General features: G+C 64.5%; 55 protein-coding genes (2 of these 55 cut by a window edge). 23 read left to right on the top strand and 32 right to left on the bottom strand.

Annotated elements, in window-relative coordinates; translation table 11 throughout:
• A protein-coding gene (locus AB0313_RS02010; protein ID WP_366303230.1) for a hypothetical protein crosses the window boundary here: on the top strand, nt 1-283 show its 3' portion. It extends 254 nt beyond the left edge of the window; only the last 283 of its 537 coding nucleotides appear in the window; the start codon falls outside the window, past its left edge; the stop codon is at nt 281-283.
• Here AB0313_RS02010 and AB0313_RS02005 read toward each other — a convergent pair.
• The 4 genes from AB0313_RS02005 to AB0313_RS01990 all read right to left on the bottom strand — a co-directional run bounded on the left by AB0313_RS02005 (nt 275) and on the right by AB0313_RS01990 (nt 2923).
• A complete protein-coding gene (locus AB0313_RS02005) occupies nt 275-925 on the bottom strand; it encodes a hypothetical protein (protein ID WP_366303228.1) in 651 nt (216 codons plus the stop codon). The genes AB0313_RS02010 and AB0313_RS02005 overlap by 9 nt on opposite strands.
• 151 nt (nt 926-1076) lie before the next feature.
• Nucleotides 1077-1274 (bottom strand): hypothetical protein, encoded by a 198-nt coding sequence (locus AB0313_RS02000; RefSeq protein WP_366303226.1) that lies wholly within the window; start codon nt 1272-1274, stop codon nt 1077-1079.
• A 446-nt stretch (nt 1275-1720) separates the two neighbouring features.
• On the bottom strand, nt 1721-2425 hold the full coding sequence (locus AB0313_RS01995; RefSeq protein ID WP_366303224.1) for a DUF4386 domain-containing protein: 705 nt from the start codon (nt 2423-2425) through the stop codon (nt 1721-1723).
• A 93-nt stretch (nt 2426-2518) separates the two neighbouring features.
• Nucleotides 2519-2923: a hypothetical protein gene (locus tag AB0313_RS01990; RefSeq protein ID WP_366303222.1), complete on the bottom strand. Its 405-nt coding sequence runs from the start codon at nt 2921-2923 to the stop codon at nt 2519-2521.
• Between the two features lie 68 nt (nt 2924-2991).
• Between AB0313_RS01990 and AB0313_RS01985 the strand changes: the two genes are divergently transcribed.
• The 5 genes from AB0313_RS01985 (at nt 2992) to AB0313_RS01965 (ending at nt 7972) form a co-directional block, all read left to right on the top strand.
• Entirely contained in the window at nt 2992-3480 is a 489-nt protein-coding gene (locus AB0313_RS01985) for an ABC transporter permease (RefSeq protein ID WP_366303220.1), read from the top strand.
• Nucleotides 3423-3683: a hypothetical protein gene (locus AB0313_RS01980; protein WP_366303218.1), complete on the top strand. Its 261-nt coding sequence runs from the start codon at nt 3423-3425 to the stop codon at nt 3681-3683. The genes AB0313_RS01985 and AB0313_RS01980 overlap by 58 nt, the downstream gene beginning before the upstream one ends.
• Before the next feature lie 64 nt (nt 3684-3747).
• Nucleotides 3748-4311, top strand: coding sequence for a hypothetical protein (locus AB0313_RS01975; protein ID WP_366303216.1), 564 nt, complete (start codon nt 3748-3750; stop codon nt 4309-4311).
• Between the two features lie 1386 nt (nt 4312-5697).
• Nucleotides 5698-6447 (top strand): VWA domain-containing protein, encoded by a 750-nt coding sequence (locus AB0313_RS01970; RefSeq protein WP_366303214.1) that lies wholly within the window; start codon nt 5698-5700, stop codon nt 6445-6447.
• Between the two features lie 475 nt (nt 6448-6922).
• Nucleotides 6923-7972 carry a protein phosphatase 2C domain-containing protein gene (locus AB0313_RS01965; RefSeq protein WP_366303212.1) on the top strand — a complete coding sequence of 350 codons (1050 nt, stop codon included), beginning with the start codon at nt 6923-6925 and terminating at the stop codon, nt 7970-7972.
• A 2174-nt stretch (nt 7973-10146) separates the two neighbouring features.
• On the opposite strand, the gene AB0313_RS01960 is transcribed toward AB0313_RS01965, so the two are convergent.
• From AB0313_RS01960 to AB0313_RS01950, 3 genes are all read right to left on the bottom strand, one after another.
• On the bottom strand, nt 10147-10671 hold the full coding sequence (locus AB0313_RS01960; RefSeq protein ID WP_366303210.1) for a hypothetical protein: 525 nt from the start codon (nt 10669-10671) through the stop codon (nt 10147-10149).
• A 154-nt stretch (nt 10672-10825) separates the two neighbouring features.
• Complete coding sequence (locus AB0313_RS01955; protein ID WP_366303208.1) at nt 10826-11017, bottom strand: DUF4230 domain-containing protein; 192 nt, start codon at nt 11015-11017, stop codon at nt 10826-10828.
• A complete protein-coding gene (locus AB0313_RS01950; RefSeq protein WP_366303206.1) occupies nt 11010-11147 on the bottom strand; it encodes a hypothetical protein in 138 nt (45 codons plus the stop codon). Before AB0313_RS01950 ends, AB0313_RS01955 begins: the two co-directional genes overlap by 8 nt.
• Nucleotides 11148-11618: 471 nt before the next feature.
• On the opposite strand from AB0313_RS01950, the gene AB0313_RS01945 reads away from it, so the two are divergent.
• Both AB0313_RS01945 and AB0313_RS01940 read left to right on the top strand, forming a co-directional pair.
• Nucleotides 11619-12854, top strand: coding sequence for a hypothetical protein (locus tag AB0313_RS01945; protein WP_366303204.1), 1236 nt, complete (start codon nt 11619-11621; stop codon nt 12852-12854).
• 304 nt (nt 12855-13158) lie between these two features.
• The gene (locus AB0313_RS01940) at nt 13159-13557 is read left to right on the top strand and encodes an STAS/SEC14 domain-containing protein (RefSeq protein ID WP_366303202.1); all 399 of its coding nucleotides are present in this window, start codon (nt 13159-13161) and stop codon (nt 13555-13557) included.
• Here AB0313_RS01940 and AB0313_RS01935 read toward each other — a convergent pair.
• Both AB0313_RS01935 and AB0313_RS01930 read right to left on the bottom strand, forming a co-directional pair.
• Nucleotides 13554-13727 carry a hypothetical protein gene (locus tag AB0313_RS01935; RefSeq protein WP_307306256.1) on the bottom strand — a complete coding sequence of 58 codons (174 nt, stop codon included), beginning with the start codon at nt 13725-13727 and terminating at the stop codon, nt 13554-13556. The genes AB0313_RS01940 and AB0313_RS01935 overlap by 4 nt on opposite strands.
• Nucleotides 13728-14204: 477 nt before the next feature.
• Nucleotides 14205-15056 (bottom strand): hypothetical protein, encoded by an 852-nt coding sequence (locus AB0313_RS01930; protein ID WP_366303199.1) that lies wholly within the window; start codon nt 15054-15056, stop codon nt 14205-14207.
• Between the two features lie 273 nt (nt 15057-15329).
• Between AB0313_RS01930 and AB0313_RS01925 the strand changes: the two genes are divergently transcribed.
• Together AB0313_RS01925 and AB0313_RS01920 are read left to right on the top strand one after the other, a co-directional pair.
• On the top strand, nt 15330-16274 hold the full coding sequence (locus AB0313_RS01925) for a serine hydrolase (RefSeq protein ID WP_366303197.1): 945 nt from the start codon (nt 15330-15332) through the stop codon (nt 16272-16274).
• 155 nt (nt 16275-16429) lie between these two features.
• Nucleotides 16430-16957, top strand: a complete 528-nt coding sequence (locus AB0313_RS01920; protein WP_366303195.1) for a hypothetical protein — start codon at nt 16430-16432, stop codon at nt 16955-16957.
• A gap of 957 nt (nt 16958-17914) precedes the next feature.
• On the opposite strand, the gene AB0313_RS01915 is transcribed toward AB0313_RS01920, so the two are convergent.
• Nucleotides 17915-18469 carry a DUF3090 domain-containing protein gene (locus tag AB0313_RS01915; RefSeq protein WP_366303193.1) on the bottom strand — a complete coding sequence of 185 codons (555 nt, stop codon included), beginning with the start codon at nt 18467-18469 and terminating at the stop codon, nt 17915-17917.
• 60 nt (nt 18470-18529) lie between these two features.
• Complete coding sequence (locus tag AB0313_RS01910) at nt 18530-19015, bottom strand: hypothetical protein (RefSeq protein ID WP_366303191.1); 486 nt, start codon at nt 19013-19015, stop codon at nt 18530-18532.
• A gap of 207 nt (nt 19016-19222) precedes the next feature.
• Between AB0313_RS01910 and AB0313_RS01905 the strand changes: the two genes are divergently transcribed.
• Complete coding sequence (locus tag AB0313_RS01905; RefSeq protein WP_307306235.1) at nt 19223-20026, top strand: glycosyltransferase family A protein; 804 nt, start codon at nt 19223-19225, stop codon at nt 20024-20026.
• Here the strand turns inward: AB0313_RS01905 and AB0313_RS01900 are convergent.
• The 4 genes from AB0313_RS01900 to AB0313_RS01885 form a co-directional block, all read right to left on the bottom strand.
• Entirely contained in the window at nt 19980-20927 is a 948-nt protein-coding gene (locus AB0313_RS01900; RefSeq protein WP_366303264.1) for an alpha/beta hydrolase, read from the bottom strand. The genes AB0313_RS01905 and AB0313_RS01900 overlap by 47 nt on opposite strands.
• A gap of 29 nt (nt 20928-20956) precedes the next feature.
• The gene (locus tag AB0313_RS01895; RefSeq protein ID WP_366303189.1) at nt 20957-22039 is read right to left on the bottom strand and encodes an alpha/beta hydrolase; all 1083 of its coding nucleotides are present in this window, start codon (nt 22037-22039) and stop codon (nt 20957-20959) included.
• Between the two features lie 31 nt (nt 22040-22070).
• The gene (locus tag AB0313_RS01890; RefSeq protein ID WP_366303187.1) at nt 22071-22940 is read right to left on the bottom strand and encodes an HNH endonuclease; all 870 of its coding nucleotides are present in this window, start codon (nt 22938-22940) and stop codon (nt 22071-22073) included.
• Nucleotides 22941-23104: 164 nt separating this feature from the next.
• Entirely contained in the window at nt 23105-23956 is an 852-nt protein-coding gene (locus AB0313_RS01885; RefSeq protein ID WP_366303185.1) for a universal stress protein, read from the bottom strand.
• A 103-nt stretch (nt 23957-24059) separates the two neighbouring features.
• Here AB0313_RS01885 and AB0313_RS01880 point away from each other — a divergent pair, with 103 nt between their 5' ends.
• On the top strand, nt 24060-25517 hold the full coding sequence (locus tag AB0313_RS01880; protein ID WP_366303183.1) for a DUF5129 domain-containing protein: 1458 nt from the start codon (nt 24060-24062) through the stop codon (nt 25515-25517).
• A 20-nt stretch (nt 25518-25537) separates the two neighbouring features.
• Here the strand turns inward: AB0313_RS01880 and AB0313_RS01875 are convergent, their stop codons facing one another.
• A complete protein-coding gene (locus tag AB0313_RS01875; RefSeq protein WP_141941698.1) occupies nt 25538-25810 on the bottom strand; it encodes a DUF1508 domain-containing protein in 273 nt (90 codons plus the stop codon).
• Nucleotides 25811-26196: 386 nt separating this feature from the next.
• Between AB0313_RS01875 and AB0313_RS01870 the strand changes: the two genes are divergently transcribed.
• Nucleotides 26197-26550, top strand: a complete 354-nt coding sequence (locus AB0313_RS01870) for a hypothetical protein (protein WP_366303181.1) — start codon at nt 26197-26199, stop codon at nt 26548-26550.
• Between the two features lie 42 nt (nt 26551-26592).
• Here AB0313_RS01870 and AB0313_RS01865 read toward each other — a convergent pair whose 3' ends face one another.
• Together AB0313_RS01865 and AB0313_RS01860 are read right to left on the bottom strand one after the other, a co-directional pair.
• Nucleotides 26593-27060, bottom strand: a complete 468-nt coding sequence (locus AB0313_RS01865) for a GyrI-like domain-containing protein (RefSeq protein ID WP_141941693.1) — start codon at nt 27058-27060, stop codon at nt 26593-26595.
• 171 nt (nt 27061-27231) lie between these two features.
• Nucleotides 27232-27684, bottom strand: a complete 453-nt coding sequence (locus AB0313_RS01860) for a flavodoxin domain-containing protein (RefSeq protein ID WP_366303179.1) — start codon at nt 27682-27684, stop codon at nt 27232-27234.
• Between the two features lie 198 nt (nt 27685-27882).
• Here AB0313_RS01860 and AB0313_RS01855 point away from each other — a divergent pair, with 198 nt between their 5' ends.
• The 4 genes from AB0313_RS01855 (at nt 27883) to ppsA (ending at nt 35406) form a co-directional block, all read left to right on the top strand.
• The gene (locus AB0313_RS01855) at nt 27883-29838 is read left to right on the top strand and encodes a heavy metal translocating P-type ATPase (protein ID WP_366303177.1); all 1956 of its coding nucleotides are present in this window, start codon (nt 27883-27885) and stop codon (nt 29836-29838) included.
• Nucleotides 29839-29884: 46 nt separating this feature from the next.
• Nucleotides 29885-30346 carry a universal stress protein gene (locus tag AB0313_RS01850; protein ID WP_307306214.1) on the top strand — a complete coding sequence of 154 codons (462 nt, stop codon included), beginning with the start codon at nt 29885-29887 and terminating at the stop codon, nt 30344-30346.
• On the top strand, nt 30343-32898 hold the full coding sequence (locus tag AB0313_RS01845) for a cation-transporting P-type ATPase (RefSeq protein ID WP_366303175.1): 2556 nt from the start codon (nt 30343-30345) through the stop codon (nt 32896-32898). Before AB0313_RS01850 ends, AB0313_RS01845 begins: the two co-directional genes overlap by 4 nt.
• A 75-nt stretch (nt 32899-32973) precedes the next feature.
• Nucleotides 32974-35406: a phosphoenolpyruvate synthase gene (gene ppsA, locus AB0313_RS01840; protein ID WP_366303173.1), complete on the top strand. Its 2433-nt coding sequence runs from the start codon at nt 32974-32976 to the stop codon at nt 35404-35406.
• 83 nt (nt 35407-35489) lie between these two features.
• Here the strand turns inward: ppsA and AB0313_RS01835 are convergent, their stop codons facing one another.
• The 4 genes from AB0313_RS01835 to AB0313_RS01820 all read right to left on the bottom strand — a co-directional run bounded on the left by AB0313_RS01835 (nt 35490) and on the right by AB0313_RS01820 (nt 39864).
• Nucleotides 35490-35912 (bottom strand): Hsp20/alpha crystallin family protein, encoded by a 423-nt coding sequence (locus tag AB0313_RS01835; protein ID WP_141941675.1) that lies wholly within the window; start codon nt 35910-35912, stop codon nt 35490-35492.
• A 13-nt stretch (nt 35913-35925) separates the two neighbouring features.
• Entirely contained in the window at nt 35926-38445 is a 2520-nt protein-coding gene (locus AB0313_RS01830) for an HAD-IC family P-type ATPase (protein ID WP_366303170.1), read from the bottom strand.
• A 24-nt stretch (nt 38446-38469) separates the two neighbouring features.
• The gene (locus AB0313_RS01825; RefSeq protein ID WP_307306201.1) at nt 38470-39336 is read right to left on the bottom strand and encodes a universal stress protein; all 867 of its coding nucleotides are present in this window, start codon (nt 39334-39336) and stop codon (nt 38470-38472) included.
• A gap of 69 nt (nt 39337-39405) precedes the next feature.
• On the bottom strand, nt 39406-39864 hold the full coding sequence (locus tag AB0313_RS01820) for a pyridoxamine 5'-phosphate oxidase family protein (protein WP_366303168.1): 459 nt from the start codon (nt 39862-39864) through the stop codon (nt 39406-39408).
• 274 nt (nt 39865-40138) lie between these two features.
• Here AB0313_RS01820 and AB0313_RS01815 point away from each other — a divergent pair, with 274 nt between their 5' ends.
• The gene (locus tag AB0313_RS01815; RefSeq protein WP_366303261.1) at nt 40139-41797 is read left to right on the top strand and encodes a GAF domain-containing sensor histidine kinase; all 1659 of its coding nucleotides are present in this window, start codon (nt 40139-40141) and stop codon (nt 41795-41797) included.
• A gap of 35 nt (nt 41798-41832) precedes the next feature.
• On the opposite strand, the gene AB0313_RS01810 is transcribed toward AB0313_RS01815, so the two are convergent.
• On the bottom strand, nt 41833-42513 hold the full coding sequence (locus AB0313_RS01810; protein ID WP_307306194.1) for a response regulator transcription factor: 681 nt from the start codon (nt 42511-42513) through the stop codon (nt 41833-41835).
• 277 nt (nt 42514-42790) lie between these two features.
• On the opposite strand from AB0313_RS01810, the gene AB0313_RS01805 reads away from it, so the two are divergent.
• The gene (locus AB0313_RS01805; protein ID WP_366303166.1) at nt 42791-43270 is read left to right on the top strand and encodes a universal stress protein; all 480 of its coding nucleotides are present in this window, start codon (nt 42791-42793) and stop codon (nt 43268-43270) included.
• A gap of 97 nt (nt 43271-43367) precedes the next feature.
• On the opposite strand, the gene AB0313_RS01800 is transcribed toward AB0313_RS01805, so the two are convergent.
• The 9 genes from AB0313_RS01800 to AB0313_RS01760 all read right to left on the bottom strand — a co-directional run bounded on the left by AB0313_RS01800 (nt 43368) and on the right by AB0313_RS01760 (nt 52835).
• On the bottom strand, nt 43368-43898 hold the full coding sequence (locus tag AB0313_RS01800) for a hemerythrin domain-containing protein (protein ID WP_366303164.1): 531 nt from the start codon (nt 43896-43898) through the stop codon (nt 43368-43370).
• The gene (locus AB0313_RS01795) at nt 43895-44212 is read right to left on the bottom strand and encodes a DUF3040 domain-containing protein (protein ID WP_141941659.1); all 318 of its coding nucleotides are present in this window, start codon (nt 44210-44212) and stop codon (nt 43895-43897) included. Before AB0313_RS01795 ends, AB0313_RS01800 begins: the two co-directional genes overlap by 4 nt.
• Before the next feature lie 40 nt (nt 44213-44252).
• The gene (locus AB0313_RS01790) at nt 44253-44597 is read right to left on the bottom strand and encodes an SHOCT domain-containing protein (RefSeq protein ID WP_366303162.1); all 345 of its coding nucleotides are present in this window, start codon (nt 44595-44597) and stop codon (nt 44253-44255) included.
• Nucleotides 44598-44659: 62 nt separating this feature from the next.
• Complete coding sequence (locus AB0313_RS01785; protein WP_366303160.1) at nt 44660-47440, bottom strand: HAD-IC family P-type ATPase; 2781 nt, start codon at nt 47438-47440, stop codon at nt 44660-44662.
• Nucleotides 47441-47447: 7 nt separating this feature from the next.
• A complete protein-coding gene (locus AB0313_RS01780; RefSeq protein WP_366303158.1) occupies nt 47448-48425 on the bottom strand; it encodes a polysaccharide deacetylase family protein in 978 nt (325 codons plus the stop codon).
• 48 nt (nt 48426-48473) lie between these two features.
• On the bottom strand, nt 48474-48941 hold the full coding sequence (locus AB0313_RS01775; RefSeq protein ID WP_141941655.1) for a universal stress protein: 468 nt from the start codon (nt 48939-48941) through the stop codon (nt 48474-48476).
• 75 nt (nt 48942-49016) lie between these two features.
• Entirely contained in the window at nt 49017-50651 is a 1635-nt protein-coding gene (locus tag AB0313_RS01770; protein WP_366303156.1) for a DUF4389 domain-containing protein, read from the bottom strand.
• 65 nt (nt 50652-50716) lie between these two features.
• The gene (locus AB0313_RS01765; protein ID WP_366303154.1) at nt 50717-51583 is read right to left on the bottom strand and encodes a universal stress protein; all 867 of its coding nucleotides are present in this window, start codon (nt 51581-51583) and stop codon (nt 50717-50719) included.
• A gap of 106 nt (nt 51584-51689) precedes the next feature.
• Complete coding sequence (locus tag AB0313_RS01760; protein WP_366303152.1) at nt 51690-52835, bottom strand: AI-2E family transporter; 1146 nt, start codon at nt 52833-52835, stop codon at nt 51690-51692.
• A gap of 128 nt (nt 52836-52963) precedes the next feature.
• On the opposite strand from AB0313_RS01760, the gene AB0313_RS01755 reads away from it, so the two are divergent.
• The 4 genes in view from AB0313_RS01755 to AB0313_RS01740 are tightly spaced (at most 57 nt apart) and all read left to right on the top strand, a layout consistent with a single transcriptional unit that may run on beyond the window.
• A complete protein-coding gene (locus AB0313_RS01755; protein ID WP_366303150.1) occupies nt 52964-53398 on the top strand; it encodes a hypothetical protein in 435 nt (144 codons plus the stop codon).
• Between the two features lie 57 nt (nt 53399-53455).
• Nucleotides 53456-53980 (top strand): DUF664 domain-containing protein, encoded by a 525-nt coding sequence (locus AB0313_RS01750; RefSeq protein ID WP_366303148.1) that lies wholly within the window; start codon nt 53456-53458, stop codon nt 53978-53980.
• Nucleotides 53973-54920 (top strand): ribonuclease Z, encoded by a 948-nt coding sequence (locus AB0313_RS01745; RefSeq protein WP_366303146.1) that lies wholly within the window; start codon nt 53973-53975, stop codon nt 54918-54920. The genes AB0313_RS01750 and AB0313_RS01745 overlap by 8 nt, the downstream gene beginning before the upstream one ends.
• Nucleotides 54904-56240, top strand: the 5' portion of a protein-coding gene (locus AB0313_RS01740) for a protein adenylyltransferase SelO (protein WP_366303144.1). It continues 133 nt past the right edge of the window; 1337 of the gene's 1470 nt are visible here — the first part of the coding sequence; its start codon is at nt 54904-54906; its stop codon lies beyond the right edge, outside the window. The genes AB0313_RS01745 and AB0313_RS01740 overlap by 17 nt, the downstream gene beginning before the upstream one ends.

The raw sequence follows: 56240 nt of genomic DNA, 5'->3' as shown, positions 1-56240 counted from the left end.
GACGGGCCTCCAGATCATCGGCGGCGCCGGCGTTTGTTCCCTGATCTCCTACGCCCTTGTCATGGGCACCAATGCGGACGAGACCTGCAAGCTTGATGAGCGGCTCGCTGGCCCCTTTTATGAGCAGTTGCGAGAAGCTTGCTATGGCGGTGTTGGTGCCTTTCGGCTGCTGCAGCACTACAGCGCCCCATCGTGGTGGATTGCGGGCATAGTCACCGGGGCCCTGGCCGGGACTGGGTTGTATTGGATGCTGCCGCACCATCCGGTGGATTCATCAACGTGAAGCGTTATCTTTAGCGCTACGGGAGTTCAGCCAGCGCCGCAGTCGCCCCTCAGGGCGGTCCCTGGCCAGCTCCTTCTCAGCTTCGAGACTGAAGTCCCTCCAAAAATCCCTCAACGGGAACTCTGCGTGGAGCTCCTCGTAAGCCGCCATGTCGAACCGCTCCGCATCATAAAGCCGGGCAAACCGATGAGCGAACACCGGCTCGCCGGTCTGTTGTGCCCTCTGGATGTACTTTTCTTTCCACGGCAGCATCTGTTCTCCCCTCTTGGGGGAGTAGAACACCCGGTCCATCTTCAGCCGGGCTTCCACCTCGCGCGCCATCCGTGCCATTTTGGGGGGCCCGACGATGACCACGACGTCCAGCGCATAGCTGACCTCTTCTTCATCCGCAAAGATGGCCGCGGCTCGTTCCTTCAACTTAGCCCGGCGGTGTGGCGCTGAAATGGAGCGGGACGCCTTCCTTGTCGCTGCGAGGAAGTTGACGTAGGCCTCTCGCCGTTTCTCCTGGAGCCAGCGGAGATGCTCCCGTGCGTCTGCTCTCCGGAAGCCAAGGACAGTATTCCAGGCGCTCCAGATCAGGGCGGCGACCGTCGCGATCGGCAGCAAGGGCGCCAAGAAGCTCACGATTGCTGCAAAGTCCATCCCATACCTCCAAAGGCGACAGGGGGCCATCTGTCCCCGAGCTCAGGCTACTGCTCGTCGACGGGAGATGGCCCAACGGCGCCGCGTGAGCCACCGCGCCAGGGTGGATTCCCTTGGCGACCGGCCCGTGATCGGCAGTCGGCCCTCGGCCTCACGAGCGGCGGGAGAGACTGGGGCAGGGGTTCGTGCTGATGCACATGAACCGCTCGGGCCGGACAGTCTCCTGGGTCAGCTTCCAGTCGCTCGGGATGGCGAAGCGGCCTGCCTGTGACAGCATTCGGTCGGTCACCTTGTCCTCGGCCGACCGGACCACGAAGGACGCCGTGACTCCCAGAACCAGAAGAACCACCAGGAGCAACCAGCTTCTGCGCCTAACTGGATCCCCCAATTCCTTCCTGATCCGACCAGCCTAACCCTGCCCCACCACCCTCAACAGACACACCTTTCGGGTGCTCGAAGGCTGTCAGGGCCGGGGAGCACCATGGAGGTATGATGGCTCCAACTGTGGAGGCTGCGATCCACGAACTGATGGATCTCGCCCGGAATGTTGTTTACGACCTGCTCGAGGAGCGGGGATTGCTCGGGGACGGGTTGTTCGTCGAGGAGTTCACCGGCATCCACTCTGGCTGGACGGGCCCACCCGGTCCACCGTCGTCCACTCGAGGGAGGTCGCGGTGCTGTTCCTCGACACCCGGCCGGTCGACGCCATCCCCTTCCACCACGATCTACCGGGCGCCGACGACCCGGCCAGCTTCTTCACGCTGCCGGAGTAAAAGCCGTAAGGGCTAGTCGTGGTCAGCGTGTGGTAGGCCTTGAACCCAGTCCGGTGAGGACAGGTGCCGGCTTGAATCCCTTGAAGGTCAGGTAGAGCCCCAATGACAGCTCCCAGAGGAAGATTGGAATGGTCGCAACCGCCGACAGAACGGAAACCTGGTCGTTGATGCCGAACATGGTCGTTATTGCCGAGATGAGCAGCAGCGGGGCGCCAATGAGCCCCATCACCGGGATGAAGCGCGATACGAGCCCTGAGCGGAATAGCAGGTAGCCCAGCAGCAGGGCATTGATGGCCGGGACCATCCCGGGCCCTATGAGGAACGTCCAGTCCCGCACGTCCACGAGTGCTCGGGCTGCGGCGGTCAGTGAGCTGTGGTCTGTTCCGCTAGTTCCTGTCTGCCTCAGGGTCACGACTGCCAGGAGGCTGACGACGCCGATGGCGATAACGGCGGCTTCGAACATGCGCGAGGTGACAAAGCCGAGCGCGAGGCTTTCATTCTGTCGCCTAACCACTGGGAACAGGGCCACTGAAGTGCCCACGCAGGCTGCGGCGTTGACCAGGTCGAGCAGGCAGCCCCAGACCACGCTGGTGTCGTTGCCGGCGCTGGTGACGTAGTTCGGATCGCTCAGCACGGGTCCCAGAAGGAAGACGGCCGGAATGGAGCTGGCGAATGTCACGAGGTAAAACACACCGGCCGCAAGCGCGGCTTTTCTTGCTGAATTCAACGGTCCCCCATCTGAGTTTCCAGGTCATGCAAGCGAATGGCCACAGCCTAGCCGCCCGCAGCTGAGCACAGACAGGGGCCCATCTAGCGTGGCCTACCTGGGCGGTCCAGGCAACGGTTCCAGAATGACCTCCGCGACCAGCTCCGGCAGGTTGAAGAGGGCAAAGTGATCAGTTTCGATGTCCCGGACATCGGCGACCGCTTCCCGCGCCCAGGCTCTTTGATCTGCCCCTGTCAGGTTGTCCCGGGCACCGAGAAGCACAGTCGTCGGAATCTCGGTCCAGGCCTCCGCGGGGACCGGATCGGTGCGGGTCTTCTTCGTGGCGAATCGGCGGGGATGCTTTTTGAGACTGGTGCGGACCTCGTCAGGGAGCCGCTTGCCGGCTTCGTCCTCGTGGAGCCACCCGACCCCGCCGACGTGGATCCAGGGCGAGGACCACGCCCCTTCAGGGGTAGGAATGGCGAAGGCAATCCAGACCGTGGCGACGCCCAGGAGCAACTCGACGCCGGCCTGCAGCGGCCGGGACCGGTACGGTCGCCGCCGGCGTCGGGGGAGTGATCCCGCCGATGCTGTTCCTGGTGGTTTTCTACATCTCGATGATCTTGCTCTCGAACCAGATGTTGAACTCGACCCTGGAGGAGAAGGAGAACAGGGTCAGGGAGATGATCCTGACCACCCTGAACCCGACCACGCTGATCACGGGCAAGATCATCTCCCTGTTCATGGTCGGACTGGTCCAGATCCTGGTGTTCCTGGCCCCCGTTGGGCTCGCCTATCTGTTCTTCCGCGACTCCCTGGCCCTGCCTGAAATGAACCTGTCCTCCCTGGTCTTCGAACCCGGGCCGATGATCACTGGCACGCTACTGCTCGTCGGGGGGTTCACCGTGTTCACCGGGGTGCTGGCTGCCATTGGGGCGATCATGCCGACCGCCAAGGAAGCCGGGTCCATTTTCGGCCCGCTGGTGGCCATGATGTTCATCCCTTTTACACATTCAGCATGGTCATCTCGAACCCGGGCGCCCTCATCGTGCAGGTCTTCACCTACTTCCCGCTGACGGCCCCGGTCACCGCCTTGCTCTGCAACGCCTTCGGCATCCTCAGTCCCGCAGAGGCTGGCATCGTGATCGTGGAGCTCCTGGTCTTCGGGGCCCTCATCATCCGCCTGGCCGTCGACCTGTTCCGCTACGGCTCCATCGAATATGGCCGCAAACTCTCCATCGCCGGGACTTTTCGGCGGAGCGAGCTGGCTGCCAAGTAAGCAGCGTCTGGCCTGGGCTTTGGTACCCATTCCCGTCTAGCGGCGCCTGTGCAAGGCTTCGGGCATGGACGATCCCCGCAGCCGGATTCTGCCCCTTCTCCGACAAGGCGAAAGGCTGCTATGGGTCGGTCGTCCTGATCCGCGGGTCCGGTTTACCGGCGCAGACGCCTTCTTGGTGCCGTTCAGCATCCTCTGGGGCGGCTTCGCACTCTTTTGGGAATTCATGGTTGTGACCACGGCTAAGGAGCCCTTTTTCATGCTCTGGGGCATCCCCTTCGTGCTGGTGGGCCTCTACTTCATCTTCGGCAGGTTCATCTATAAGCAGCGGCGGAAGCTGCGAACGGTATACGGCCTTACCGATCGCCGGGCAATCGTCTGCACGGGCAGCAATTCCGTTTCCGATTCGCCCGTGAGCGGCATGCCTACCAAGGTCGATCGGTCCAAAGACGGGAGGCATGTCAGCATTACTTTCGGGTCTCAAGGCATGCCTGGGGCTTTCGGTATGGGAATGTACCAAAACACCGGGATGGACTTTTTCAGCCTCGGACTCGGACAAGCCGTGGCCTTCTTTGACGTCCCGGACCCTGACGGTCTGCTCCGTGCCTTGGACCAAGCAACAGTCGGCTGACATCAACCGTTGGAATGTGGGTAGGCGCAGCACGATTACGTTATTACGGCGTTTCGGCCGTCTGATTGAGGAACCGTCCGAGCGTCAGGAACTGACGAACTGGGACGACCAGGGAGACCGTAAACGCTGTTCCAATGGTCGCAGACAGCCACCCGATGGGATTCTTGTTGTTCAGGACTTGCACCAGGAACTGAAATTCAAGGATGGAGGCAAGCACGATGAGCTGCGTTGACAACGCTTTTCTCAGCTAAAATGCCGCCGCACGTTTCCCTGTCAGGTGTTCCGGCCTGAGCGTTCCTTGTCCCAGGTTTTCTCGTCGGACCGCCTTACGCTCATCTATGTTGAGGGACAGCGTGATATTCATTTTGCCCATTTCCACCGCGCAGGAAATGACTTTCGCGTTGTAAGTTGTGTCCGAGGCGATGCCGCCTATGCCGGCCAGAAAACTCCCAGCAAACAGGTAGGACTAATCGTTGGCCCACTCTGTGGAGCAGCAGGATTCCGAGCCCAGCACCGATAATGAACAGCAGCACGACTGCGGCGGGCAAGTGCAAGCTGAAATAGGTCATGAGGGCTCTGCCGAGGCCCTTGTCGGCGACTCCATGTGTGCGCCGTTCCGCCCCCGGCCCATCGATCCTCGGACTCAGCCAGCAAGTCGGCCAGCCTGCCCAGCCGTCACCTCCTTGCTTGGGCCGAACCCGAGGGTTGACGCTAGTCTCGGGGAAAGCTGTGAGGCAACCGTCTTGGTCAAAGCCTGGGGGAGGCGAATCGACTTCCTTTGATTCGTCGCAGCGCCCACTTACATGGGGGAGGGTGTTACAGCATATGGCAGACGTTGATCGGGATCCAGCCGGCGCAGCTGAAGAGGAAAACCACGATCATCTGGAAGTAGATCCACCCGAGATCGTGCTATCGACGTGGCAGCGCCGCGACCTTGCCTAGAGCCATCACCCATTAGAGCAGCGCGAAAGAACACCCTAACCGTGGCTAAATGTGAAGATTCGTATTAGGGGTACTTATGTTAAAATACGCCTTGTTCAAGGCCCCGGTCAGGCGTATCGTTACTTGGCATCGGACGGTTTCATTTGCTGATAAGCACAATCAGCCCATGAGGATCCGACAAGCGGCCTAATGAAACTTCAGGGGAAGAAATGGCAAATATTCAAGTAACCTGCCCCAATTGCGGAAAGCAGACATGGGTGCGGGAACACTACAATGACCCATGTCAGCACTGCGGCGTAATTGTCATTATGCCAAAATAGTTGGGCTGTTGAGACAAATCTCCTAGCAGCTTGTATATTGCCAAAATATTAGTGAGCCTTTAAACGAATTTTGGCGAGCACAAACTCGATCGATTCACTTTCCAGGGAAAAGTCGGTACAAGCCGTGAGCTCAAGTAACGGAAGCGAAAAGAAAGCTATTCTTCTGCCGTTCTATGTCGTTGTAGACGTTTCTCACTCGATGGTCACTGAGAACTTCGAAGACGGGCTCTGGCCGCTTGATCGAGTGAATAACATTGTGCCCGAAGTGGTTGACGCCTTGCGAGAGGAGCCCACGGCTGCGGACAAGGTACGGATCGGACTAATCGATTTCTCGGGCGAGGCAAAGTTGCGGCTACCTCTTAGTGACGCTCGTGACCTTACTGGCGCCGATATGCCAAAGCTTACATCGCGTTTAACGGGAACACTATTCTCAAACGCATTTTTGAAAATACGCGAGACCATCGAGGCGGACGCTGCCCAGCTTCAAGCGAACGGCTTTGACGTTCACAGACCTGCTGTTTTCTTTTTGACTGACGGGGTTCCCACAGAGACCGACGCGGATTGGGAAGAAGCTTTTGCAATTTTGACATCCCGCGACTTTGAGTTACACCCGAATTTCATACCCTATGGATTTGCTGAGGCTAGTCGCGCAACGCTAGATCAACTCGCTGACTTCAAAACCGGTCATGATTCTGGTAGACCTTCCGGCTTTATTTCTAAAGATAAATCGGCAGCCGCCGCAGTAACTGGGATGATCAACACGCTTGTTAGTTCCGTCATAGCAACCGGACTGGACCTAGCTAGCAACGGCATAGAAGGTGAGTTCGTGCTGGCAGTGCCCGAGGAAGAAGACCAGGACGACGATTTTTCGTAATACTTTTGAAGGTTACAAGCAAAGAACAGGCGCTTCATACGGTAACTCTCCAACGTGAGTTTCGACCCATAAGCAAGATTTCCTTGTTGCGCAAATGAGCGGAGGGCCAGCTCCTGGCTCGGTCAGGGGGCGCCTCTCCTTATAGAGGGACGGACTTATGAAGTGGTGGACCAGCAGCCGGAGTAGTTGGTGGAGACTTCGCGGGGTGTTGCGGAGTGCTAGGACAGCAGGCCGGCAGGGCGGCGAACGGGTGCACTGGTCCAGCCATACTTTTCCAATGTCAGGTCCTTTGCGGAGGGCGCGGACGCGGCGGGGGAGAGGCAGCTGGAGTGGGTGGTGGGGAAATTGGCGGAGTGTGGAAGAGCGCTCGGGTGGCGGACCAGCGGGGGAGCGAAAGCGTACGGTGCTACACCCGTCCCACAGGAACATCGGTATTCTGGAGGGGCAAAGCGCGATAACGAAGGACACGACGGGTGTGGCACCTGCTGTTCCAAATCCAGAAACAATTCCTTCAAGGTCGGGCACCCCGGGAAGTGCCAACCTCAAGTTGGGTGGTTCTGCCGGCGATACGGCCATCGCAACGAAAAGACCGCCGCGCCGTGAGGCGCCATACACTTCTGAAACGATAATTGGACAGCCAGGGTCGCTAAGCACCTATTTGCCGACGGCGCTTTCTGAGCCTTTCGGGAGGCCGGACTCGGTTCTTGATGCAGGAAGGGTAGGTGACCTGGACGTCAGAGCGGCGTCCATCCGCGGCTACAGACACCGTTACTCCGCTGATTCGTTGTCAACAACACGCGAGGATGAATACTGCCTGCGGCTGTCTCAAGATGCCGGGTGGCTGGTCGCAGTTGTTGCGGACGGCGTGTCAAACAGCTCTTTACAATCCCACAAGGCGGCGGAAATCGCCGCCAAGATGGGTGCCCGTATTATTGCCGCAGAGCTTAGTGAAGGTAAACACCCGTTGGAAATCGACTGGAAGGATAATATTCACAATAAACTGAGCTCGGCAATCATTAGGAGTGCCGCGAAGGAAAGCGAAAGAACGCTGCCGACTGACGGTAGAATTAATGCGAAACTCCTTCTTGAGGCCGCTGAAATGATGGCCACCACTGCCGTTACGGCCATTATTGGGACAAGGGCTTCTGATAGTGCTGTCCCACTTTATGTAGTTGACCTTGCTGGCGATTCATCGATACTTCTACTTCGTGATATGAAGTGGGCTTTAATTGCTGGTGGCAAAACGAGTAGCGCTGATGTGGTTGATTCGACCGTATACGCCCTCCCTCTCTTCTCACCCGAGGCCCCGAAAGTTGTTTCGGAGACGCTGAGATCAGGAGAAGCGCTATTTCTAATGAGTGACGGCGTCGGTGACCCTCTTGGTTCGGGTGATGGTGAAGTTGGACGTCTCCTCGCTGGCAGATGGTCCAACGTCCCTGAAAAATGGTCTTTTGCAAGAGACATCGATTTCCATCGGGAAACCTTCGACGATGATAGAACTGTGGTAGGGGTATGGCTCCGATGACCAACGTAATCTTATTGCAAGATGTGATCCCCTATAGACAGGAAGAACTGGGTGAGGGTCGCTTCGCAAAAATCTACAGATTGCAAGACTTTCATCTCCCAGAAGTAAATTTTTCACTTGCCTATAAGCTCTATAAGAAGGCGCATCCACCAGTCTCGTCACTGGCGTTACGCTCGATACCAGCGGTTAGAGAGCGACTAGCTGAGAGTAAGCGGTTGACGTTCGATGAGTTGACAGCGTGGCCACTGCGCGTCGTCGTAGATGCATCGAATCCCGACATTGCCAGGGGCATAATCATGCGCCAAATACCCAAGAGCTACTTTTTTGAGTTGTCCATGATTAGCGGTCGATCAAAGACAAAGCTTCGCGATCTGGGATTTGCCATTCAAAGTGAGGCGGACTGCATAAACATGGGCACGCCATTCATGACAACCATGCAGAGGCTGACGATGTTAGAGAGCTTAGCGAATGTGCTATCGCTCCTACATCGACCGGAGATTGGAATAATTTACGGAGACCTTTCACTAAAGAATGCGGCCTTCAGGGTTAGCAAGAGTGGCTTTGCGGAAATAATTCTCATTGACTGTGACGCTGTGCTTCGAGCGGGTACTTCATCGGCTTTCGGCCACCAGCCTCATAGTCCCGGTTTCGTCCCCCCTGAGGCGGCCAAGAGCTTGCACGATGTGAATTCGCGGTCTCGGACCTCAATGGCTGCAAATCAAGCAATCGGTAATTGGCATCGCCAAACGGTTGCCACTGACACCTATAAGTTCGGCCTCATTGTTCTCCGCGTTATGGATCCGGGACGACACGCTTCCCAGAATTTCGACCCGTCGGTCGCCCTAGAGAAACTTCCTATCGAACTCTCGAAAATGCTTACCGCTTCGCTTGAATCAACGCCGGCGGACAGACCTCAAATGGATGAGTGGTACAGAGGCCTTGCCCAGGTGTGCAGTGTCCAGCCTATAAGTCGCGTTGCTGCAGCGACTCGCTCGTCAGAAAGTCTCGAGAATAGCCGCCGGAATCCGATTCCCGGTTGGAAGAAGGTTCGGCCCGGTGAATGGGTTAGGACCACTCGGCACGAGCCTTGAGAAACGCGGACCAGAGTTATACAGCGGAGGCGGCGCGGAGACTTTTTCTGGCTGGCGTCTTTGAAGTCCGTATCATGGACGTCCGGTATCCGAAGGTGTCAATAAGACTTTGTTGGCCGATTTCGATGGTGTCAGAAGTCGTTTATGTAGCACGTACCTCCGAGAACCAGCATAAACTTTATCGTGGATCACGACACTGCTGGTATGACGTTGACGATATGGGCGAACAACTGTTTCTTCACGAGTTGACGAGAGACGAACACTCAGTTGTGGCTTCAGCGTGGAGTTTAAGTCCTCCAGTTGTCGTTAATGCCTTTATCGTCGAAGGAAGTGGCGTCGTATGTGCCGGATGGCAGCCAGTAAAGTTTGTTTCTGCTGAGGTACGGTCCATGTACGTAAGGCAATTTGGATGGACTAGCATCCCTATCCATAAGGATTGAACAGTTCTCCCGGCAAAACTCGCCTAAATCCACGAACTTTGCTAGACGGCAGCGACGCTACCACCCTAGTTGGACGTGATCTAGAGGGCTACTTGGTTCGGAACACGGGCGGTCCCCCGTGGTTGATCACCCACGAGGGACCGTGCACAGAATCTCTACCTGATAGAGAGTAAACGAGACAAGAAAACAGCATTCTTCTTGTCGGTGTCGTAATCATCATCAATCTGCCGCGCGAAGCGGAAGCTGCCGCAAGAAGCGGACATGCTGACCTATTTTATTGGCAACGTCAGCAGCGAGATTTTAAGCTGTCGGGACTCACTAAAGGAGATGACACCGCTTGAATCTCTAGCCACGGTTTCCGTAGGGATAAAAGTGAAGTTCCCCATGCGGGGATCGACCGCGGAATGCGTGCTTAATAGCTCATCGGGCTCGTCAGCCCTTTATCTACGGCCTGGGAAATCTCGCAAATGCGGATCTCGATACGAAGGACCTACGGCAGAGTGTGACCCTTCGCGTGGCTTTAGGACCTCCTAGTGTGTGATCGTTGGCCTAGCCGGTCGACAGAATGTTCGCCGGACTTCCAGAATGGGCGCTAGGCGGCGTTAGCGCAAGAGGTTTGGAGCTGATCCTTAGCAGCCGGCGCCTAAGACTCGTTGGCACGGATGGCGGCTTGATGTTCTTCTGGTGTGTTGCATGCCAAGAGGTGACGGGTTCCGCGTTGACGGGCACGAGGAGTTCCTGGCGGAACAACCATGGAAACCTCAAGCTTGTCGCTGTCCGTGTAGTACCGAGCGGAGTATTTCCGACCATCAACCTCCCAATTCAGGTTGATTGCAGCAGGTGGAGGCTGACCGCCTCGATTTAGCCATTTGCCGAGTGCAGAACCTACGCCTCGGGCGGCTGTTCGGTCCGGCCCCTCACGCCGATTGCGTTTGTCCTCACGACGGTTCTTTTCCTGGCGCTGGCGTTCGATTTCTTGCGTGATTTGGTTCATGCCTTCGAGGCAATTATTGATGACCTTGTCTTGGCTTGCGGTTTCCTCGTCCTGCATCCAACCGCGTCGGCGTTGGTCTTCCTGTAGGCGGTCGATGTGTCTCTCTAGGTCACGATACTGTTCGCGAAGCACACTTATGTGCTGGTTACGATAAGCACCGTCGTCATTGGCCATTTTCGTCCTACTCGCTCTGGCGGCTCCCCCAGCCGGTCGCGATGTGAGGATATGGTATGCCAGAGCGGCTAAGAAGGCTACTAGTCGGCGTAGCAGGAACGTGGTTTTCAGTCCAGGTGAGCTGAACATGCCAGTCAGCATAACCTTGGTGTTCTCACTGGCCTTGCTTCCGCAGCTCCGATTCCTCCGCAGCAGCTGTCATCTTCGCCTCGGCGAGTTTGATGAATTGCGCCTGTTGAGGAGGTTCGATTGCATCTGAAATCGCATCGACTACACCACGATTTTGGCTGAAAACATAGGATCGGTCGTGGTTCAGGTTGGGCTTGGCGAGCTGGGCGTCAGGCAATCCCACCGTTGCCGGGTTGCCGTCGGAGGACAGTCCGGTCTCTGTCTTCGGCGTGGCACTCGCTGATATTCACGGGAAAGTCCTTGACCAGGACCAGGCCCATGCCCTGGTCTACGGGGGCTGGCTTCATAAAGAACCGCCACACAGGCGAAGACTGCCATAGCCTTGCCGACGCCTGAATGGCTTCTCTGGCCGACAGTGTCCTAACCGCGGACATTGAGGGGCGCCAGGAGTACGACGGCCTAGTCGCGTGGTCCCTGGAGAAATCCAACGCGTCGCCGGGACAAGTCGTGAGGACGTTTGACTACATACGGGTTAAAGCGGTTCGAGTTGCCATGAAAGTCGCCCAGAGGCGCGGCGAGGTCGGCCAGCACGACTTCCTTTATTAGGCGGCAGGTCATGAAGAAGTACCTAGCCGCAGGACCGCCCGCACTCGAGGTGGACGTCGAGCGGCGGCGGCCTGCCCGTCGCGTGCATGGTGAGGTGGCGTTCGAACCCTCTGGACTCGGAACATCAGGACGGCGCAGCCGCGCAGTCCTGCGCCTGGGTGATGCCCCGTCGGGTGATGGGGACCGGACCCCGCGTCCCTTAGGATCCTGGCATGGGAGAAGTCGCAAGAAGTAGGCAGCAACGCCGGTGGGTGCGGTGGGTTCTCTTGATCGCGCTCATCATCGTTGTCGTAGTCAGCGGCTACTCTGGTTACGTCGCGATCCGGGCCGCGCTGCCGGTCACACTGCCTGTTCCGACTGGCCCCTACGAGGTCGGTCGGACCCTTTTTGAATGGACCGACAGCACCCGCACGGATCTGCTCGCCGCGCAACCGGGTAAGCCACGGGAGCTGTCCGTCTGGCTCTGGTATCCGGGTGTCCCCGGCCCCGGTGCGCAGCACGCTCCCTACACGCCGGGCGCTTGGGCAGGATTGCATCTGGGCGGGGCGGCTGGTCTTGGCGAAACCAGCTTCGCGGACGTTCGCGACCACTCATACGCCGACGTTCCGGTCGCCCCGGGCAGGTTCCCCGTTGTCGTGCTTGAACCGGGCATGGGCTTGGCCGCGCCACAATACACGACGCTCGCGGAAGACTTGGCCAGCCATGGCTACCTGGTCGCCGGCGTCACCCCTACCGACAGTGCGAACCTAACCGTCCTGAACGGACAGACGGTATCCGCCACGGATGCGGGTCAACCACCGACGACCGGCACCGCGAACGAACACGCGGGCGAAGCTCAGGCCGCTGGCGACCGGCTGGTCGCCGTCTGGGCGGCCGACGACCAGTTCGCCGCTACGCGCCTTGCGGCACTAAACGCCAGTGGCCGCTTCGCCGGGCACATCACCGTCGGCACGATCGTCTATGCCGGCCACTCCTTCGGCGGTGCCGCCGCGTTGGAGGCGTGCCGCACGGACCCACACTGCGCCGGCGCGGCCGACCTCGACGGCACCCAGTACGGCGCGGTCGTCGATGCCGGGCTCGCCAAGCCGATGATGCTCATCGGCAGCCAGAACTCCTGCATAACCGGCGCTTGCCAACCGGCGGACGTCGGCAGCCAGACCAGTCGGGACACCGCACGGACGCTGCTGGCCGCCAGCACCGGGGGCGCCTGGTGCTACACGATAACCGGAGCCCAGCACTTCAATTTCAGCGACTACGGCAGCTACTACCTCGCCGCACCTATCCGGTCCCAAGTCCACCTCGGTCCTATTGACGGCGTCGAAGCGCTCACCATCACCAACGCTTACCTGAGCGCATTCGTCGACCACGTCGCCCAGGGGCGGCCCGAACCACTGCTGACTGGCCACCCGCCATATCCCCAGGTCGACGTTCAGCACACCCCATCCTGAGCCGATCAACCTCCACCAGCGGCAACTCGAACGCCAAGCGCGGAAGTCCCGTCCGCATTTCGACGGCTGCGACCGGAAGGGACCAGCTTCGATCACAGAGCTGAACCGCTGCGGCGCGACCTAACCCGCACCGTGACGCAATTCGCGCGTTGGTTCCGAGAACCAAGATGCCTGGCAATCTACATGCTGGCTGGTGGTGATCCGCTGGTGCTCGCACAGGGATGCGGCTGGTGTGCGACGTCGACCTAAGTGCGCCAAAGGGCTACGGTCGATAATGGGTCGGGAGCCAAGGGCAGGGGACGGCATGAGCAAAGTGGACATCAAAGGCAAAGGCACGTTGGAGTTGTCAGGTGGAGTCCTTCGCTTGCGCTGGAAGCGAGGGGCATGCATAGGCATCGACGTAGCCACGGCCGCCCTGGAGGCCATCGCCACTCTGGGCCATGGCGCCAGGTTGCCGATGTTGGTCGACATTCAGGGAGTGACCCATTCCGCGGCCGCTCGAAAAGTCTTCCCCGACTCGTCCAGCGTTTCTCGCATGGCGCTTTTGGGTTCCTCTCCCGTTGATCGGGCGGTTGCCATGTTCCGCTTGCCCCTAGTGCCAGCCGGGTTCCCGATCAGATACTTCACATCTGCGGACAGCGCGCTGGCGTGGCTGCTGGAGGCCTCGGGGGAGTCGGATACGGAGCCGGGCAGCAACCACTAGGCGCCGTTCTCATCCAAGCCGGAATCGGATCTCCCCGTCCTGGACGGTTCCTGCAGCTTGCGTCCGCGCCCCCGTCGGGCTGTCGTCAGGGACACCAAAAGGGTCAGGATGGTGCCCATCCAGGCAAGCCCGGTGAGGAACACCAAGCTGATTGCCACTAAGGGGTGCATGGCGAAAGTCTAGGACTGGAGGACGGGCATGGGCGGGCGAAACTCCGTGCGGTCAGCGCCTGAATTCCTGCAGGCAGGATAGTTAAAGGCTGCCCGCTTGTCCTCCTTGTGGGAGGCGCTGTTCTTTCAGGTGATCTCGTGGGACGGCGAAGCGGATTGCGTCGATTCCGGTTCCCCGGCACCTTCAGTGGGGGAACCCGCATAGTCCGCTAACGGTATAAGGGAAGGTAATTCGAGAAGGCCCGGCGCTCACCCGCTGGGCCTTATCGTTGCACGATGCAGCCAGATGGGCAGCCGACTTTATCCGGGGGCCGGGGACCTGCGGCGTCCGCAGCTGAATTCTGCACTGATCCTTCGGGCGTCGCCAAAGCAGCCCCTCCCTGAAGTTGCTCCACTGCGTACCAACTCCCCAAGAGCGAACCGTCAGGTGCGCAAGCCCTCACACAGGCGTTGGTGCCGCCGGCATGGCAGACTGGCTTACTTGGCAGCACCGCCGGCGCTCGCCGTCGTGAGGCCGGGGCCTGCCGGTATATCGCTTCCGTAAGCGGCGCTGCTTGCGGTGGGCGAAGGGGCGGCCTGGGTTGGACCAACTGAGGGCTGCGATAACGGTGTGCCTGCAGGGGTTGTCTGTTTCGGGCTGGCCTTGCTCGTGGGAGTGGCTGAGGCTGTAATTTCCTGGGCGGGCCTGGTGGACTCCGGAGTCGGGGTGGTGCCGGCGTCGGCGGCCTTGGAGCTGGGCTGCGCGCCCGTCACCTGGGTGGAGCGGGTGTTCGCCCCATTCGAAGCCACTTGGGAGATACCCGTTTGAAGTGCGGCGGTGCCGCTCGAGAGGCTCATGCCGGTCGCCGCCTGAACGCCGAGAACGGAACCCAGGCCCACCACGAAGATCGCTGCTGTTCCTGCGGCTGCCATTCGGGCCCGGTTCGTCACGGACCTGCGTTGCCGGGCACCCGGAGCAGCTTCAGCGCCTTCCCCGGGCAGGGGGCTGGCGGACACTTTGCTGGAGGTTGTCCGGATGATGCCGGCCGTGTCTGGGGCCATTTGCGGAGTGGCCTTGGTTTCCTCGGAGCCGCGGCGGGGCACGACGCGTTTGAGCTGCTCGTGACTCTTCTCCAGGGAGGCGCGGAACAGGGGGACTGCAACGGCGGACACGACGCTGAGGATGAAAGCCCCAACCACTGTCCCGCCAAGCCCGAGCTGGCCGCCGATGACGGACGCTACGGCGGCCGCACCCCCACCCGCAATAACTTGGATTGGGCTCAAATCAAGGCCACGCTTCGTCTTGGGGGCGTTCACGGCGGTTGCTTCGGATGTGACGTTCTTATTCATGGTTCCCGGTTATGTCTGTGCACGGTTTCAGGCGGGACGGCCGGCCTGCTGTCAGGTACGCCGGCTGCGTCGCGCTTCACCCTAAGGGTTCCATGTGTACCTGGGAGTTTCGGCCACTGCAGGGCGAACGTAACCAATGCCACACCCCGCAGGGGGGCGTCCATTGCCGTCAACGCGGCATGATTGCCGCTGACGGGAGCCATGGTGTTTCCGGTGGCGTGTCGAGCGGCTGTTCACAGTGGATTCATAGCAGCCCTTGTTATCTTCTCGATCGTGAACCGTACCCGCCACAGGACGCGCTCCTACCGCCGTGCCAGAGCTCTGATCCTCGCCGCCGCCCTGGCGACTGTAGTCATTTTCCTGCTCCAGCTCGTCCCTCAGCCGGGGGCGGCAGTCAAGGCGGGCGCGGCAGTCGGCAGCAGGAACACCGCGGGTTCGGGCGCGGGGGCATCTGCCGGTACTGCTCCGGGCCGGAATAAAAGCACCGCCGGTTCCGGGGCCAAAGCTTCCAGCACCGCCGCACCGGTGGCGGCCGGTGAAACCCCGGACGCAAGCATTAACGCTGTAATCCAAGCCAACAGCGAGTATCAGGTCGGGGTCGCCCTCCTCGACCTGAACACCGGCGCCCTGAAGCAGTACGGCGTGGAAGCTCCCTTCGAAGCCGCAAGCACTGCCAAGGTTCTGACGGCAGTGGCCTATTACGAGATGGTTGAGGCGGGACGGGCGTCCCTGGACGATCCGATGGGTGATTACACGTCCGGTTTCCAGCTGCGGGAGATGATCCAGGACAGCGACAATGATTCCTGGACGCTGCTGGCGAACGCCGTGGGCAATGCCACTCTTGAAGCGGATGCAGCGGCTATCGGGGTCACCTACGATTCGGCGGGCAACACCCTTACCGCCGCCGCCATGGCACAAATCCTGGGCAACCTCTACGGCGGGAAGCTGCTCACCCAGGAACACACGCAACAACTGCTTTCGTACATGCAGAACACCAACGACGAGGACCTGATCCCGGCGGCCCTGCCCGCGGGGGTGACTGTCTACCACAAATACGGGCTGCTCGACGGCGAACTGCACGATGCCGCGATCCTGGCCACTCCTACGCACAGCGTGGTCCTGGTGATCTACACCAAAAGCGCCGACCTCACGGATGTCCCGCAGCGGACCGCGATGATTCACGACATTACGTCCGCCGCCGCCAAGATCCTGGACTGACTTCCCCGGGGGCGCCGGGGCAGGTTCCTGTTCCCCGTTGGGCCCAGGGAGGATGGCAGCGCTGCCACGGATGGAATGCGCCGTGCCTAGGCGGATAGGACGTAGCGGAGGGAAAGGTCCGTGCCTAGGATGGCGCCATGAGGAAGTGGGGCGGGATGCATCCTGCGCTCCGTGCCGTTTTGGTGGGCGTTCTTGCCTGCGCCGTCATTTTGGCGGCGGGTTTCTTCGCCGGGGCCAGTCCCGACGACGCAATCTCCAATGCGGTCTTCTACGCGTTGTTGATCGGTGGTGGCCTGTTTTTTATGACCAGCCAGTTTCCGGCGGCAGGCCCCACGCTGAATGGGAGCGGCAAGCCTGTCATCTTCCTGCGGTTCCGCGACTCATCGCCAGGTTCGTTGGGCAGCATCTGGCAGATGGGGATCGCCAGCGCCGGCCCGGCCCGAATCGATTTCCAGCCGACCACGGAACGTAGTTTGATACCCAGCGGCCGCAGCAGGGCTTTTACCGGGCTGGGGGCCACCGGCGTCCCGGCGCGGAAGGCCAACCGCCATGACCATCAACAGGACGTGCCGCTGGATTTCTGGATCATCATTATGGACTCGGACAGTGGCGTCATTGAAATCGCGGCACGGCGGGACACGCTCCAGCAGATCCAGCATGCCGTGGGCTCGGCTTCCCCATAGCCCTCACCATCAAGCCGCAGGCAAACGAGGTCCGGTACACCGATGACTTCGAGAAACGTTCAGCCCGGCGTACCCGTCCATGCCTGGTCACCAGTTACCCGCACTCCGCCCACGGCTCCCGTCCAGGGAGTATCGCCACTGGCTGGCAAGGAGAGGTGTGCCGAAACATAGCCCTGCTGAAGCGTGATGACCTCCGATGTGGACCCTGGGCAGTCCACCGTGACCTCGACGGGCCAGAGTGTGACCTTCGGATTCTCCTGGCGTATGAAGATCGTGGCGTTGGGAGCACCGACGCAGGCGGCAGTAACCGTGTATCGACCCGCCACGGAAACCTGTTCCGTCGTGCCAAAGCCTTTGGCAGGACCGTCCAGCGGGCCCTCTTGAAAGAGGAGGACCGGACCAGGCGCTGACATCAGTAGCTCATTCAGGTCCTGGTAGTTCCGCCGGCCGCGCTCAGGCACCGAAGGATCATCAGGTGCTGCAGCGGATACGGTGACCCGCCGCGGTTCCGGTCCGGCTGTTCCGTCCGGTGTGGGCGTCGCAGTTTGGTTCCCGTCAGGGTAGTCATAGGAGCAACCCGCCGTCCCCTCAAGGGAGAACGACAGGCACAAAAGAACGCCGAGGCGCCGGATGCCTTTCGTACCCACGTCTCAATGGTCCCCATGGGCGCCCTTAGAAGCAACCAGTGGATGTGCTGGACGCAAGGGGTGATCTGCCTGGTACAGGAGGACGGGCCGGCGGCGGTTTGGGGGGCGGCATCCGTAGTCCTCCGGATGCACTGGCCGCCGGCCCTGTCCTCATTGGTAAGCCCCTGCCCCAGCGGCAGGTTCTTGCCTCCACGGTAGGTCCCGTTCCCAAATGCCGGCCCACGTTAGCCGCAAAATTCGATCAAGACTGCCCCGCGGCTTGGGCCCACCGGGAGTCCCGGCCCGGCGGAAGCCGGGTCGGGAGGCAGCATCACACCTCGGGAGGATTGCAGACGTGTCCGTCGGCGTCCATGGGGTATCCGCAGAGCGGGCACAGGGGCCGCCCTGCGCCCACCACCTCGCGCGTGCGCTTGGTGAACGCCCGGGCGGTGCCCACCGGCATCCGCACCAAAAGCATTTCGGGTACCTCATCGTTGTCCTGGTCAAGGGGATCGTCATGGGTGTCAGCCTCGACCTCGGTGAGCGGGTAAGCCTCAATGACCACCTGCGCCGTCGTCGGGTCCCAGCCCAGGCTCATTGCACCGGTCCGAAACTGTTCCTGCACGTCTTCAAGCGGATCGTTGTCGACCAATTCGATGGGTGTACCGGTGGGAACGCTGAAGGGGTTGCCCTCAAGGGCGATGAGCTGGTCGAGAATGTCGTCTATTTTGTCGGCGAGCAGAGCCGATTGCTGCTTCTCGAGAGCTATGCTCACGAGCTGCGTCCCTGCGCGCACCTGCAAGTAGAACGTGCGCGCCCCGGGAATACCGATGGTGCCAATGACGACGCGGTCCGGCCAAGCAAACTCGTGAACAAGTGTAGGCATGTCAGTATTTTAGGCAGGACGAGCCTCAGGGCACCGTCCGCCGTGCCCGCACCGCAAAACTCAGGCAGCACGCAGGTGGGCCAGCACCAGTCCCACGGGAATGCTGATGGCCACCACAGCCACCAGGACCCGGTAACCCCAAAGAGCCCAATCCTGTTTTGGGCCGGGGCGGCCAACAGTCTCAAACATCATTACCAGCGCTGCAACCAGCAGCGCACCGCCGGCATCAACAACCCAGGGGTTGCCGGCCAAAGTCCCGCCGATCACAGCCGCGGATGCGCTGTTCCACGCCACCAGCTCCGCAACGGCCTTCCGGTCCACGAAGCGTCGTGGCGCCAGGAAGTATTGGCTTATGCCCAGGGCGCCTTGTGCCACTCCACCGACCAACACAAGGTACGCTGCTGTCCAGGATCCATGCTCCAGATGCAGCGGGCTGGTTACTGCCGCAACGAGGCCGCCGCCCACAACACACAACAGGGCCACCGCGCCGAAAGCGACCGCCCCCTTCTTCGACCCTTCCGGCTCCGCATGTGACGACTCGCTCATGCCGTCTAAGCTACTGCACTGCACTCCGCCAAAGCTCAGGGAGCCCGTTGCTCCAGTGATGAGCAGGACGAGCCAGTGGCAGCTCGAGCGGACCAACAACAGCTTGACCAGGCTCATCAGCCGGGTCCGTTCACGCTACCGCCGGTTTTCCCCCACCACAGCCGGCCTTCCGCCCGGACCGGGCCAAGGGCCGGTAGGCTGCGCGGTATGGATGCCGCCACTTTGATGTCGGTGGTCATTCCCGCACGGAATGACGCCGCCCAGTTGGAGACGTGCCTGGCCCTGCTGTCCGTGCAGACCAGGCCTGCAGACGAGATCATCGTGGTGGACAACTCCAGCAGCGATGACACAGCCGCCGTCTGCGCAGCCGCCGGGGTGAGGCGGTTGCCGGTGGACCTGCCCGGCATACCGGCGACGGCGGCTGCCGGGTTTGATGCCGCAGCCGGATCCATCATCGCCAGGATGGACACTGACTCGCGGCCGCCCCGGGACTGGCTGGAGCGCATTGGGCGGACCCTGGATGCCTCACCGCCCCTGACCGCCGTCACGGGCCCCGGGGAGTTCTATGGGAGCAACGTCCTGGTCCGCCTGGTGGGGCTGCTGCTGCTCCGGGGCGGTTACTTCGGGGTCATCCGCTTCATGCTGGGCCACCCTCCCGTCTACGGATCCAACTTTGCGCTTCGGCGTGAGGTCTGGGCGGCCATCCAAACCACGGTGGTCCGGGACAACGCCATGGTCCACGACGACCTGGACATCTCCTACCGGCTGCCCCCGGACACGGATGTCATTTACGATCCCACATTGAAGGTGGGCGTATCCGCCCGTCCGTTTGCCACGTGGGCAGCGTTCCGCAAACGGATGGTCCTGTCCGTCGAAACTTTCCGCGTCGAGTTCCGGTACCAGCATCCGCTGCGTCGGCGGCTGGAGCGCTCCCGCCGCCGGCATGGTCACCGGCAGGCGGGGATCACCCCTCGTCCGCCTTGGCATAAAGGGCCAGCAGGTCGCGGCTGAGCTGGTGCGGCGACGTTTCACAGGGGCTGTGCCCGCCCCGGTAGACACCGATCCTGGCGCGGATGGCCTGGGCAAACAGGCGGTGGAGCTGGAGCGGCCACAGGTCGTGTTCGCCTACCGCCACGAACTTGGGAAGGGAAGCCTCGGCCAGCCGCTGCCGGACATCCGGAACGTTCTGCATGAGTGTGTAGATGTCCCGGACCGAGTCGCGGCGGGTGAAGCGGAAACGGGAATCCACAAACTTCTGCCGTCGAGGAGGAACGTGGACCGCCCTGCCGCTGCGGATGCCCCAGATCAGCAGGGCCGCACCGGCCCGCCCATTGACCCACGTGCTGAACCCGCCGATGCGGCTGACGCCCCTGAAGCTCTGGCCCGTCTCAGGCGGGCAGCTGAGCAGGGTAAGGGACCTGAAAAGTTCGGGGCGCTCCACATAAGCGAGCTGGGCGACGATCCCCGCGAAGGAATAGGCCACAACATGGGCAGGGGTATTGGTGCTCTCCAGCACCGCAACGAAGTCGTCTACGAAGAGCCGGTAGTCGTAATGCTTCCGGGGCGGCACAAGGTTCTCCGGGCCTGCTGCCGCCGACTGGTACTGGCCTGCCAGGTCGTAGGAGAGGGTAAAGTAGCCGGCGCTGGCGAGCTCCGGCATCATGAGTGAAAAGTCCTCTTTGGAGCCGGTGGCGCCGGGCGCCAGCACAACAGAAGGATCATCAGGGTTTCCCAGGGCCATGGCGGCCAGCTTGCCGCTGGGAACGTCGAGGGTGCGGAGGACAGCTCCAGCCGGGGGAACGAACCAGTCGACGTCGCCCAGATCAGCATCCAGCAGCGCAGCGGCGTCAACACGGGCCGACCCGAACTCCTCAGGGTTGACCCCATCTTCTCTCTGGTCCGGTACCGCCATGTACCCAAGATAGTCCACGCCCACCATGCTTAGTCAGAGGCGGATGCGGGTGGTTGCGCCACATCCCGGACGAAGGCGTGCAAGCGCCGATACACTTCCTGGGATTCCGGGTAATGATAATCCTGTTGCCAGGTGTGTTCGGTGTTGGCGCTGTCCCACGGATAGATCACGGCATCCACCGGTACGCTGTGCTGTTGAAGCCGCTCAATGAAATTGACGTTCGCCTGATAGAAGTAGTCACGCTCCGACGTACTGACAAACACCGGCGGATGGTTCCCGTCCAGCCACTCAATCGGGGACAGGAAGCCCGCCGCGGCCCTGAGCCGGGCGGCCGTCGTGCCTGCCGGGGCCCGCCTGCGGCTGCCGGGCGCGGAAAGGTATGGTACCGGAGCGGCCGCTGGCAGGAGCATCCGGACGAAATTGAGGCTGAGGACAAACCCTGCCTCGAAGAACACGGAAAAGTCCACCACGCTGCAGTGCTGGACAAGCCCTCTGAGCTGCGCTGCCGGAACAGCGGGCTCCAGCGAGTAGTGCGCCGCCAGTTCGGGACGCAGGCTGGCAGCGGTGAGCAACGCAGCAATCTGCCCGCCGGCCGAGTCCCCGCCCAGGACCAGACGCCGGGGATCTCCGCCGTACCTGCCGATATTGGCGGCAACCCAGGCCAGGGCGGCGTTCGCATCCTCAAGCACGTGTCCCATGTGGAACCGGGGTGCGTGCCGGTAATTGACGTTGACCACAACCATGCCGCCCAGCACCTGGCTGGCGCAGTACTTGGTCAACGCAGCCTTGTCGCCGGATGTCCAGCCTCCGCCGTGGAAGTAGACGTAGACGGGAAGCGGCGCCCCGGGACTGACCCCTCCGCGGGGGGAGTCGGGTGCCGCACCCAGCGGCGCCAGGACGTCTAGGCGGTGGGCGCGGAGTCCGTCGCCCACGTAGTCGATGTCGTGGGTGTAGGCCACCTCGGTTATCGGATCTGTATTGAACCGCGCCTGCTCGCGTGCACTGACAGAATGCATCAGGAGCCGCCAGGTCCACACGGGGACGCGGCGCAGCGCATTCCGGGCGCTTCGTGCGAAGGGGAAGGCCCTGCCGGTGCGTGCGGCCAATGTCATCCCTGCAATTTTACCGCCAGTTACGGAAACCTTACGCCTGGCCGGCTTCGAGGATCCGCCGTGCATCCTCCTGTGCCTGGAGGACCGGGGCGGCTACCACGTCGCCCCTAAGGTGGCCCGCGCCGGAGATCATGCTTTGGAGTTCGGTGACGCTCAATGGCGGAGTGGCGCCATGCGCCACCGCGTGGCAGTTGCGGCAGAGCGGAACGAGGTCGGCGATGGGATCCAATTCATACCCGCCCTCAAGCATCGCCGGCGGTACCACATGGTGCACGGCAAGTGCTCCTGTGCCGGTTTCGCCGTAAGTGGATTCGAAGGAAAAGCCGCAGGCGGCGCATCTCGTGCCATGGAACGCAAGACAAGCCCGCCGCGCGTCGGGGTCCCTCTCATACCGGTTCACCTGGATATTGCTGACTGCCGCAGGTGGAAGGCTTCCGCCAACCACCTCGGCCGGATCCGCCGTGGTCGGTCCCAGCTCGCGCCAGAGCCGGCGCAGGACAGGTACGTACGACGGCGGCAAGGTCACCAGGGCGGGCCCGGCCGCCTGGGCCCAGAGGTCCTTAGGGATAACGTTGCCAACGGTGCCGGCACGTATTTGTTCGCCCAGCGGGAGCAGGGCGTCGAAGGCGACGGCGACGAACCAGCCGGCGGCTTCGTGATCGCCGCCCGGGTCAACCCGGCAGGGCTGCGACATCACCAACCCGTGGCCAATCAGGCCGCTGCCCGCGTCATTGCTGCCGTGCACCAGGAGCCAGGCTTCGGTCCCCTCCTCCACATCGGGGCAGGAGTAGAGGGGCCAGCGCTTCAGTATCCCGCCGTGTAAGGCAACGTGCCCGACGGCGGCAGGGTAGCCCCAGCGGAGCAGGGCGTTTGTATCGCAGCCAAGAATTACCGCAGTCATTGAGCAGCGTTCCGTGGAGAGTGGACAAACCGGTGTTCAGGCGGCGTGGCGCCCATGGTCCAACCTCCTTGGCAGTGACTTCATGCGTCGTTTCATTCTTGCCTACGTTGTCATCACCGTCCACGAATGCGGGTTCCTGGTGGACCCACCATTCCGCTCCGGGATCAGCTGCCCCTGCGGGAGACGAGCACAGGTCCCTGGGCGTGGTGCAGAACGGCGTGCGCAGTGGAACCGATGGTCTCCTTGAGGACGCCGCTGCCTTGGGAACCCACCACCACCATCCGCGCTTCCTTCGACGCTTCCAGGATGGCACGCGGGATGGACGTGTCTGTCAGTACCCTGCCGCCAACGCGAAGCCCGGGCGCCCTGGCACGGGCCTGGTTAAGGGCGGCTTCAAGGACCTTCCGGGCCTCCGTCCCTGCTTCGTGCGGGCCACGCCGGGAGTAGCCGGGAGGGAGGTGCCGGACGTGGACCACCGTGAGGGGCGCCTTCAGCGCCGAAGCCAACCCGCAGGCGTCTTCCAGCACCGTGGGTGAACCTTCCGCGTCGACGGCGGCGACGACGGGGCCGTCCGGGTAGAGGTCCTGCCGGATCACGGCTACAGGGCAGGCAGCAGCAGCTGCAAGTTCCAGGCTCACGGAGCCTACCAGGAGCCCAAGGAAGCCGCCCAGGCCGCGGCTTCCCACCACCAGCAGCTTTTCCCCGGCGGAAATTTCAACCAGCAGCTTCGCGGGCAAGCCGTGGAGCAGGGTGCTTTTGATCTGAAGGCCCTCTGCTTCCGTGGCCGCATGCGCCACCCCTTCCTCAAGGACGGACCGGGCCGACTGTTCCAGGCCGCTGTTCGACACGCCCGGAACCGGACCGAGATGCCTGGTCAGCAGCGGCCACAGGGAACAATGCACCACATTCAGGGCCGAGCCAGTGGCACGCGCATGCCGCGCCGCCCAGCGAACGGCGGCCGCAGCCTCATCCGAGCCGTCGTAGCCGACTACGATGGCACCTGGGTCCTGCCTCATACGACTGCGCTCCCGCTAGGGCCGGGCTTCACCAGCGGGACCTTCGGCCCTTTGGCGGCCCCGCTCCCTGGTTCCATCCTGATTCTAAGTATTGGGGAGGGACATGGGCAGCGTGGTCAGCCGGATCGCCGCAATGATGCTTGCCGTCGCGGCCCTTCTCCTGGGGTTGGCGGCGCCAGGCGCGGCCGTGGCACCCGTCGCTGTTGTGGTGGAGGACACGGCCGGAGTGCTCGACCAAAAAACCCTGCTGCCCGCCGTCGAACGCATACAGTTCTACGAACCCACCAAGGTTGCCGTCTTCACGTACAACGGAAAGGCGGAGGACAACCTGAATGAAGAGGTCCTGAAGTTCGCGCGGTCCCGGCATCCGGAGTGGATCAGCGCAGACGGTCAGAAATGGGCGGACGGGCTGTTCATTTTCGCGCTTGACCCGGTTGGCCGGCATGTGGGGACGTACATGGGCGAGGACCGGAAGGTGTCGCTGGAGCAGCGCAGCGACATCCAGGATGCGTCCAAGGAACTGTTCCGGGATGCACAGTGGACCGACGGCACGGTGGCAGGAATCCGCCGGGCGGCGGAGCTGATCAACCAGCCGTGGTACAGGTCGGCAGCGTTCCTGATCACAGCGTGGGTTTCCTTCGGACTCGTTGTCCTGGCGGCGGCCGCGTGGCTTGTTGTGCGCGCGGTGACCCGGGCGGCCTGCCGCAAACAGATCGAACGCGGGGACCGAAGCTATTCCAGTGTCAGCATGGACCTGGACGTGACGGAACTCAATGCCGCCACCATCCCTGAAGAATCCCGCTACGGCAGCCAGGTCCTGGAGAAGCACAGGACCTTCCTCAGCCGGTATGCCGCTGCCACCGAGCTGTCCAACCAGGTGCACGCACTTGGCAAACGATCATTGAGCAGCCGGAAGAACCTCAGGCTTGCCCGGCAGTTTGCGGACAGTGCCGCCGAACTTGACGCGCTGGATGACGTCATCGCGGACAGCAACGCGCTGCTTAACCGCGCCGCCACGTGGCCAACCGCCTGGGACCGTCAACTCGCCCCCTTCCGGAAGGACCTGGCCGGACTGGAACAGCTCCTGGCCAAACGCCACGGGCAAGGGGATTCCGCCACGGCCACGGCCCTGCGGTCCTTCCGGGACGGGAGCCTGCGGGAGATAGAACAGTGGACGGCGGAACTTGCCGACGGCCGGATCACACCGGAAAAGGCCCTGGACCGGCTCTACGAGGCACGGACCCGGCTCTCAGGATTGCTGGAGAACCACGCTGAAACCGTGATTCAGGGGTTTGCCAGGAATGACCGCGAGGCACGCCTGATGCGCGAACAGATGGATACCGCCCATGAGGGACTGGACCACCGCAGGGGAAGGACCTACGAACCGAGCATCCTGGGCACCGTGTATCCGTCGTACCAGTTTTTCACGGTAGCCACGTTCAGCTCCGGTTTCAACACCGGAGTGGGCAGCGTCAACTCAGCCAGAGGCGGTGGCAGCACCACCGGATACGGCAGCAGCGGTGGAAGCTTCTCCGGCTCCGGCAGTTCCTCGGGCTTTTAGCCCCTCCCGGCTGTGCAGTGTCAGGCCGCCCCAAGGGCCCCCAGACGGCGGGAGGCCCGGCGTACTGCATACCGCGGGTGGGGTGCCGGAGCCAGGATAATTCCGGGAGGCGGCGGGGCAACGTCACGGATCAGTCCCGTCCCGGCGCATTCCCGTACCTCGGCTATGGCTGCGGCCGCTGCCTGCTTATCAGTGAACTGCCCGGAAACCGCCAGGACATGCCCATCCGGCATGACCAGCCGGAACCGGATCTTGGATTCTTCATCAATAAACAGTTCGAACGTACCTGCCATATGCCTGTTCTCTCCTTCGCGATCCTGCCGCCGCCGACTTCATTGTCGGCGGCGGGCTGGCCGACTTCCCGTCCAGCAATCCGGGACGCACAACCCCAGCCACGGTGCATCTTCCGGCCCCACCACCCTCTCAAACCACGCCGCCCCGCTTTTAGGGACCAAAGTCCCTGATCGGCGCCGGCCCATGAGTTCGACCGGGCGTCAGGCGTCCGGCCGGCGCAGGCGGATCAATGGTCGACAGGGCCTTCGCCGTCGTTGCCAGTCCCGAGGTTTGTGCGGGCTGGCGCCGGCGTCAGGCAGCCGGTGACCAAAGGCCCTGGCCCGCGGTCCCGGTCCTTGGCAGAATGCCACGTTGGAAGATGTTTGCGGTCCGCCGGGAGGAAGAAATGTCCACAACTGCCCGGCAGCCAAGCCACGGCGCAGAGGAACGGCTCCGGATTGAACTCGAGGATGCCGCATCGCGGAAATGGTGGGCCCGCATCTTCTACACCCTCGGGTCCCAATACGGGCGGACGCAGCTGCAGTTCGTGGGGAGGACGGAGGACGGCACGCGGCTTTACGCCAGCGACACCTTCCCCGGGCCACCCCTGGACCGGACCCCTCCGGAAGAGGCCTGGGCTCCTGGCCTGGAGGCCAGCCTCAAGCAGTTGCGGCAGGAAATTGCCCGCGACGGATGGCAGGAGACAGGCCAAGGCACGCAGCCTTGGGAACTCACGTTTAGCCGCCGCAGGACGTCATAGCACCGGGCCCAGGCCCCGGACCCCGGTCACCCGGGACCCCCGTTAAGCGACGGGCCAGACAACCCGGGTCTGCCATGTAGCAGGATCCGGCTGCTGTTCGGGGTCGGTCAGGTAGTACTCCCACATGCTGTCGGCAGGCGCCGCCCCTTCGGCAGCCATGCGTTCCCGGATGGCGTCGTATGTGGTGCCCAAAGTGTCGTACGGCCCCACATGGACGGCTTCGAAGGCATCCGTGTCGGGAAGTGTTCCGCTGGCCACGTCGCCGGTACCGTGGAAGTTTCCCGCGACGGGAAACCCCGCCTCGACGTCAACGGTTTCGCCCGGCATTCCGTGGTAGCGCGCGAACGGCGGACCGGCAGGGCTGGCGCCTTGCGTCTGGACCGCCGCCATGACGGCACCAAAGGCCCGGCCGAAGAAACCCGTCAGCGCATCCATGGGAACCCGTTCACGGACCACAGCGACTGGTTGTTCGGTGATATGGATCTTCTGGGGCTGGTCATTTTCAGTCATGGCACCAGCGTGGACGTGCTGCCTGGCGGCTGACAGGGCCATAGGACCCTGGAAGGAACGCAGGTTGATCAGGCGGCGTCGTACGCCTCCAGCATCCAGCCAGCCTCGCACCTCGGCGTCGAGCTGTGAAGTCTCCGTGAGCTCCAGGTGGTGCATCCGGAGGCAGCTTGCTCATGCCTTCCGGATGTCCAGCGACGCCGCAAGGTCGGCGGCCCACGCTGCCGCCCGCTCTTTCTCCCCATCGATCAGCGGGCCTTCGCTGCCTTTGACATAGAAAGCCATGGGGCCGCCCACGATGCTGGCGCCCGCGTCCGCGAGGGCTCTGGTCATCTTTTTCGCGGCATCACCATGAATGAACAGCTTTACCCTTGTGTCGAAGGCGGCGGCTTTCACTCCGGAGAGCCCGTGGCGGGCTAGGCCAGCCAGCGTTTCACTGATCCTGGCGGTCGGCTTCCAGCCGTTGATGGGGCTCCCGACGACGAGCAGGTCCCCCGGGTGCAGCGCGGCAGCATCAAAATCGTCAACCGGAACAGCGGCCGCGCTTCGCCCGAGATTGGCCGCCACGGCTTCGGCGATGGTTCTGGTGTTCCCATACGCGGTGTCATAAAGGATGACGGCTTTCATGAGGGGCTCCGGTTTGTCTGCGAATGTTTTGATGCCTCAACCTTGGGCCCGGATCCGGCCGCGGGGCAGGGCCAAAAGTCATCCTTGGCCGGCGGCTGGCACAAGGCGGGGCCAAATGCCCTAGCCCGGCTGCCAGGACCCGGGTAGGTTCGGATCCATGCGCCACGACCGTCACCATCCCCCTGGATGTGGGGCTGAATGAGGAGACAACCCGCTCCGCCCGCGGCTGCGAGCGGAAGCCCCGGCAATTCTGATGGCCAGGGGCCCGCTGCGTCGCCCCTCGAAAAGGGCCGGGACTTCGTCAGGCGGTATCCCGTTGTCGCCCTGACGTGTCTGATGCTGGTGGCTGCGCTGGTGCTGCTGCAATCCGGCCTGGGCGAGGAAGCGCGCGTCCTCGCCTCGGCCTACGCCGCCGTGATCGTGGTGGTCCGTGCGGCGGGGATGCTGCGCGCCCTGCGGGAAGGACGCTGGGGTATCGACCTGCTGGCCCTGATGGCGATAGCGAGCACCGTTGCCGTGGGTGAGTACCTGGCTGCCCTGGTGGTCATCCTGATGCTCACCGGCGGGGAAGCGCTGGAGAACTTTGCCCAGGGCCGTGCTGCCCGTGAACTCCGGTCCCTGCTGGACCGGGCCCCGCGTTTCGCGCACCGTGAAGGAGCCAGCGGAGTACTCGAGGAAACGCCCATCGGTGACGTTGTTCCAGGGGACGTGCTGGTGGTCCGCCCCTCCGAGCTGGTACCTGTGGATGGCGAACTCCTCTCGGACTCAGCGAGCCTGGACGAATCGTCGCTGACGGGAGAGAGCCTTCCCGTCGAGCGCACCAGGGGCCAACAGCTGCTCAGCGGCGCGGTAAACGGCGTGGCGGCCATCCGGCTGCGGGCAGCCGCTTCCGCCGCGGACTCACAGTACAGCCGCATCATTGCGCTGGTCGAGGAGGCATCCAACAGCCGGGCGCCGGTGGTCCGGCTTGCTGACCGCTACGCTGTTCCCTTTACCGCCCTGGCGCTGGCCATGGCCGTTATGGCCTGGTTCCTGTCCGGCGAGGCGCTCCGCTTCGCCGAGGTGCTGGTGGTGGCCACGCCCTGCCCGCTCCTGATCGCCGCCCCGGTGGCGTTCCTGGCGGGTACCAGCCAGGCAGCACACAAGGGCATCATTATCAAGAACACCAGGACCCTTGAGCAGCTTGCGAAGGCACAGTCAGCGGTCTTCGACAAGACCGGAACGCTCACCTCCGGCCGCCCCGTCCTGGACGAGATCCGTCTGGCCCCCGGCCAGGGCGAAACGCTGGGCAGCCGGAAGGTCCTGCAGCTGGCTGCCTCGGCGGAGCAGTACTCGTCACATGTTCTGGCAGCCTCGGTGATCGAAGCCGCTGCGGCAGCCAACCTGGATCTTCTGCCGGTGCAGCAGGCCACCGAGAGCGCAACCCACGGTGTGGAGGCCGTCTGCGGGGGCCGGCAGGTGGTGGTGGGAAAGGCCGGCCTGGTCCGAAGCTCCTCCAGCGGGTTCAGGGAAGCAGCAGTCCACAGCGGTCAGCTGGCCGTCCACGTCGCGGTAGACGGCCGGTACGCAGGCGCCCTGATCATGAAGGATCCATTGCGCGGCAATGCCGTGGACACCCTCGCCAGCCTGCGACGCCTTGGCGTGCACAACACCATGCTGCTGACCGGGGATGCGAGCGCCACAGCCGCGCACATCGCCGAAGAATCCGGCATCGACCATGTCCAGGCTGAATGCCTTCCTGAGGACAAGGTCAACACAGTGGCCGCGATTCGGGAACGGCCGGTCCTCATGGTGGGTGACGGTGTCAACGATGCTCCTGTCCTGGCAGCGGCAGACGTGGGGATTGCGATGGGGGCCAAAGGGGCCACGGCGGCAAGCGAATCTGCCGACGTCGTGATCATGCTTGATGACCTGTCCAAGGTGGCCCAGGCAGTGGCCATCGGAAAGCGGACCATGGCCGTAGCACTGGTGAGCATTTGGACCGGCATAGGGCTGAGCGTCGTCCTGATGGCCATCGCCATGACCGGGTACATTCCAGCCGTGGCCGGCGCCCTCCTGCAGGAGCTGGTGGACCTGGCAACAATCCTGAACGGCCTGCGTGCCCTGCATGGCGCCGACGCGAAACTAAAGCCCCGGGGGCTGCCGCCGGCATGACTTTTGGCCCTTCCCGTGGCGGGCGCCTGGCGGGATCGTGGTCTCCATGAATGCAGACACAGGGGCCAAACCTGTCATCGTGGGAGTTGACGGCTCGGAGTACTCGTCCGCAGCCCTCCGCTACGCGGGCATGCTCGCATCCCGCCTGGGCACCCGGCTCGAAGTCATCTCATGCGTCGGGATGCCGGACTACCTGGTGATGTCGCGCCTTGAAGGAGCGGACCGGCAGTTCACTGCAAGGCTGGAGGATGCTGCCGGGCGCCTTGTCGATGATGCGCTGGGCCGCGCCTTCTCCGGGGAACGCCCGGAGAACATCGACGTGACCATCAAGTTCGGGCCGCCGGCGAAGGTGCTGGTGGAGGAAAGCCGCCGCGCCCAGGCCTTGGTGGTGGGCAGGCACGGCGAAGGCGGACTGCTCAAGTCCTCCATCGGCTCCGTCAGCAAGGCCTGCGCCGCCCACTCCATCTGTCCGGTGGTCCTGGTGGGCCAGGAGGCGGACGCCGTGTGAGGACTGTGGAGGGCCTGAGCTCCGAGCGTGCTGCACAGCTGCTGAAGCAGGCAGGCCCCAATCAGCTTCCCGTGGAGAAACCCGTCCCGCAGTGGCGGAAGCTCTGGGGGGAGATGACGCACTTCTTCGCCCTCATGCTGTGGTGCGCCGCCGCGCTGGCCTTCATCGCTGACATGCCGCAACTTGGTGTGGCGATCGTCGTCGTCATCATCGTCAACGGGGTCTTCGCCCACATCCAGCAGGAACGCGCCCAGCACGCTGCCGCCAGGCTGCGGGGGCTGCTGCCCGCCGACGTGGCGGTCCGGCGGGACGGAACGGTTCGAAAAGTCCATGCCAGCGAGCTGGTGGTTGATGACCTGGTGCTCTTGGCCGCCGGTGACCGCGTACCAGCGGACGTGGTCCTTGTTTCCGCGTCGGCCTGCGCGGTGGATGAGTCGATGCTGACGGGCGAAAGCGACCCTGTGGCCAAAAACGCGGGGGACCTGGCGTGGGGTGGCACCTTCTTTGTCAACGGCTATGCAGAAGCCGCTGTTACCGCCACGGGGGCGAGGACCAGGCTGGCAGGCATTGCGGCCCTAACCAGCGGGGCCGTTTCGCCCCCCACCCCGCTCGCACTGGAACTGCGCCGGATCGTCAGGGTCACCGCGGGGATGGCCCTGGGCATCGCCGCGGTCTTCTTCCTGGCATCACTGCTGGTGGGCTTCCAGTGGCGCGACTCATTCCTGTTTTCCATCGGCGTTGCCGTCGCACTGGTCCCGGAAGGACTCCTGCCTACCGTCACGCTGTCCCTGGCCATGGGAGCCCAGCGAATGGCGACCCGGAATGGACTGGTCCGCAACCTGGAAGCCGTGGAAACCCTGGGCTCGACCACTTTCATCTGCACCGACAAAACAGGAACGCTGACGCAGAACCGGATGAACGCCGTCGAGGTCTTCACCTCCGATGGGACAGTGAGCATCACCGGCGAGGGGTATGCGCCCACCGCTGATGTCCGGGGAAACGGTGTGGAACGGGCCGTCCAGGTGGCGCTCGCAGCGCGGACGGCTTCGCAGGGCAGGGCTGAACTGCACAAGGGGCAGTGGCGCGCCCAGGGTGACCCGATGGAAGCGGCCATCGACGCCCTGGCCCGGCGGCTGACAGGATCGGAGTCGGTTTCTGTTCCATCGCGGCGCCTGCCGTTCGATCCGGTACGGCGCCGCGAATCCGCCCTTGTGGGGCCGGACCTGTTCTGCAAAGGCGCCCCCGAGACGGTGCTGCCGGTCTGTGAATCCGTGCCCGGACCGCTCAAGGAACAAGTGGAGGAGATGGCGGCGCACGGCCTGCGCGTCATTGCCGTGGCCAGGCGACGGTTAAGGGGGAATCCGGAAGCCTGGCTCGCCGGCACCGCGGCTGAACTTGAAACAGGACTGGAGCTGTTGGGCCTGATCGGACTGCAGGACCCGCCCCGGCCGGATGTGGGAAACGTGATCCGTGCTGCGCGAAAAGCGGGAGTGAAAGTCGCCATGATCACCGGCGACCACCCGGCCACGGCGGCCGCCATTGCGCGGCAGATAGGGCTGATTGGAGCCCCCGAATACGTGCTGGAAGGCGCGGACCTGCCAGAGGATGAGCAGATGCTCGGTGCACTGCTGGACCGTGACGGGGTGGTGGTCAGCAGGGTTTCGCCGGAGCAGAAGCTCCGTGTCGCCAAGGCGCTCCAGACCAGGGGGCACGTGGTGGCCATGACCGGTGACGGCGTCAACGACGGGCCGGCCCTTCGCGAGGCAGACATCGGCGTGGCCATGGGCCGAAGCGGAACCGACGTTGCCCGCGAAGCCGCGGACCTGGTCCTCCTGGACGACCATTTCGGCACCATCGTCTCCGCCATCGAACAGGGCAGGGCCACGTACGCCAACATCCACCGCTTCCTGACCTACCACCTCACCGACAACGTGGCGGAGCTGACCCCCTTCGTCATTTGGGCGCTCTCCGGCGGCCGGTTCCCGCTTGCCCTGGGTGTCCTCCAGATCCTTGCCCTGGACATCGGTACGGACCTGCTGCCGGCGCTGGCACTTGGCGCTGAACCGCCGGGCCGCCGAGTCCTCGCCCGGCCACCCGAGCGCCGGCACCTGATGGACCGGCAGCTCATCATCCGGGTTTTCTGCATCCTGGGCCCCGTGGAGGCTGCCACGGAGATGGCCGTGTTCTCCGCTGTCCTGGCCGGCGGCGGCTGGGCCCGGGGGCAGCTTCCGGCGGCAGGGCTGCTGATGGCCGCCTCCGGAGCCGCCTTCACCGCCGTCGTCCTGGGCCAGCTCGCCAACGCCTTCGCCTGCCGAAGCGCCACAGTGCCGCCCTGGAAACTTGGCTGGGGGACCAACAGGCTCCTGGTGTGGGCCGTGCTGGGCGAACTGGCCGTCCTCACGGTATGCCTGTACGTGCCCTACCTCGCCACCCTGCTGGGCCAGGCCCCGCCAACCCCACTGGGCCTCCTGCTGGCCCTCCTCGCAGCCCCCGCCGTCCTGTTGGCAGACTGGATCCACAAAGCGGTCCGCGCCCGGCTGCGCCGCGCATGACGGGAGCGGCAGCGCAGCCGGGCGCCGGGACCAAAGACTCTGCTGGCACATCCCGCCGGAGACCAGAATCGAGCCATGAGTGCCGCCGCAGAAACTTCCCTGGCCAATGCCAACGTCAAGTGGTTCGAAGACACCGGGATCACGGACATCCCCTCGGTGGGCGGGAAGAACGCCTCCCTGGGGGAGCTGAGCCGTGCACTGCAATCTGCGGGTGTGAGAGTGCCGGAAGGGTTCGCGACCACCGCCGCCGCCTACCGCGCTTTCCTCGCTGCCAACGACCTGGAGCCCCGGATCAAGGCGTACATGGAGGACCAACGAGCCGGAAGGGCGACACTGCGCCAGACGGGGGCCGCGATCCGGGAGCTGTTCCTGCAAGCGAGCTTTCCTGACGCCATCGCCGACGATATCCAGGAGCATTACCGTGACCTGTGCGGCCGGACGGGGCAGGCCCAGCTGCCGGTGGCCGTCCGCAGCAGCGCCACTGCAGAGGACCTGCCGGACGCCAGCTTCGCTGGCCAGCAGGAAACCTTCCTGAACGTGGCCGGCGAACGCGGCGTCCTTGATGCCTGCAGGCGCTGCTACGCATCGTTGTTTACCGACCGTGCCATCAGCTACCGGGAGATGAAGGGCTACGACCACCTGGACGTCGCCCTGTCCGTGGGCGTCCAGAGGATGGTCCGGTCCGACCTCGGCGCCTCCGGGGTGATGTTTTCGATTGACACCGAGTCCGGCTTTCCCGACGTTGTGGTCATCAGCGCCGCCTGGGGGCTGGGGGAGACGGTGGTCCAGGGGACCATCAACCCGGACAAATACCAGGTGTTCAAGCCGCTGCTGGCGGACCCGAACTTCAGCCCGGTGATCGAACGGGCCGTGGGTGCCAAGGAGCGCAAGATGGTTTACAGCCAGGGCGGTGATGCACGGACCCGGACCGTTGATACCAGCGCACGGGAGCGGCGCTCGCTGGTACTGAGCGACCCGGAAATTGTCCTCCTGGCCCGGTGGGCCGCCGCCGTCGAAAGGCATTACGGCCGGCCGATGGACATGGAGTGGGCAAAGGACGGGGTGACAGGTGACCTCTTCATGGTGCAGGCGCGGCCGGAAACGGTCCAGGCGCGCAGAAGTACGTCCACCTTCCGGACCTACCATCTCCTGCATCCCGGCCCGGTCCTGGCAACGGGGGCTGCGATCGGTGATGCCATCGCCAAGGGCGCGGCGTGCGTTATCCGCGACGCGAAGGACATCGAGTCCTTCGTTGACGGTTCAGTGCTGGTCACCCGGATGACCGACCCCGACTGGGTGCCGGTGATGAAGCGCGCCGCCGGCATCATCACCGACCACGGCGGGACCACCAGCCACGCCGCGATCGTCAGCCGAGAGCTTGGCGTGCCCGCCGTCGTCGGAACGCGCAACGCAACGGAGATATTGGCCGACGGCGTCCCGGTCACCTTGTCCTGCGCGGAAGGGGAGGAGGGGCGTGTCTACGAAGGACTGCTCGAGTACTCAGTGGAGGAAGTGGACATGGCTGGCCTTCCCGACACCCGCACCGATGTGATGATCAACATCGCCAGTCCGGCTGCGGCGTTCAAATGGTGGCGGCTGCCCGCAGCCGGGGTGGGACTGGCCCGGATGGAGTTCATCATCAACAGCCTGATCCGCGTCCACCCCATGGCACTGGTCCATCCGGAAAAGGTGGCAGACCCGCAGGAGGCGGATCTCATCAGGCAACTCACCAGCGGCTACGACGATCCGCAGGAGTACTTCGTGGACATGCTGGCCACAGGGATCGCCAAGATCGCCGCCCCCTTCCACCCCAAACCGGTGATCGTCCGGCTCAGCGATTTCAAGAGCAACGAATACAGCCACCTGATGGGCGGCAGGTTCTTTGAACGTCCCGAGGAAAATCCCATGATCGGCTTCCGCGGCGCCTCCCGCTACTACAGCAGCCACTACCGGGAAGCGTTTGCCCTGGAGTGCAAGGCCCTCAAACGCGTGCGGGAGAAGGCAGGGTTCGGAAACGTCATTGTCATGGTTCCCTTCTGCCGTACCGTGGGGGAAGCGGACCAGGTCATCCAGGCAATGGAGGAGCAGGGACTGGTCCGCGGCGCCGACGGGCTGCAGCTCTACATGATGTGCGAGATCCCGTCCAACGTGGTCCTGGCGGAGGAGTTCGCCAAGCGCTTTGACGGTTTCTCCATCGGCTCCAACGACCTCACCCAACTGGTGCTCGGGGTGGACCGTGACTCGGAGGAACTGGCGGGATTGTTCGATGAGCGGGACCCTGCCGTGATGTCCATGATTGCCCAGGCCATCAGCAAGGCCCATGCTGCCGGCATCAAAATCGGGATCTGCGGCCAGGGGCCCAGCAACCATCCGGACCTCGCCGAGTTCCTGGTCAGCCAGGGGATCGATTCCGTGTCCCTGAACCCCGATACCTACATCCGGACGCTGCCGGTGATAGCTGCAGCGGAGGCAAAAGCAGCTTCGGTTTCGGCGCGCCAGGGGAGTTAGCCAGGCGCGCCCACGAAAAAGTGCCTGGCTCCAAGGGGTAGTTCCCCACGGAGCCAGGCACCGGCGTCGTACCGTCCCGGTCCTCAGCCCCTCGTGATGGGGATCTTGGAACCACCGGATGGCTGCCCCTGGTCCGGCATCGGAGCCCGGACTTCAAGGAGGCCGTCCTTGTAGGAGGCGGTGATGTCGCCCTGCTGCACCCCGCCGGGGAGCGGAATCCGGCGCATGAAGGAGCCGTAACGGAACTCGGACCGGTAGCTGTCCTTGTCCTTTTGTTCCTTCTTTTCCTGGCGCTCCGCCTTGATGGACAGCACGCCGTCGGCGACTGTCACATCAACATCCTTCTCGGGATCTATCCCGGGCAGCTCTGCCCGCACCACCAGCGTGTTGCCATCCACCATTTCCTCGACCTTTATGGCCGAGCTGCCCATATCGCCTTCGAAAAGCCGTTCGATGACATCGATGGGGGAACGGCGCGTGTCGAACCATCTCATCAGGTCAGTCATTCCTGCCTCCTGCTCATGTGGAAGCCGGACCATCGCGTTGCCCGGCAGTTCCACCATCCGCTTCGGGCGGCGCAGCTTCCAGAGTCAAAGGTCCCAGCCCCTTTCGCGCGGCACTCCGGGGAGGACGGCGGGCATAACGGCCGGCCAGCTCCACCGCCAGGCATCCTGCGGCAGAAACCACAACGGCCAGGACCAGCAGGCCGGTGGGCGGCCAGTCCACCCGGAAGAAGTCCTGCGCCAACGGAACGGTGAACAGCAGGGCAAGCCCCGCATACATGCCGGCAAGAATCAGTCCCTTGGTCAGGTTAAGGGGGCGGGATGCCACCACCAGGACCCACGCCGCCACCAGGCCCAGGGTGAGGGTGGCCGCGGACTGCGCCGAGTCCGGGGTGTGTCCGCCCCAGGTCTGTGCGTAGCCGCTGACCACCAGGACGCACAGGGCGGTGCAGATACCCGCCGGCACGGCAAAGGCAAGTGAACGCCGGAGGAAGCCCGGCGCATACCTCTGCCCCCCGGGTTGCAGGGCCAGGAAGAACGCCGGCAGGCCGATGGTCAGGCCGTCCAGGGCGGACAGCTGCCGCGGCAGGAACGGAAAGGCCAGCAACAGGACGCCGGTCACGACGGAGATGACGGTGGCGTATACGGTCTTGCTGAGGAAGACCAGGGAGACGCGCTCGATGTTGCTGATGGCCCGGCGTCCTTCGTCCACCACTGCAGGCAGCCGCTCGAACCGCCCGTCCAGGAGGACCATGCGGGCCACGGCCTTGGTGGCGGGGGAGGCCGAGTCCATGGCGATGCCCAGGTCCGCCTCCTTCAGTGCCAGGACGTCATTCACCCCGTCCCCTGTCATTGCCACGGTGTGTCCGCGCCGCTTCAGGGCCAGGACCAGGTCACGTTTCTGCGACGGCGTCACGCTTCCAAAGAGGCTGTGGGACTCCACCGTTTCCTCCAGTTGGTGCGGATCGCCGGGAAGGGTCCGCGCGTCATAGGCCCTCCCGGGGCCAAAGCCCACGCCGCGCGCCAGTGCGGCTACAGTCCGGGGATCATCGCCCGAGATGATCTTCACGCTTACCCCCTGCTCCCGGAAGTAGTCGAGCGTGGCGGCGGCATCCTTGCGGATCGATTCCCGGAAGGTCAGCAGGGTCACCGGCACCAGGCCCGGCGGCATGCCCGCCTCTGCGGCGTCCGGCGGCAGCGGACCCGGCAGATGGGCCAGTGCCAGGGTCCGGCGGCCGCTGGCGGCAAGGGCCGCGGCTTTCCCGTGTGCGTCGGCGCAGCCGGGCGCGCCGAGCACGGCGTCCGGTGCTCCCATGATCCAGGTCCCCGGGGCGGCGGATTCCGCCCCAAAGGTTACCGAGCTCCATTTTTGCGCGGACGAGAACGCCACGGAGCCCTGCTCGTGCAGCGGAGCCTGCACCGCAAAGGCGGCCCCGATTGCTGCCGCCGTGCTGCTGGCATCCGGATTGGTACCAAACCATTCCAGCGCGTGACGCCACCCGGCCACCGGTGCCCTCCCGGCGTCGTGGAGGGCGTCGAAGACCACGGTTCCTGAGGACAACGTGCCGGTCTTGTCCAGGCAGAGGACATCGACCCGTGCCAGCACTTCCACCGCGGCAAGTTCCTGGATCAGGACTTTTTGGCCGGCAAGACGTAGTCCCCCTACGGCAAAAGCCACGCTGGTCATCAGCAGCAGCCCCAAGGGGATCATGGCCATGATGCCCGCAACGGCTCCCACCACCGCCGGAATCCACCGTCCTGATCCCATGGCACCGGCCCAGCCGCCCTGGTCCTGCATCTGCGCATTCGTGAGCAGCAGGGCGGTGGGAAGAAGCAGCCACGTTATGACTGTGAATACCTTTTCCAGGCCCCTGCGGATCTCGGACGTGACCAGGGAAAAGCGTCGGGCTTCGGCCGCCAGGCGGTAAGCGAACGTGTCAGGCCCCACCCGGCTTACGGTGGCCCGGCCGTGGCCTGCAAGGATGAGGGACCCGGACAGCAAAATGGCGCCGGTCTGTTTGGGGACGGGCTCGGATTCACCGGTCAGCAGGGACTCGTCCACCTCGAGCGGGCCGCCGTCCAGGAGCAGCAGGTCTGCCGTGACCTGGTCTCCCGCATTGAGCACCACAAGGTCGTCCGGCACCAGTTCGTCAGAGGAAACGGTCTCCCGGGCTCCATTCCGGATCACAGTGTTGCTGGCAGCCTGGAGAATGGCCAGTTGATCCAGCGATCGCTTGGCCCGGTATTCCTGGATGATGCCAATCAGCGAATTGCTGATTGCGGACAACCCGAAGAGCGCATCCCGCCACTGGCCGAGGACCAGCAGCAGGATGAAGCACCCGCCCACCACGCTGTTGAAAAGGTTGAAGACGTTGGCCCTGACAATCTCACCGATGCTCCTGCTGGTTGCCGTGGGCACGCTGTTGAGGCGGCCGGCATCCGCACGCTCACGCACCTCGGCGGTGGAGAGCCCGTCCCGGGCATGGTTCACGTCCAGGCCCGGGACCGGTGCCCCGTTGTCCCCGGCTATGGTCATGGCGCGGTCTGGCTGTTGGCCCCGTCAGTCGCTGTGCTGCTGTTTGTTCAGGCGGGTGATCACCGTGGGGCAGGGCGGCTGCGTCAGGACCGCGTGCGCCGTGGAGCCAAGGAAGAACCTTTCGAAGCCACCCTTGCCACGGCTGCCCAGGACAAGCAGCCGCGCGTCCGCGGCAGCACGGAGCAGGGCATCCGCCGGCTCCAGGACCGTCTCCATCACGGCGTGAACCACAAGATCGGGATAGTCCTGCCGAAGGCCCGCCTCCGTTTCGGACAGTACGATCCGTTCCTCCTCCACCACGTGGGTGGCAAAACTGCTCTGCGGCAGCCCGGCCGCGATCCAGCGGTTGGGGCCGGTGAAGGCGTAAAGGACTGTCAGTTCTTCTCCGAGCGCGTCAGCTTCGGCAGCCGCAAAAGCCACTGCCTGAGTAGCTTCCCGTGATCCATCCACGCCTACCACGATGCCGCGGCCGTGCTCCTGGCCCTCTCCGATGACGGCTACCGGGCACTCAGCCGTGGCGGCCGCCTGAAGTGCCCGGTCCGTCAAGGCGCCGCGCGAGCGGCCGCTGGTGCCCAGGACAAGCATCGAAGCATTTTTGGAATAGTCGCCCAGGGCTGCCCCAATGCCTCCTTCGAGCAGTTGGAGGGTGACCTGCAGTCCGGGTTCCGCGGCCGTGGCCTTTTCGCCGGCCTCCTTCAGCAGGCCCAGGCCCGATTCGCGCAGCACTTCAAGGTAGGGAAGCACCTCCGCTGCCATCCAGCGATCGTCCACAACGTTGACGACGGCGAGGGGAAGCTTGAGCCTGTTGGCCCGGGCTGCCGCCCACAGCAGGGCGGCATGGGACGCCGGCGTGTCGGAAATGCCGACGGCGATTGGCTTGGCAGGTGCCATGGGGGACCATCCTTTGTGGCTGGGGGTGAAGGTTTCGGTTCTGGCGCGGTCGGCCTGCCCGGCCCCCGCTTAGTCGGCGGAGGGCTCCCGCGGGGGCCACCAGTGGGTTGGCGCGGCGATGACGAAGCGGCGGCCACTGATCTCCCCGGGCGTGATCCTGACCAGGACGTTCTTCTGGCCGGGCTGCCACGGGGACAAGCCCGCGTCCATGGCGTCCTGGGTTTCCTCGGCATCGGTGACAACTACGGCATGCCCCTTAAGGACGACGCTCCAGGCAATGGTCCCGTACTGGTTCATTCCGTCTGCCTCTACGGCCACCGTCTTCCGCTCGGAAAGGGCGGCGAGCTTGGTTCCTTCACCGGTCCGGATCAGCAGTGTGCCGTTGGTAGCGACGAAATTCACCGGATAGTTCTCAACGGATTCCCCGTCGCTGAACGCGATCCTGCAAAGGGACGTTGACCGAAGGTACCGCCAGCAATCGTGGACCCCGAGTTCCTTGATTTCCGGTTCTGCCGCTGCACTGTTCATGGCCGTAGCCTAGGGCCGCCAGCCGCCAGGGGATAGGGAAGAAGGTCCCGCAGCCCCCTATCCCGGAAGTATTAAGGAGCATTTTGGCCCTGGCACTCCTAGACTTAGACGCAAAGCGCCTTCATGCTCTGGTGAAGGTGGATGTGGGGGCGGAGGCCGGCACTTCCGTTTCGGGATTTTGACCGTGCCAGGAATCCGCAGCGCCGCAGGTTCCTGCCGCAGGAGGTGGAACGTGAACACTGGGCGGCCCTGGCGCTCCCCGGCAACGGACGGGGTGGAAGACACTGTGGGCGGATTCACCCCCAGTGGGGACGAGCCTCTGGATACGCAGGAACGGATCAACGGCTTGCTGGCCGCGGTAGTGGCACTTGCCGAGGACTTGAGCCTTGAAGCCGTCCTGGACCGTCTTGTACGGTCCGCCTGCGTACTGGTGGGCGCAGGCTACGGTGCACTGGGGGTCATCGGCGAAGACCGGAAACTGAGCCACTTCATCACCGTAGGAATTGGCGAGGCGGGCATCCGTTCCATCGGCGACCTCCCCACGGGGCATGGTGTACTGGGCCTGTTGATCCGCGAGCCAAAGCCGCTGCGCCTCCACGACCTTGGGCAGCACCCCATAGCCTCCGGTTTTCCCCCGAACCACCCGCCTATGCGGACCTTCCTGGGCGTGCCGGTCCGTGTCAGGGACGAGGTCTTTGGAAACCTCTACCTGACAGAGAAACAAGGTGGGGAGGACTTTACCGCCGAAGACGAGGACCTTGCCGTGGCCCTGGCAGCGGCAGCAGGAGTAGCGATCCAGAACGCCCGCCTGTTTGAGGACAGCAGCCGGCGGCAGAAGTGGCTCGAGGCCGGGATGGAGCTGAGCAGCAGGTTGATCATGACGCCCCATCCCGGTGGGGCGGACAACCTGGATATTGTCGCGGAAACGGCTCTGAAGGTGTCGGATTCGGCCCTCGCTGTGGTGGCTGTGCCGGGCAGCGACGGTGTGCTCCGCTGCCGTTCCTGCCTGGGAGTGCAGGGGCTCCAGGCGGGTCAGGAGCTGATGGTGTCAACTGCCGTGTCCGGCGTCGTTGAGCGCGGGGGGTCCCTTGTGGCCAAGGACCCGCGGCAGGTCTTCGAAGATGAGGTGGCAGGCAAGCTCGGCTCGGTCCTCGTGTGCTCCCTGGGGCACGGCAGCGTCCACAACGGGGTCCTGCTGCTGGCGCGCCCCCATGGCACTGCCATGTTCACCCAATCCGAGGCGGAGTCGAGTGCCATTTTCGGGAGCCGGATCGGCCTTGCACTGGACCTGGCGCGCGTGAATGCGCTGCGCGAACAGAACCTGCTCTTCACCGATCGGGAACGGATCGCCCGCGACCTCCATGACCTGGTTATCCAGCGCCTTTTTGCTGCCGGACTGAGCATTCAAAGCCTGCGCCGTTACACCCTGGACCCGGTGGCCTACGAGCGCATCGCCGCCGTGACCGGAGAGCTCGACGAGACCATCCGCGAGCTGCGGGACACGATCTACTCGCTCCGCTCGGCAGATGAGGAACACGAACCGCTGACGGGCCGGATGCTGCGCGTGGTCCGCGAAAACTCGCGCAGTTACGCCCTGACCCCCAGGGTATCCATGGACGGCCCCGTGGATTCGATCAGCGAGGACGTTGCGGTCCACCTGTTGTCAGTGCTGTCGGAGGGGCTCAGCAACGCGCTGCGGCACTCGGGCGCGGACGAGATCGACGTCACTGTTGCCGTAGGCGCGGACGGCGGCCAGCGCGGGGACCGGGTGCAGCTCCTTATCAGCGACAATGGCAGGGGCTTCAGCGACCCTGCCCGGGTAAGCGGCCTCGCCAACATGCGCCACCGCGCTGAAATTCTGAAAGGCAGCTGCACCATCGACAGCGTGCCCGGCAGGGGTACCACCGTGGCCTGGTCCGCACCGCTCACCTGAATTCCCGGCCGGGCTCCCTGCGGTTTCCCGGGTGGTCAGGCAGTATCCGTTGAACTCTTGGTGACATAGACGGCGGCCTGGGTCCGCCGCTCGAAGCCCAGTTTGGCCAGGATGGATGAAACGTAGTTCTTCACCGTTTTTTCGGCGAGGAACAGTTCATCGCCGATCTGGCGGTTGGTCAGCCCCTGGCCGATCAGGGTCAGGACCTTCTTCTCCTGCGCGCTCAGCCCTTCCAGCCGGGGGTCCGTTGGGGCCGTGGAGAGTCCGGTGATGATCTGCTGTTCGACCCCGGGGTCGAACAGGGATTCGCCCGCGGCCGCCCTTCGGATCCCGGCCAGGAGGTCATCGCTCCTGATTTGTTTCAGGATGTATCCGGAAGCACCGGCAAGCACTGCGCCGCGGAGTGCCTGCTCGTCGTCGTAGCTCGTGAGGATCAGGCAGCGAAGGCGGGGATCGAGGGAGCGTACGTCCCGGCACACCTCAATACCCGTGCCGTCAGGAAGCCGCCCGTCGAGGATGGCGATGTCGGGGTGCAGGGCCGGGATGCGCCTGGTGGCTTCGGCAGCGGACCCGCTTTCGCCCACCACAAGGAAACCTTCGCCTTCCAGCAGGTCCTTCAACCCTTGGCGGACCAGCTCATGGTCGTCGAGGATGAATACGCGGACCGGTCCCGAAGATCCTGTTGGTTCTCCAGTCCCTGCTTCATGCTTGTGCACCGAACGCTCCCACTGTCTTCAGGATTAAAAGGACCCCGCATGGTGCGGGGCCAGCCCGGGAGGGCCTGCCCCCATTGTTCCCCGGGGAGGCGTGCGCGGGAAGGGACCAAAGTCCGCGTGCCGGCGCGCCGAGGGGGACGCGCGCTGGTTGTCCGCTTCGCAATTGCCTTGATCCGGGATGACCTTCGGCCCTATGCGCGGAAAGAGGTTCTGGTCCAAGGTGGGTCCGACGGCCGCATGTGGGAACGCAGCGACGATGCAGAGATTGGAGCCCGGCATGAACGCCCCCAAACGGCACCCCAGGATCATCGTCGGTGTGGACGGGTCTGATTCCTCCATCTCCGCGCTCCGGGTTGCCCGGGTGATGGCGGAGCCACTCTCCGCGACAGTTGAAGCCTGGGCCTGCTGGGACGTCCCGGCAGGTTACGGGGTGTACCTGGCCGTGGGAATCGAGGGTTTCAAGTATGCGGCAGAGCAGGTGCTCCAGCAGGCGCTGGCGGACGCCTTTGGGGAACTACCGTCCTTTGTTCATCCCCGGCTGGTCAGGGGGAAACCCGGTCCCGTACTGATTGACGCCAGCCGCACCGCGTCCCTGCTCATCGTGGGCAGGAGGGGCCACGGTAGTTTCGTCCCCGGTTCGGTGAGTTCAGCATGCGTCAGCCGCGCGCATTGTCCGGTGCTGGTGGTGCATGCACCCGAGGCGGACGCCGAAGCCCCGGACCAGGGCGCCCAGGTGGGCGCAGCGGTCGCACCCTGATCCATCAACCCCGGCAAGTCTCCAGGAACGAGACCCCGTCATCAGCAACGGGCCCCGCCAACCCGGTCGCCCGGCGCCGTACTGCTGCCGTTGCCTTCTAGCGCCCTTCGCGGCCCTGCCCATGGTGGCCGGAGGCGCCTTCCCCCACGAGTTCGTGGAGCCCTTCCACAGCCTGGGCGAGGGACAAATCCTTGGATTCGACGACGAACGGCATCAGCAGGCGGTTCTCCTTGTCCAGGTGCAGTGCAAAGATGCGCTGGATGGCCCCCGCGGCAACGGCGGCGGGGACACCGCCGGCCGTCCTGAGCTCCTCCACGAGGTCGACGATCACCCGGTGCTCCGCCAGCATGCCGTCCACCAGCAGTTTTGCCCCGGGCATGGCGTGCGGACCGCTGTAGAGGGAACCTTCCTCGGCAAGGGCGTGCGGCACAAGGTGGGTGTCACACCAATCGAGCAGGGCAGCGTGCGTCTTTTCCTCGCTGCCGGCGTCCTGCGCTTCCACGGCCTCTGTCAACAGTCCCACCAGCACGTTCAGTTGCCGCAGCATGTCGGCATGGTGGGTTTCAACCGCCTGCAGCGCCTGCAACTCGGCTCCGGCGTCCTTGCCGGCCGCGCCTGGCGCGTTCATTCGGTGTTGCCTTCCAGTTGGGTGGCGTGCCGGTTCATGTGCCGCAGGGACCAGCGGAGGTCCTTGACCGCCCAGTAGCCTCCTCCGTTCATGACCGCGAACCCGGCGATGCCCAGGTAAGGCGCCCGGGCTGCCAGGCCAAGGAGCAGGACACAGACGCCCGTGGCGAAGAGCACGAGTCCGCGCCTGACCCGGCTCCGGAGCGAAATCCTGAAGGCGTCGCGGCTCAGGAGGGAGGCGAGCCTGGGGTCTTCGTCCTCCAGGCCGTGGCCGATCAGTTCGAGTTCGCGTTTCTCGAATTCAGAGAGTGGCACAGCTGCACCCCATTGTCCGTTGCCTGCGGGAGCCACGGCGTCAGGTGCCCGGGTGGCCGCGCAGGACGGCCAGCCTGTTCTGGTATTCGGCGGTGTCGATCTCGCCGCGGGCGAAACGCTCAGCCAGCACGTCCTCTGCCACCCGCGGCGGCGGGGGCGCGGGGTGCGGGGACGGCGCACGCAGGGACCGGGCCAGCAGCACGATACCGGTGATGATCGCGCCCCAGACCACCACCATGCTGATGCTCATCAGGACATAGCCCCACAGGCCCATGCCGTCATTCCAGCCGTACACTTTTGCGACCTCCGGTCCAATGAAGGCGGACGCCAGCCGTCTGCTTTCCCTTTCAGTATTGGATGCGGCGAGTGCCGCCGCGAGAGTCATTGGTCCCGGATTCCGGACCCGCGGGGATACCCGGAATGTGCGGCCGCTGCGGCCCGCGGTCCTCAGAAGCCCTGCCGCCGCAAACGCTTGTCCACACCAACAACCAGCGACGCGGCCAGTGCCAGTCCAAAAATCCGCAGCCATGCGTCTGGACCGATGGGGGCTGTATGGAAGAGATCGTTCATCAGGGGTGTATAGGTAAGGGCCAGTTGCCCGGCCCCCTGCACCAACACCCCTGCCAGGAGCCAGCGGTTGCCGAAGGGTCCTGTCCGCCATGCGGGCCGGGTCAGCGACCGGCAGCTGAAGAGGTAGAAGACTTCCACGGCTACGAAGAGGTTCACGGACGAGGTGCGCGCCTCTGCCACTGTTGCTCCATTGTTGAGTTCGTGGTCGAAGAGCCACCAGGTGCCGGCGACCAGGAGGGCCGATACGAGCAGGATCCGGACGGTGAGGGCCCAGGTCAGGAGGGGGCGGCCCGGTGCCCGCGGTGGCCGCGACATCAGGCCGGGTTCCTTTGGTTCGAAGGCCAGCATCAGGCCGAGCGCCACCGCTGTGGTCATGTTGATCCAGAGGATCTGGGTGGGCAGGATGGGCAGCGCGGCACCCAGCACGATGGCAACGAGGATCACCAGTCCCTCCGCCATATTGGTGGGCAGCGTCCAAACGATGAACTTGGTCAGGTTGTCAAAGACATTGCGGCCTTCCTCGACGGCTGCCTCGATGGTGGCAAAGTCATCATCGGTCAGGACAATGTCCGAGGCCTCCTTGGCCACCTCAGTCCCGTTGCGTCCCATGGAAATGCCCACGTTCGCCTGCCGAAGGGCCGGCGCATCGTTCACACCGTCCCCGGTCATGGCGGCCACGTGCCCACGGGCCTGCAGGGCCCTGATGAGGCGCAGCTTCTGCTCCGGTGAAACACGGGCAAAAACCGTGGCCCGCTCCACCGCATCCGGGAACTCGCCGGCCGGGATGGCGTCCAACTCCTCGCCGGTGAGGGCCGTCCCGGCGGCGCTGTCAGCGGCCAGCCCCACCGCTGCAGCCACGGTCACAGCGGTCCGCACATGGTCTCCCGTGATCATTTTGACGGCAACCCCGGCCTGCTGGCACGCCTGAACGGAGGCTGCGGCCGCTTGCCTGGGCGGGTCCTGCATGGCCTGAAGTCCCGTAAAGGTCATCCGGCCCCGCAACTCCGCGGCGGCGAGGGAGCCGCCCGCCACGGGAAGGGACATGGTGGCAGTGGCAAGGACCCGCAGTCCGCTGTCCGCAAAAGCGTGTGCGGCAGTGAGCACAACATGCCTGCGGAGTGGCCTCGTGTCACCGTCCGCGCCCATTTCACCGCGACAAAGATCCAGGACCCGTTCCACGGCCCCTTTGGCGAACACAGTGCCGCCGCCGGACGGATGCGTCGAAGCATGCAGGGTTGCCATGAACTGCCGCTCCGAGGTAAACGGCAGTTCTGCTCCGCGTGGGTTGGCGGCCAGGAAATCCGACACGATGATGCCGCCCTTCCCCGCAGCCACCAGCATTGCAGCTTCCGTAGGGTCGCCCCGCACCTGCCAGGAGGATCCCTCCCGGCGGACGGCTGAGTCGTTGCAGGCCGCGCCGCCAAGCAGGCACACGCGGAGGGCCTCGTCCTCGATTTCGCGGGTCGGGGTGGCGGTGTCCACTTGCCGTTCGCCGCCTGCTGCTGCGGGCCGGATGTGTCCTTCCGGCCCGTACCCGGATCCTGTTACGTCGTATGTTCCGGAGGGGGTCCACACCGAACGGACTGTCATTTGGTTCTCGGTGAAAGTGCCCGTCTTGTCCGAGCAGATCACTGTGGTGCTGCCCAGTGTTTCCACTACCGGAAGGCGGCGCACCACGGCCCGGCGCCGCGCCATGCGTCGGACGCCGATTGCAAGCGTCACCGTCACCGCGGCGGGCAGTCCTTCGGGGATGGCTCCAACTGCCAGGGCGACGGCGGCCGTGAACATTTGTCCCGGCTGTTCGCCGCGTGCCACGCCGGCAAGGAAGGCCACGGCAGCGAGGGCCAGGATGGCCACGGTGAGCGTGTTACTGAACCGCGCGAGTTTCAGGGTCAGTGGCGTGGCCGCAGGCTGCACGGTGCCCATGAGCCGGTGGATTTCGCCAAGTTCGGTTTCCCCGCCGATGGCCACGACGATGCCTGCACCGCTGCCGGCTGTTACCAGGGTTCCGCTGTAGAGCATGTTCCTGCGGTCGGCCACGGCTGTGAGCCGGGGCAGCACTACTTCGTCCTTGGACACGGGGTCCGACTCTCCGGTCAGCGCCGATTCGTCCACCCGGAGCGCGGACAGGCGAACCAGGCGGAGGTCGGCGGGGACCTTGTCGCCGGCCCCAAGCAGGACGAGGTCGCCGGGGACCAGGTCTTCGGAGGGAACCTGCTTCCGCTCACCGCCGCGCATGACCGCGGCCCGCGTGCGGACCAGTGAATGGAGGGCATCCAGCGCAGCTTCCGCCCGTACCTCCTGGATGAAACCGATCAGTGTGTTGACCAGGACCACTGCCAGGATGACGGCGGAGTCCAGGAACTCGCCCAGGAAAACGGTAACCATTGCGGCGGCCAGCACGACATATACCAGGGGGTTGTTGAACTGGCGCCCCAGCTTGCGGGCAATGCCGGGTCCGTGCGCGCGGGGGAGCTCGTTGGCGCCGAACTGGGGCCTTCTCCGCGCCACTTCGTCCGGGCCAAGGCCCCGGGCAGCGTCGGTTCCAAGCAGGAGCACTACTTCGTGGATTGGCAACCCGTGGTGCGCGGTGTCACCGGCATTGTCCGCCCGCCTGGCTTTCGCCTGGCGGTTCCGCGTGGGCCTGGTTTTCGCCACGGTTGGCTCACCGCGCCAGCAGGGCATCGAGGGTAGTGAATCCATATCCCGCAGCCCGGATGTTGTCGATCACCTGGGGGAGGGCATCCGCGTCAAGGGTGGTCCCGTCATCCGGGTTGGAACCGATGTGCATGAGGACGATTTCCCCCGGCTGTAACCCCTCGCGGACGCGGTCGGCTACTACCTGGGCGCTGATCCCTCCACTGGTGCCTTTCCAGCCGAGTGTGTCCACGGTCCACCGGACAGCCACGTAGCCAAGGCTGTTCACTGCGGCGATCGTCCGGGCATCCCGCTCACCGAACGGGAAGCGGAACAACGGCCTGGGATCGGCGCCCGCCGCAAGGATGGCCTGCTCCGCACCGCGCACCTGTTGGGCGATCTGGTCGTTGCTCAAGCCCGTGAATCCGGGGTGGGTCATGGAGTGGTTGGCCACGCGGTGCCCGGCTGCGGCGATCTGTGCCACGGCCGCCTGGTTGTTGGCGACCCAGTTGCCCGTCAGGAAGAAGGTTCCCGTGACGCCTTTGGCGGAGAGGGTGGAGAGGATTTTTGGCAGTCCTGCCGCATTCGCGCCGGCATCAAAGGTCAGTGCAACCACGCGGCCGGCCGCCGGAATGGCGGTCAGGTCCTGGCCGCGGAGGGATTCCGGAAACGGTGCCGGTTGCGGGGGAGTGCCCGGCGCCGGCGGCTGGGGCGGAATATCTGTGGGCTCCGGTTCCGTAAGGGGCGGCACCGTAACCGGGGGCTGGACGGGGGTTTCCCCTGCTTCGGGAGTGTCCGTCACCTGCAGCGGCACGGAAGCACCGGGGCTGGGAGTGGTGGTCTGGCCGCCCCGTGCTGAGGGTGAAACGGCGGATGGAGACGGCGCGCCCGACGGCGGACCGGCAGTCCGTCCCGGAAGCAGCAGGGCGAGGGCAACGGCGACCACCACCAGGGCGCCAGCGAGCGCGAGGGCTGGCGCCCGCCGTCGTCCAGCACTGGCCGGCACCGTGCTCACCTGCCCCGGACATCGGTAGCTCTTGCCGCCTGGGGCCGCTTAGGAACCCCTGGCCGGTTCGAAACCGTCCTCGGGGGTGTGCACCACCAGGACGGGGCAGTGGGCGTGCGCGACGATGGCGGAGCTCACCGAGCCCAGGAGCAGGCCACCGAATCCACCGTGCCCGCGGCGCCCCACCACGATCATGTCTGCCTCGCGGCTGGCGTCGATCAGGGCCTCACGGGGATGGCTGCGGATGAGCGTGGAGGTGACGTTGGCCGGCGTCTCGGCTCCGAAAGCCTGCGCGACGGCCTCTTCCAGGACCTTCCTGGCACCTTCTTCGAAGCCCTCGATGCCCATCATGACGTAGCCGCTGTACATCTGCGGGTACTCCCAGCAGGCAACCGCCTGCACCTTGGCCCCCAGCGGAGTGGCAAGCCGTTGGGCCTGGCGGAGTGCCTCCACCGATGCTTCGGATCCGTCCACGCCCACCACGATCCTGGCTATTGGTGCCCCGGCGATGCTCATGTCTGCTCCCTCGGTAGGACCGCGCTGTCATGGCCCATCATGCCCGGGTGCCCGCAGCCGGGCTAGGGCCGAAGGTCACGGGGCACCTGCGGGAGGGGTGCGGCCCGGCGGTGACCCTGTTGGCGGGGCACTTGCGGGCGGGGCAGCCGCCGGGGGAGCGGCCTCCGCCGGCCACACGGGTTCGGCCGGCCCCTGGTCGAGCCGGAACGGCGGATACTCATCCCGCATCAGCGCTGTATACACCAGCACCCGGTAGATCCAGCGGTCGATGCCAAGGATGAAGTCGAACAGCGGCCGCTGGTAGCGGCCGGTGAACAGCAGGATGACTGCCGCGATCAGGACCAGGAGTCCCAGCAGGGACGGCCCGGCGTCCTGGACATAGGTTGTTCCGTCGACGTTCGTGTCCGCGCGCCACCTCCACGTGGTGTTGGTAAACGCTGCGATCAGCAGAAGGTGTGGAATGGACAGCAGCCACCATTTCACCAGGACCAGGCCGCGGGAGAGCCGCTCCGGATAGTCCACATCAAAATCTGCGGGGTAGGCGGTGCGTTTGAGGGTGAAGGGCGGGTACAGGTCGGTGCCCACGGCAGCGTACGCGTAGAACGCCACCCGCCAGTTCCACCGCATCACGCCTACGTTGAAGTCAAAGAGCGCCCTTGGATACCGGCCCGTAAACAGGACGGCGAACCCGGCCACGATGGTTGTGATGACGAACGCGAACCAAAGGAAGAACAGGAGGATGAAATGCGGTATCGCCAGGAACCATTTGACCAGCCACATCCACCGTGAGAGTCCTGGGTCGAGCTCACCGAAAAGCCTCGCAGGGTAGGGGGCAGGGCCGCCGGGGACAGGGATAAAGGGCTGGGTCGGCGGGATGGGCGCGGTCCCGGGCGTTGACCCGGACTGGTCCCACCCGCCTGCCGGTGCTCGCTGCTGATGACCCGGAGCCGGATACGCCGGAGCCGGATACGCCGGACCAGGATACGTTGCGCCCGGATAGGTTGGGCCTCCCGTTGGCGGTCCCCCAACGGGAGGCTGTGCGTGCCTGCCCAGTCCTGCCGCGCCGACAATGATGAGCGGTATGCCAATCACCAGGGCAATGGCCCCGCCCACCAGCAGGGCAATTGCTGCAGGGCGGATGAGGTCGGAACGGAAGCCTGCCTGCGCCTGGACGTCAATGCCGGGAGAAGCGTCCGCGTTCATGACCACCACTTCCCACGCGCCGGGGGTGATACTCCAGGTAAGCTCCTGTTCCCCGGTACCTGAGACGGATGCCGTCCAGAAGCCCTGGCCGGCCGGTGGCCCCGGCGGGTTGCCGCCGGGCACGTCGCGGTAGTCAGCGCGGAAAGGCCGCTGCCGGATATTGAGCAATTCCGAGTGGTGCACGCCGGACAGGTACTGTTCGACGTCGGACTGCCGGCCGATGCCGACGAACACTGGTTTGTCCGGCACCACCGGCGCAACCCGCAGCCTGAGGGTGCCGATATCGAACGGGACCCTTCCCGGGACGTCCTCGCCCATGGCGCCGGCCCGCGGCGACGTCAGGGCAAAGGAGTTGACGGAGAAGCGTGACGTGCCGGAGGTCAGGTAACCGTCACCCTGGACCGACCCCACCGCGGATGCCACGGCACCGCCCGCCAAAGCGGCCAGCCCGGGAAGCGTGATGAGGATCCCGAGGATCAGCATGATGATGGCGGCGGGTTTCTTCATGGCGTCCTGACCTTCCGCGGCGGAGTTCGCAAAGGCGTGGCAACGGGAACGGCAGGCGGACCGGCCTAGATGGTGTTGAGTGCTTCGTCAGTCCGCGTGATGACGGTGGGGCAGGGAAGGTGCCTCAGGACCCCGTGTGCAGTGGAACCGAGCAGCAGGCGCTTGAAGGCCCCCCTGCCGCGGCTGCCCACCACCAGCAGCCGCGCCCCGGCGGCAGCCTGGACGAGCGCGTCCACCGCGCCTCGTTCGGTTTCAAGCCGCTGGTGCACGGTCAGGTCCGGGTAGTCTTCCTTGAGCCCGGCGACAGTCTCGGAGAGCACCACCCGTTCCTCGTCCACGATGGCCTCCGCGAGGGCGCCAGGTGTCAGGCCGGCGTCGACTATGGGATTCGGGGCATTCACGGCGTAGACAACGGTGAGTTCATCGCCTTCCCGGTCCGCTTCGGCGGCCGCGAAGGCGACGGCCTGCGTGGCCTCGGCGGACCCGTCAACGCCCACCACAACCCCGGTCCGGCCTTCCAGGTCCTGGGTGCCAACGACGGCGACCGGCACCTTGGCAGCCGTGGCCACCTGGAGCGCACGGTCGGCGAGGGTACCCCCGAAGTGCCCGCTGCCGGAGCCAATGACCATCATCGAGGTCTTCTTGGAATATTTTGCCAGCGACCCTCCCACACTGCCGGTCAGCAGTTCTGTGTCAGGCGTGATGGGCACGGTCCCGTCGAGGCGGCCGGCGGCGGTCTTGAGGAGTTCTTCGCCGGCCTGCTGGAGGGTTCCGAACCAGGGGTACGGTTCAGAAACCCACCGGTTGTCCACCACGTGGAGGATCACCAGCGGCAGCCCCGCGCGGTGTGCGCGGCGGGCTGCCCAGAGGACGGCGGCCTGGCTCGGTGCTGAGTCGTCGGTGCCAACAGCGATGGGTTTCCGGGATGTCATGGCCGCACTTCCTGCTCGTTTGGGGAACTGGCTTCCTGCCTTTCAAGAGTGGCCCCCGGGACAAGGGCACTGTAGGGCCAAAGGTCACAGAAGCGCTGTTCAGGCTCTATTCCCCGGGCATTGCCGGTGCGATGGGCTCCGGGCCGGGCGTGTCCTTTTCGGCAATGGTCTTGAAGATGGTCCACCCGACGGCCGCCAGGGGGACCGCCAGCAGCGCCCCGATGACGCCGGCCAGCGTTGCCCCCGCCGCCAGGGCAAGGATGATGACCAGCCCGTGGATCCGCAGGACCCTGCCCATGAAGAGCGGTTGGAGGATGTGGTGCTCGAACTGGTTGGCGGCAACCAGGAGCACCAATACAATAAGCGCGGGAACAGGTCCGTTCTCCACAAGAGCCACCAGCACAGCGAGGCTCCCCGCAGAGGTGGCACCAATGATGGGTATGAACCCGCCCAGGAAGACCACTGCGGCCAGGGGGACCGCAAGCGGGACCTGCAGGATCAGGAGGCCCACCAGGATGATCACGGCGTCAATGGCGGCAATGATGAGGGTCCCGCGGACGTAGCCGCCCAGCACCACGATGCTGCGTTCGGCGGCCAGGTGGGCCTTGCCCTGGCGGCTCCCGGGCAGGAAACCAAACAGGAAGGACCGGATCTTTTCGCCGTCCTTTAGGAAGAAGAAAAGGATCACTGCCGTCAGGATGGATCCAGCAACGATTTCACCGGCAGTCTGCAGCCCGGTCAGCGCGTCGGCACCCAATGTACCTCCGGCGAGGAACTTCTGGAACTCGCTGCGGGCGGCGTCTATCTGGGCATTCGTCAGGGCGACGGGTCCGGTGGTGATGAATTGCTGCAACTGGGCGATCCCTGCTTCTGCCCGGGCGGCGAGGACGGAAGCCTGCTGCCTTACCAGGGCGACGATGCCGCCCACCACGCCGGAAGCAACGGCCACGATCACCAGGAAGGACGACAGTACGGCGAGCGCCCGCGGCCATCCGTGCGTCGACAGCCACCGGACCGCGGGAGCCATTGCCGAGGCCAGGATCAGGGCGACCAGGACAGGGATGGTGACCAGCGGAACCCGCGTGGCTGCCACCACCACTACCCAGGCAAGCGCCAGCACGCTGAGCGTCTGGATCGCGCGGATGCTCGCCCGCCCCAGGCCGTCCAGCCAGAGGCCGGACATCCGGGCAGCGACAGACCGGGGCACGGACGGCTCCGCCGCGGGGCCGTCCGGTGCAGCGTTTCGTTCCATGGTGTTCTCCTTAGTTGCCTGTGAGCGTCGAATCAGCTTCCTTCCTTTCTTACCCCAGTGATTCCCATCCATCCCCATTGGTCAGTATGCTTACTATTGTCAGCCTTACGGTCAACGAGAAAGGCAGCATGATGACTGAACAGAACGTTCCCGACGATGACCTCGAAGTTGTGCAGGAAAACGACGTGCTTCTCGATGAAACTCCGGGCGCCGCGTCCTCCTTCGAACTTGACCCTGTATCCGGCGAACCTGACAACTACCCCGGCGCTGCCGAGAACAACCCCGACCGCTGGCAGGAAGATCCGCTGCTGCAGGACGAGGGCATTTCGGGTGAAGAGGAGGATTTCCTGAGCGACCAGACGCTGCGGGACGAAACAGCCCGGGCCCGTTACCGCTCAGGCGATGAACAGGTGCCGCCGGACGCCCCCACGCTGGGGGAAGCAGCGGCCGACGTCGACTTTGGTGAAGCGCCGGCAGGCCTGGGAGCGGATGCCAGCGACGACGAGGAAAACTTCGGCGGCTCTCCGCTCAGCGAGTTCGAGCCTGACGATCTGGAACACTAGCGGCCCAGTCAGGGGACGCGGGCACGAGGCGGCCGCGGAGGCCGTGGGAGGACACACATGCACTCCAAGGAACTGCTGCTGGAAGCCTTCGGCCGGCTCCCCGGGCTTGTCCGGCATACTCTGGAGGGGCTCAACGAGGCGGACCTGCAGCGTCGCCCCGCCGGCAACGGCAACTCCATCGCGTGGCTGATATGGCATACGGCCCGGGTGGAAGATGCCCAGGTTGCCTCCGCTGCAGGGATGGAACAGGTATGGAAAGCCGGCGGGTTCCAATCCCGCTTCGACCTTCCCCTGGCTGACAGTGACACCGGTTACGGGCACTCGAGCCGCCAGGTGGACGCTGTCCGCGCCCCCGCGGAACTCCTGCTGGAGTATTACCAGGCGGTCCACCGGCAGACCGCCGGGGTCCTGGAGGGGACGGATGATCCGGACCTCGACCGGGTCATCGACAGGCATTGGGATCCACCGGTCACCCTTGGCGTGCGGCTGGTCAGCATTTTGGGGGACTGCCTCCAGCATCTCGGCCAGGCCGCCTACGTCAAAGGGCTGCACGCCGGAACGGCGGGCGCCGGCGGTGCGTGAACTCGTGGTCCTGGGCACCGCGTCCCAGGTTCCCACCCGGACCCGGAACCACAACGGTTACTTCCTGGGCTGGGACGGCCAGGGGCTGCTGTTCGACCCCGGCGAGGGAACCCAGCGCCAGATGATCCACGCCGGGGTGGCCGCCGGCGACATTACCCGGATCTGCCTTACCCACGTGCACGGGGACCACTGTTTCGGCCTGCCCGGCGTCCTCTCGCGGATGGCACTGGATGGCGTGGAACACCCCGTCCACCTGCACTATCCGGCCACCGGGGACCAGGTGGTCCGGGCCCTCATAGCCGTCAGTGCGCCCGGCGTCGACCTCCGGCTGCACCCGCATGCCGGGAGCGGGCCTGTTGCCGAGGGCCTGGAGATCCGGCCCCTGAAACACCGGATCGAGACATATGGCTACCTGCTCACCGAGCCGGACGGCCGCACCTTCCTGCCTGACCGGCTCAAGGCGGCAGGAATCCAGGGGCCGGACGTTGGACGGCTGCAGCGCCAGGGCACGATGGGTGCGGTCAGCGTGGCCGACGTGAGCATCCCCAGGCCGGGCCAGCGCTTTGGCTTCATCATGGACACCGCGCCCTGCCCGGGCGCAGAGGAACTGGCAGACGGCACCGACCTGCTGGTCACTGAGTCAACGTTCAGCGACGACGACGGCGGGCTGGCGCAGCAATACCTGCACCTTACGGCCGGGCAGGCAGGGGAGCTCGCGGCGTCCGGGAAGTCGCGGACCCTGGTGCTCACGCATTTCTCGTCACGGTACGGCGACGACGCCACTTTTCTTGCAGGGCAGGCAAGGGCCCGTGCCCCCGGCACGACGGTCATTGCCGCCAAGGACCTGGACCGCATTCCCGTTCCCCGGCGGCGGCAACCAGTTGGGGAGTCTGCGCGACCAGCGACGGCGATAGGGTTAAAGCATGACGGCAGCAGCTGAATCCACCGTGGCTTTTGACGGCCGCTTCGCCCGGGAACTGACGGAGCTGGCCGTTCCCTGGCAGGCCGAGGAAGCGCCCGGCCCCGAGCTCCTGGTCCTGAATGAGACGCTCGCCCATGACCTGGGCCTGGACCCGGAATACCTGCGCAGTCCCGAGGGCGTGCGGCTCCTGGTCGGCAACCATGTACCGCCCGGTGCCACCCCCGTCGCGCAAGCCTACGCCGGGCACCAATTCGGCGGTTACTCGCCCCTGCTCGGTGACGGACGCGCACTCCTCCTGGGTGAGCTCACGGACCGCAGCGGCCGTCTCCTCGACATCCATCTCAAAGGTTCGGGGCGCACGCCTTTCGCCCGCGCCGGGGACGGCCGGGCCGTCGTCGGACCCATGCTGCGTGAGTACCTGGTCAGTGAGGCCATGCACGCACTGAACATTCCCACCACCCGCTCGCTCGCCGTCGTGGCCACCGGGCGCCAGGTACGGCGCGAGGGCATGCTGCCCGGCGCCGTGCTGGCCCGGGCCGCAGCCAGCCACCTGCGCGTGGGCAGCTTCCAGTACGCCCGGGCCACGGAAAACCTGGACCTCCTGAAGAGGCTGGCCGACCACGCCATCAGCCGGCACTACCCGCGCGCCGCCCACGCGGAAAATCCCTACCTGGCATTGTTCGGTTCCGTCGTCTCAGCGCAGGCTGAACTGGTGGCACAGTGGATGCTGGCCGGATTCGTCCACGGCGTCATGAACACGGACAACATGACCATCTCCGGGGAGACCATCGACTACGGCCCCTGCGCCTTCATGGACACCTTCAATCCCGCAGCCGTCTACAGTTCCATCGACGTCAGCGGCCGCTATGCCTACGCCAACCAGCCTGTGCTGGCCGAATGGAACCTTGCCAGGCTTGCCGAGGCAATGCTGCCGCTCATCGACGAGGACCAGGAAAAGGCGGTGGCCCCGGCCGTCGAGGTACTGGGCGGTTTCCGCGGACACTACAGCAAGGCGTGGTCCAGCGGCATGGGGAAGAAGCTGGGCCTGGAGCACGCCAGGGAGGACCACCCGGACGCCGTCTCGGGACTCATTGATGACGCCATTGCCATCCTCCAGGACGGCCCGGTGGACTACACCAGCTTCTTCCGGAACCTTGGCAACGCGGCAAGGGGCGATCTCCGTCCGGTCCGCGGCATGGTGCTTGACCTGGCAGCCTTCGACGCGTGGGCGCAAAGGTGGCAGGAGCTCAGGCCCGACGCCGGGTTGATGGACAGCGTAAACCCCGCTTACATCCCCAGGAACCATCTCGTGGAGGAGGCTTTGTCCGCCGCCACTGC

The organism is Pseudarthrobacter sp. NPDC080039, from assembly GCF_040702335.1.
Lineage (GTDB): Bacteria > Actinomycetota > Actinomycetes > Actinomycetales > Micrococcaceae > Arthrobacter > Arthrobacter enclensis_A.
Note: the sequence above shows the minus strand (reverse complement) of the source record. Positions and strands in the feature narration are given on the sequence as shown.

What these genes read in the sequence shown, in the direction of transcription:
- AB0313_RS02005 (WP_366303228.1), bottom strand. Translation starts at nt 925, where the DNA reads ATGGACTTTGCAGCAATCGTGAGCTTCTTGGCGCCCTTGCTGCCGATC.
- AB0313_RS01985 (WP_366303220.1), top strand. Translation starts at nt 2,992, where the DNA reads ATGCTGTTCCTGGTGGTTTTCTACATCTCGATGATCTTGCTCTCGAAC.
- AB0313_RS01980 (WP_366303218.1), top strand. Translation starts at nt 3,423, where the DNA reads ATGGTCATCTCGAACCCGGGCGCCCTCATCGTGCAGGTCTTCACCTAC.
- AB0313_RS01975 (WP_366303216.1), top strand. Translation starts at nt 3,748, where the DNA reads ATGGACGATCCCCGCAGCCGGATTCTGCCCCTTCTCCGACAAGGCGAA.
- AB0313_RS01960 (WP_366303210.1), bottom strand. Translation starts at nt 10,671, where the DNA reads ATGGCCAATGACGACGGTGCTTATCGTAACCAGCACATAAGTGTGCTT.
- AB0313_RS01950 (WP_366303206.1), bottom strand. Translation starts at nt 11,147, where the DNA reads ATGAAGCCAGCCCCCGTAGACCAGGGCATGGGCCTGGTCCTGGTCAAG.
- AB0313_RS01945 (WP_366303204.1), top strand. Translation starts at nt 11,619, where the DNA reads ATGGGAGAAGTCGCAAGAAGTAGGCAGCAACGCCGGTGGGTGCGGTGG.
- AB0313_RS01940 (WP_366303202.1), top strand. Translation starts at nt 13,159, where the DNA reads ATGAGCAAAGTGGACATCAAAGGCAAAGGCACGTTGGAGTTGTCAGGT.
- AB0313_RS01935 (WP_307306256.1), bottom strand. Translation starts at nt 13,727, where the DNA reads ATGCACCCCTTAGTGGCAATCAGCTTGGTGTTCCTCACCGGGCTTGCC.
- AB0313_RS01930 (WP_366303199.1), bottom strand. Translation starts at nt 15,056, where the DNA reads ATGAATAAGAACGTCACATCCGAAGCAACCGCCGTGAACGCCCCCAAG.
- AB0313_RS01920 (WP_366303195.1), top strand. Translation starts at nt 16,430, where the DNA reads ATGCATCCTGCGCTCCGTGCCGTTTTGGTGGGCGTTCTTGCCTGCGCC.
- AB0313_RS01915 (WP_366303193.1), bottom strand. Translation starts at nt 18,469, where the DNA reads ATGCCTACACTTGTTCACGAGTTTGCTTGGCCGGACCGCGTCGTCATT.
- AB0313_RS01910 (WP_366303191.1), bottom strand. Translation starts at nt 19,015, where the DNA reads ATGAGCGAGTCGTCACATGCGGAGCCGGAAGGGTCGAAGAAGGGGGCG.
- AB0313_RS01905 (WP_307306235.1), top strand. Translation starts at nt 19,223, where the DNA reads ATGGATGCCGCCACTTTGATGTCGGTGGTCATTCCCGCACGGAATGAC.
- AB0313_RS01900 (WP_366303264.1), bottom strand. Translation starts at nt 20,927, where the DNA reads ATGGCGGTACCGGACCAGAGAGAAGATGGGGTCAACCCTGAGGAGTTC.
- AB0313_RS01895 (WP_366303189.1), bottom strand. Translation starts at nt 22,039, where the DNA reads ATGACATTGGCCGCACGCACCGGCAGGGCCTTCCCCTTCGCACGAAGC.
- AB0313_RS01890 (WP_366303187.1), bottom strand. Translation starts at nt 22,940, where the DNA reads ATGACTGCGGTAATTCTTGGCTGCGATACAAACGCCCTGCTCCGCTGG.
- AB0313_RS01885 (WP_366303185.1), bottom strand. Translation starts at nt 23,956, where the DNA reads ATGAGGCAGGACCCAGGTGCCATCGTAGTCGGCTACGACGGCTCGGAT.
- AB0313_RS01880 (WP_366303183.1), top strand. Translation starts at nt 24,060, where the DNA reads ATGGGCAGCGTGGTCAGCCGGATCGCCGCAATGATGCTTGCCGTCGCG.
- AB0313_RS01875 (WP_141941698.1), bottom strand. Translation starts at nt 25,810, where the DNA reads ATGGCAGGTACGTTCGAACTGTTTATTGATGAAGAATCCAAGATCCGG.
- AB0313_RS01870 (WP_366303181.1), top strand. Translation starts at nt 26,197, where the DNA reads ATGTCCACAACTGCCCGGCAGCCAAGCCACGGCGCAGAGGAACGGCTC.
- AB0313_RS01865 (WP_141941693.1), bottom strand. Translation starts at nt 27,060, where the DNA reads ATGACTGAAAATGACCAGCCCCAGAAGATCCATATCACCGAACAACCA.
- AB0313_RS01860 (WP_366303179.1), bottom strand. Translation starts at nt 27,684, where the DNA reads ATGAAAGCCGTCATCCTTTATGACACCGCGTATGGGAACACCAGAACC.
- AB0313_RS01855 (WP_366303177.1), top strand. Translation starts at nt 27,883, where the DNA reads ATGAGGAGACAACCCGCTCCGCCCGCGGCTGCGAGCGGAAGCCCCGGC.
- AB0313_RS01850 (WP_307306214.1), top strand. Translation starts at nt 29,885, where the DNA reads ATGAATGCAGACACAGGGGCCAAACCTGTCATCGTGGGAGTTGACGGC.
- ppsA (WP_366303173.1), top strand. Translation starts at nt 32,974, where the DNA reads ATGAGTGCCGCCGCAGAAACTTCCCTGGCCAATGCCAACGTCAAGTGG.
- AB0313_RS01835 (WP_141941675.1), bottom strand. Translation starts at nt 35,912, where the DNA reads ATGACTGACCTGATGAGATGGTTCGACACGCGCCGTTCCCCCATCGAT.
- AB0313_RS01830 (WP_366303170.1), bottom strand. Translation starts at nt 38,445, where the DNA reads ATGACCATAGCCGGGGACAACGGGGCACCGGTCCCGGGCCTGGACGTG.
- AB0313_RS01825 (WP_307306201.1), bottom strand. Translation starts at nt 39,336, where the DNA reads ATGGCACCTGCCAAGCCAATCGCCGTCGGCATTTCCGACACGCCGGCG.
- AB0313_RS01820 (WP_366303168.1), bottom strand. Translation starts at nt 39,864, where the DNA reads ATGAACAGTGCAGCGGCAGAACCGGAAATCAAGGAACTCGGGGTCCAC.
- AB0313_RS01805 (WP_366303166.1), top strand. Translation starts at nt 42,791, where the DNA reads ATGAACGCCCCCAAACGGCACCCCAGGATCATCGTCGGTGTGGACGGG.
- AB0313_RS01800 (WP_366303164.1), bottom strand. Translation starts at nt 43,898, where the DNA reads ATGAACGCGCCAGGCGCGGCCGGCAAGGACGCCGGAGCCGAGTTGCAG.
- AB0313_RS01790 (WP_366303162.1), bottom strand. Translation starts at nt 44,597, where the DNA reads ATGACTCTCGCGGCGGCACTCGCCGCATCCAATACTGAAAGGGAAAGC.
- AB0313_RS01775 (WP_141941655.1), bottom strand. Translation starts at nt 48,941, where the DNA reads ATGAGCATCGCCGGGGCACCAATAGCCAGGATCGTGGTGGGCGTGGAC.
- AB0313_RS01770 (WP_366303156.1), bottom strand. Translation starts at nt 50,651, where the DNA reads ATGAAGAAACCCGCCGCCATCATCATGCTGATCCTCGGGATCCTCATC.
- AB0313_RS01765 (WP_366303154.1), bottom strand. Translation starts at nt 51,583, where the DNA reads ATGACATCCCGGAAACCCATCGCTGTTGGCACCGACGACTCAGCACCG.
- AB0313_RS01760 (WP_366303152.1), bottom strand. Translation starts at nt 52,835, where the DNA reads ATGGAACGAAACGCTGCACCGGACGGCCCCGCGGCGGAGCCGTCCGTG.
- AB0313_RS01755 (WP_366303150.1), top strand. Translation starts at nt 52,964, where the DNA reads ATGATGACTGAACAGAACGTTCCCGACGATGACCTCGAAGTTGTGCAG.
- AB0313_RS01750 (WP_366303148.1), top strand. Translation starts at nt 53,456, where the DNA reads ATGCACTCCAAGGAACTGCTGCTGGAAGCCTTCGGCCGGCTCCCCGGG.